General features: G+C 65.1%; 57 protein-coding genes and 1 tRNA gene (2 of these 58 cut by a window edge). 39 read left to right on the plus strand and 19 right to left on the minus strand.

Annotated features, from left to right (window positions below; translation table 11 throughout):
• The 3 genes from ACE10Z_RS20955 to ACE10Z_RS20965 all read left to right on the plus strand — a co-directional run.
• Positions 1 to 476: the final stretch of an acetyl-CoA carboxylase biotin carboxylase subunit gene (locus ACE10Z_RS20955; RefSeq protein WP_375789571.1), read on the plus strand. Its footprint begins 1,540 nt before the window's first position; only the last 476 of its 2,016 coding nucleotides appear in the window; the start codon falls outside the window, past its left edge; its stop codon occupies positions 474 to 476.
• Between the two features lie 103 nt (positions 477 to 579).
• Complete coding sequence (locus tag ACE10Z_RS20960; RefSeq protein WP_375789572.1) at positions 580 to 1,446, plus strand: oxaloacetate decarboxylase; 867 nt, start codon at positions 580 to 582, stop codon at positions 1,444 to 1,446.
• Positions 1,443 to 1,742, plus strand: coding sequence for an acylphosphatase (locus tag ACE10Z_RS20965; RefSeq protein ID WP_375789573.1), 300 nt, complete (start codon positions 1,443 to 1,445; stop codon positions 1,740 to 1,742). Before ACE10Z_RS20960 ends, ACE10Z_RS20965 begins: the two co-directional genes overlap by 4 nt.
• 9 nt (positions 1,743 to 1,751) lie before the next feature.
• Here ACE10Z_RS20965 and ACE10Z_RS20970 read toward each other — a convergent pair whose 3' ends face one another.
• The gene (locus tag ACE10Z_RS20970) at positions 1,752 to 2,564 is read right to left on the minus strand and encodes a class I SAM-dependent methyltransferase (protein ID WP_375789574.1); all 813 of its coding nucleotides are present in this window, start codon (positions 2,562 to 2,564) and stop codon (positions 1,752 to 1,754) included.
• Positions 2,565 to 2,805: 241 nt separating this feature from the next.
• Between ACE10Z_RS20970 and ACE10Z_RS20975 the strand changes: the two genes are divergently transcribed.
• The 3 genes from ACE10Z_RS20975 to ACE10Z_RS20985 are packed head-to-tail and all read left to right on the plus strand — an operon-like array spanning position 2,806 to position 5,488.
• Positions 2,806 to 3,363, plus strand: a complete 558-nt coding sequence (locus ACE10Z_RS20975) for a GbsR/MarR family transcriptional regulator (protein WP_375789575.1) — start codon at positions 2,806 to 2,808, stop codon at positions 3,361 to 3,363.
• A 26-nt stretch (positions 3,364 to 3,389) separates the two neighbouring features.
• Entirely contained in the window at positions 3,390 to 4,055 is a 666-nt protein-coding gene (locus ACE10Z_RS20980) for a DUF4166 domain-containing protein (RefSeq protein WP_375789576.1), read from the plus strand.
• The gene (locus ACE10Z_RS20985) at positions 4,052 to 5,488 is read left to right on the plus strand and encodes a TIGR01777 family oxidoreductase (RefSeq protein WP_375789577.1); all 1,437 of its coding nucleotides are present in this window, start codon (positions 4,052 to 4,054) and stop codon (positions 5,486 to 5,488) included. The genes ACE10Z_RS20980 and ACE10Z_RS20985 overlap by 4 nt, the downstream gene beginning before the upstream one ends.
• Before the next feature lie 207 nt (positions 5,489 to 5,695).
• Here the strand turns inward: ACE10Z_RS20985 and lipB are convergent, their stop codons facing one another.
• Complete coding sequence (gene lipB, locus ACE10Z_RS20990) at positions 5,696 to 6,424, minus strand: lipoyl(octanoyl) transferase LipB (protein WP_375789578.1); 729 nt, start codon at positions 6,422 to 6,424, stop codon at positions 5,696 to 5,698.
• A 60-nt stretch (positions 6,425 to 6,484) separates the two neighbouring features.
• Between lipB and ACE10Z_RS20995 the strand changes: the two genes are divergently transcribed.
• Positions 6,485 to 6,730, plus strand: a complete 246-nt coding sequence (locus ACE10Z_RS20995) for a FliM/FliN family flagellar motor switch protein (protein ID WP_021080574.1) — start codon at positions 6,485 to 6,487, stop codon at positions 6,728 to 6,730.
• Between the two features lie 92 nt (positions 6,731 to 6,822).
• A tRNA-Leu gene (locus ACE10Z_RS21000) sits at positions 6,823 to 6,907 on the plus strand.
• 225 nt (positions 6,908 to 7,132) lie between these two features.
• Here the strand turns inward: ACE10Z_RS21000 and ACE10Z_RS21005 are convergent.
• Positions 7,133 to 8,050, minus strand: coding sequence for a hypothetical protein (locus ACE10Z_RS21005; protein ID WP_375789579.1), 918 nt, complete (start codon positions 8,048 to 8,050; stop codon positions 7,133 to 7,135).
• Here ACE10Z_RS21005 and ACE10Z_RS21010 point away from each other — a divergent pair.
• Complete coding sequence (locus ACE10Z_RS21010) at positions 8,037 to 8,204, plus strand: hypothetical protein (protein ID WP_375789580.1); 168 nt, start codon at positions 8,037 to 8,039, stop codon at positions 8,202 to 8,204. The two genes, ACE10Z_RS21005 and ACE10Z_RS21010, sit on opposite strands and share 14 nt — an antisense overlap.
• A gap of 8 nt (positions 8,205 to 8,212) precedes the next feature.
• Here ACE10Z_RS21010 and ACE10Z_RS21015 read toward each other — a convergent pair whose 3' ends face one another.
• The gene (locus ACE10Z_RS21015; RefSeq protein ID WP_375789581.1) at positions 8,213 to 9,589 is read right to left on the minus strand and encodes a polysaccharide deacetylase family protein; all 1,377 of its coding nucleotides are present in this window, start codon (positions 9,587 to 9,589) and stop codon (positions 8,213 to 8,215) included.
• 95 nt (positions 9,590 to 9,684) lie between these two features.
• Entirely contained in the window at positions 9,685 to 10,524 is an 840-nt protein-coding gene (locus ACE10Z_RS21020; RefSeq protein ID WP_375789582.1) for a polysaccharide deacetylase family protein, read from the minus strand.
• An 84-nt stretch (positions 10,525 to 10,608) separates the two neighbouring features.
• Between ACE10Z_RS21020 and mgtE the strand changes: the two genes are divergently transcribed.
• The 3 genes from mgtE to ACE10Z_RS21035 all read left to right on the plus strand — a co-directional run bounded on the left by mgtE (position 10,609) and on the right by ACE10Z_RS21035 (position 13,440).
• Positions 10,609 to 12,030 carry a magnesium transporter gene (mgtE, locus tag ACE10Z_RS21025; protein ID WP_375789583.1) on the plus strand — a complete coding sequence of 474 codons (1,422 nt, stop codon included), beginning with the start codon at positions 10,609 to 10,611 and terminating at the stop codon, positions 12,028 to 12,030.
• 82 nt (positions 12,031 to 12,112) lie between these two features.
• Positions 12,113 to 12,433: a helix-turn-helix domain-containing protein gene (locus tag ACE10Z_RS21030; protein WP_375789584.1), complete on the plus strand. Its 321-nt coding sequence runs from the start codon at positions 12,113 to 12,115 to the stop codon at positions 12,431 to 12,433.
• 797 nt (positions 12,434 to 13,230) lie between these two features.
• On the plus strand, positions 13,231 to 13,440 hold the full coding sequence (locus tag ACE10Z_RS21035; RefSeq protein WP_176530756.1) for a hypothetical protein: 210 nt from the start codon (positions 13,231 to 13,233) through the stop codon (positions 13,438 to 13,440).
• Positions 13,441 to 13,520: 80 nt separating this feature from the next.
• On the opposite strand, the gene ACE10Z_RS21040 is transcribed toward ACE10Z_RS21035, so the two are convergent.
• The 5 genes from ACE10Z_RS21040 to ACE10Z_RS21060 are packed head-to-tail and all read right to left on the minus strand — an operon-like array spanning position 13,521 to position 15,839.
• On the minus strand, positions 13,521 to 13,829 hold the full coding sequence (locus ACE10Z_RS21040; RefSeq protein ID WP_375789585.1) for a hypothetical protein: 309 nt from the start codon (positions 13,827 to 13,829) through the stop codon (positions 13,521 to 13,523).
• A gap of 28 nt (positions 13,830 to 13,857) precedes the next feature.
• The gene (arsC, locus tag ACE10Z_RS21045; protein WP_375789586.1) at positions 13,858 to 14,259 is read right to left on the minus strand and encodes an arsenate reductase (glutaredoxin); all 402 of its coding nucleotides are present in this window, start codon (positions 14,257 to 14,259) and stop codon (positions 13,858 to 13,860) included.
• On the minus strand, positions 14,256 to 14,957 hold the full coding sequence (locus ACE10Z_RS21050; protein ID WP_375789587.1) for an aquaporin: 702 nt from the start codon (positions 14,955 to 14,957) through the stop codon (positions 14,256 to 14,258). The genes arsC and ACE10Z_RS21050 overlap by 4 nt, the downstream gene beginning before the upstream one ends.
• Positions 14,957 to 15,484, minus strand: coding sequence for an arsenate reductase ArsC (locus ACE10Z_RS21055; RefSeq protein WP_375789588.1), 528 nt, complete (start codon positions 15,482 to 15,484; stop codon positions 14,957 to 14,959). The genes ACE10Z_RS21050 and ACE10Z_RS21055 overlap by 1 nt, the downstream gene beginning before the upstream one ends.
• Positions 15,477 to 15,839: an ArsR/SmtB family transcription factor gene (locus tag ACE10Z_RS21060; RefSeq protein WP_375789589.1), complete on the minus strand. Its 363-nt coding sequence runs from the start codon at positions 15,837 to 15,839 to the stop codon at positions 15,477 to 15,479. The genes ACE10Z_RS21055 and ACE10Z_RS21060 overlap by 8 nt, the downstream gene beginning before the upstream one ends.
• 132 nt (positions 15,840 to 15,971) lie before the next feature.
• Here ACE10Z_RS21060 and ACE10Z_RS21065 point away from each other — a divergent pair, with 132 nt between their 5' ends.
• The 13 genes from ACE10Z_RS21065 (at position 15,972) to ACE10Z_RS21125 (ending at position 30,795) form a co-directional block, all read left to right on the plus strand.
• Positions 15,972 to 16,289, plus strand: coding sequence for an ArsR/SmtB family transcription factor (locus ACE10Z_RS21065; protein WP_375789590.1), 318 nt, complete (start codon positions 15,972 to 15,974; stop codon positions 16,287 to 16,289).
• A gap of 47 nt (positions 16,290 to 16,336) precedes the next feature.
• Complete coding sequence (locus tag ACE10Z_RS21070; RefSeq protein WP_375789591.1) at positions 16,337 to 17,695, plus strand: NAD(P)-binding domain-containing protein; 1,359 nt, start codon at positions 16,337 to 16,339, stop codon at positions 17,693 to 17,695.
• Positions 17,692 to 18,858: an MFS transporter gene (locus ACE10Z_RS21075; protein WP_375789592.1), complete on the plus strand. Its 1,167-nt coding sequence runs from the start codon at positions 17,692 to 17,694 to the stop codon at positions 18,856 to 18,858. The genes ACE10Z_RS21070 and ACE10Z_RS21075 overlap by 4 nt, the downstream gene beginning before the upstream one ends.
• 342 nt (positions 18,859 to 19,200) lie before the next feature.
• A complete protein-coding gene (locus ACE10Z_RS21080; RefSeq protein WP_375789593.1) occupies positions 19,201 to 20,505 on the plus strand; it encodes an MFS transporter in 1,305 nt (434 codons plus the stop codon).
• A gap of 53 nt (positions 20,506 to 20,558) precedes the next feature.
• On the plus strand, positions 20,559 to 21,326 hold the full coding sequence (locus tag ACE10Z_RS21085) for an aspartate/glutamate racemase family protein (RefSeq protein WP_375789594.1): 768 nt from the start codon (positions 20,559 to 20,561) through the stop codon (positions 21,324 to 21,326).
• A gap of 9 nt (positions 21,327 to 21,335) precedes the next feature.
• A complete protein-coding gene (locus ACE10Z_RS21090; protein WP_375789595.1) occupies positions 21,336 to 22,178 on the plus strand; it encodes a GntR family transcriptional regulator in 843 nt (280 codons plus the stop codon).
• The gene (locus tag ACE10Z_RS21095) at positions 22,175 to 22,939 is read left to right on the plus strand and encodes an aspartate/glutamate racemase family protein (protein WP_375789596.1); all 765 of its coding nucleotides are present in this window, start codon (positions 22,175 to 22,177) and stop codon (positions 22,937 to 22,939) included. The genes ACE10Z_RS21090 and ACE10Z_RS21095 overlap by 4 nt, the downstream gene beginning before the upstream one ends.
• Complete coding sequence (gene hydA / locus ACE10Z_RS21100) at positions 22,939 to 24,351, plus strand: dihydropyrimidinase (protein ID WP_375789597.1); 1,413 nt, start codon at positions 22,939 to 22,941, stop codon at positions 24,349 to 24,351. Before ACE10Z_RS21095 ends, hydA begins: the two co-directional genes overlap by 1 nt.
• Positions 24,352 to 24,379: 28 nt before the next feature.
• Positions 24,380 to 25,264 (plus strand): alpha/beta fold hydrolase, encoded by an 885-nt coding sequence (locus tag ACE10Z_RS21105; RefSeq protein ID WP_375789598.1) that lies wholly within the window; start codon positions 24,380 to 24,382, stop codon positions 25,262 to 25,264.
• Between the two features lie 506 nt (positions 25,265 to 25,770).
• A complete protein-coding gene (locus ACE10Z_RS21110; protein WP_375789599.1) occupies positions 25,771 to 27,465 on the plus strand; it encodes a phospholipase C in 1,695 nt (564 codons plus the stop codon).
• Positions 27,466 to 27,501: 36 nt separating this feature from the next.
• A complete protein-coding gene (locus tag ACE10Z_RS21115; RefSeq protein ID WP_375789600.1) occupies positions 27,502 to 28,821 on the plus strand; it encodes a cytochrome-c peroxidase in 1,320 nt (439 codons plus the stop codon).
• Positions 28,822 to 28,893: 72 nt separating this feature from the next.
• Positions 28,894 to 29,679, plus strand: coding sequence for an aldo/keto reductase (locus ACE10Z_RS21120; protein WP_375789601.1), 786 nt, complete (start codon positions 28,894 to 28,896; stop codon positions 29,677 to 29,679).
• A 195-nt stretch (positions 29,680 to 29,874) separates the two neighbouring features.
• Positions 29,875 to 30,795, plus strand: a complete 921-nt coding sequence (locus ACE10Z_RS21125; protein ID WP_375789602.1) for a hypothetical protein — start codon at positions 29,875 to 29,877, stop codon at positions 30,793 to 30,795.
• 203 nt (positions 30,796 to 30,998) lie between these two features.
• Here the strand turns inward: ACE10Z_RS21125 and ACE10Z_RS21130 are convergent, their stop codons facing one another.
• Positions 30,999 to 31,676, minus strand: coding sequence for a DUF599 domain-containing protein (locus tag ACE10Z_RS21130; protein WP_375789603.1), 678 nt, complete (start codon positions 31,674 to 31,676; stop codon positions 30,999 to 31,001).
• Positions 31,677 to 31,799: 123 nt separating this feature from the next.
• Here ACE10Z_RS21130 and ACE10Z_RS21135 point away from each other — a divergent pair, with 123 nt between their 5' ends.
• From ACE10Z_RS21135 to ACE10Z_RS21155, 5 genes are all read left to right on the plus strand, one after another.
• Positions 31,800 to 32,453, plus strand: a complete 654-nt coding sequence (locus tag ACE10Z_RS21135) for a glutathione S-transferase family protein (RefSeq protein WP_375789604.1) — start codon at positions 31,800 to 31,802, stop codon at positions 32,451 to 32,453.
• 116 nt (positions 32,454 to 32,569) lie between these two features.
• Positions 32,570 to 32,938, plus strand: coding sequence for a YidB family protein (locus ACE10Z_RS21140; protein ID WP_375789605.1), 369 nt, complete (start codon positions 32,570 to 32,572; stop codon positions 32,936 to 32,938).
• Between the two features lie 216 nt (positions 32,939 to 33,154).
• A complete protein-coding gene (locus tag ACE10Z_RS21145; protein ID WP_092114848.1) occupies positions 33,155 to 33,358 on the plus strand; it encodes a hypothetical protein in 204 nt (67 codons plus the stop codon).
• Positions 33,359 to 33,511: 153 nt separating this feature from the next.
• Positions 33,512 to 34,462 carry a hypothetical protein gene (locus ACE10Z_RS21150; protein WP_375789606.1) on the plus strand — a complete coding sequence of 317 codons (951 nt, stop codon included), beginning with the start codon at positions 33,512 to 33,514 and terminating at the stop codon, positions 34,460 to 34,462.
• A 119-nt stretch (positions 34,463 to 34,581) separates the two neighbouring features.
• The gene (locus ACE10Z_RS21155; RefSeq protein WP_375789607.1) at positions 34,582 to 35,022 is read left to right on the plus strand and encodes a DUF1489 family protein; all 441 of its coding nucleotides are present in this window, start codon (positions 34,582 to 34,584) and stop codon (positions 35,020 to 35,022) included.
• A 31-nt stretch (positions 35,023 to 35,053) separates the two neighbouring features.
• Here ACE10Z_RS21155 and panC read toward each other — a convergent pair whose 3' ends face one another.
• Positions 35,054 to 35,905 carry a pantoate--beta-alanine ligase gene (panC, locus tag ACE10Z_RS21160; protein WP_375789608.1) on the minus strand — a complete coding sequence of 284 codons (852 nt, stop codon included), beginning with the start codon at positions 35,903 to 35,905 and terminating at the stop codon, positions 35,054 to 35,056.
• A 289-nt stretch (positions 35,906 to 36,194) separates the two neighbouring features.
• Between panC and ACE10Z_RS21165 the strand changes: the two genes are divergently transcribed.
• Positions 36,195 to 37,118: a division plane positioning ATPase MipZ gene (locus ACE10Z_RS21165; RefSeq protein WP_375789609.1), complete on the plus strand. Its 924-nt coding sequence runs from the start codon at positions 36,195 to 36,197 to the stop codon at positions 37,116 to 37,118.
• Here the strand turns inward: ACE10Z_RS21165 and ACE10Z_RS21170 are convergent.
• A complete protein-coding gene (locus ACE10Z_RS21170) occupies positions 37,115 to 38,197 on the minus strand; it encodes an alcohol dehydrogenase catalytic domain-containing protein (RefSeq protein WP_375789610.1) in 1,083 nt (360 codons plus the stop codon). The two genes, ACE10Z_RS21165 and ACE10Z_RS21170, sit on opposite strands and share 4 nt — an antisense overlap.
• A 105-nt stretch (positions 38,198 to 38,302) precedes the next feature.
• On the opposite strand from ACE10Z_RS21170, the gene ACE10Z_RS21175 reads away from it, so the two are divergent.
• The 3 genes from ACE10Z_RS21175 (at position 38,303) to ACE10Z_RS21185 (ending at position 41,190) form a co-directional block, all read left to right on the plus strand.
• Positions 38,303 to 39,079 (plus strand): helix-turn-helix transcriptional regulator, encoded by a 777-nt coding sequence (locus ACE10Z_RS21175; RefSeq protein ID WP_375789611.1) that lies wholly within the window; start codon positions 38,303 to 38,305, stop codon positions 39,077 to 39,079.
• Between the two features lie 330 nt (positions 39,080 to 39,409).
• Positions 39,410 to 40,351 (plus strand): alpha/beta hydrolase family protein, encoded by a 942-nt coding sequence (locus ACE10Z_RS21180; RefSeq protein WP_375789612.1) that lies wholly within the window; start codon positions 39,410 to 39,412, stop codon positions 40,349 to 40,351.
• Positions 40,352 to 40,449: 98 nt separating this feature from the next.
• Positions 40,450 to 41,190: a VWA domain-containing protein gene (locus tag ACE10Z_RS21185; protein WP_375789613.1), complete on the plus strand. Its 741-nt coding sequence runs from the start codon at positions 40,450 to 40,452 to the stop codon at positions 41,188 to 41,190.
• Positions 41,191 to 41,203: 13 nt separating this feature from the next.
• Here ACE10Z_RS21185 and ACE10Z_RS21190 read toward each other — a convergent pair whose 3' ends face one another.
• A complete protein-coding gene (locus ACE10Z_RS21190) occupies positions 41,204 to 41,611 on the minus strand; it encodes a DUF302 domain-containing protein (protein WP_375789614.1) in 408 nt (135 codons plus the stop codon).
• A gap of 129 nt (positions 41,612 to 41,740) precedes the next feature.
• Here ACE10Z_RS21190 and ACE10Z_RS21195 point away from each other — a divergent pair, with 129 nt between their 5' ends.
• On the plus strand, positions 41,741 to 42,460 hold the full coding sequence (locus ACE10Z_RS21195; RefSeq protein ID WP_375789615.1) for a DnaJ domain-containing protein: 720 nt from the start codon (positions 41,741 to 41,743) through the stop codon (positions 42,458 to 42,460).
• 242 nt (positions 42,461 to 42,702) lie between these two features.
• Here the strand turns inward: ACE10Z_RS21195 and ACE10Z_RS21200 are convergent, their stop codons facing one another.
• Complete coding sequence (locus ACE10Z_RS21200; RefSeq protein WP_375789616.1) at positions 42,703 to 44,496, minus strand: serine hydrolase; 1,794 nt, start codon at positions 44,494 to 44,496, stop codon at positions 42,703 to 42,705.
• 424 nt (positions 44,497 to 44,920) lie between these two features.
• Here ACE10Z_RS21200 and ACE10Z_RS21205 point away from each other — a divergent pair, with 424 nt between their 5' ends.
• A complete protein-coding gene (locus tag ACE10Z_RS21205) occupies positions 44,921 to 45,256 on the plus strand; it encodes a phasin family protein (RefSeq protein WP_021078275.1) in 336 nt (111 codons plus the stop codon).
• Positions 45,257 to 45,330: 74 nt separating this feature from the next.
• Here the strand turns inward: ACE10Z_RS21205 and ACE10Z_RS21210 are convergent, their stop codons facing one another.
• A complete protein-coding gene (locus tag ACE10Z_RS21210) occupies positions 45,331 to 47,307 on the minus strand; it encodes a pilus assembly protein TadG-related protein (RefSeq protein WP_375789617.1) in 1,977 nt (658 codons plus the stop codon).
• A gap of 491 nt (positions 47,308 to 47,798) precedes the next feature.
• Between ACE10Z_RS21210 and clpS the strand changes: the two genes are divergently transcribed.
• The gene (clpS, locus tag ACE10Z_RS21215) at positions 47,799 to 48,131 is read left to right on the plus strand and encodes an ATP-dependent Clp protease adapter ClpS (protein WP_106318898.1); all 333 of its coding nucleotides are present in this window, start codon (positions 47,799 to 47,801) and stop codon (positions 48,129 to 48,131) included.
• 259 nt (positions 48,132 to 48,390) lie between these two features.
• Positions 48,391 to 50,799: an ATP-dependent Clp protease ATP-binding subunit ClpA gene (gene clpA / locus ACE10Z_RS21220; protein ID WP_375789618.1), complete on the plus strand. Its 2,409-nt coding sequence runs from the start codon at positions 48,391 to 48,393 to the stop codon at positions 50,797 to 50,799.
• 89 nt (positions 50,800 to 50,888) lie between these two features.
• Here the strand turns inward: clpA and ACE10Z_RS21225 are convergent, their stop codons facing one another.
• From ACE10Z_RS21225 to ACE10Z_RS21235, 3 genes are all read right to left on the minus strand, one after another.
• Entirely contained in the window at positions 50,889 to 52,310 is a 1,422-nt protein-coding gene (locus ACE10Z_RS21225; protein ID WP_375789619.1) for an MFS transporter, read from the minus strand.
• A gap of 130 nt (positions 52,311 to 52,440) precedes the next feature.
• On the minus strand, positions 52,441 to 52,794 hold the full coding sequence (locus tag ACE10Z_RS21230) for a PilZ domain-containing protein (RefSeq protein WP_375789620.1): 354 nt from the start codon (positions 52,792 to 52,794) through the stop codon (positions 52,441 to 52,443).
• A gap of 151 nt (positions 52,795 to 52,945) precedes the next feature.
• Positions 52,946 to 53,902 (minus strand): helix-turn-helix domain-containing protein, encoded by a 957-nt coding sequence (locus ACE10Z_RS21235; RefSeq protein WP_375789621.1) that lies wholly within the window; start codon positions 53,900 to 53,902, stop codon positions 52,946 to 52,948.
• Positions 53,903 to 54,110: 208 nt separating this feature from the next.
• On the opposite strand from ACE10Z_RS21235, the gene ACE10Z_RS21240 reads away from it, so the two are divergent.
• On the plus strand, positions 54,111 to 54,459 hold the 5' end (the start) of the coding sequence (locus ACE10Z_RS21240; RefSeq protein WP_298368885.1) for a carbon-nitrogen hydrolase family protein. Its footprint extends 662 nt past the window's final position; 349 of the gene's 1,011 nt are visible here — the first part of the coding sequence; it begins with the start codon at positions 54,111 to 54,113; its stop codon lies beyond the right edge, outside the window.

Here is a 54,459-nt window from a genome sequence, read left to right on the forward strand (position 1 = left end):
CGCGCGAGGATGACGCCATCGCGGTGCGCTTCATCGGCGCCGACGGGCTCCCCGGCAATCCGCACAATCTGGTGTCGAGCTGGGCGCCGGGCGAGCCGGTGTGGCAGGGCACCATCGACGGCAATTTTGTCGCCGTGCAGGTGCGTGCGATCAACAACGGCTTCCGCCTCGCGCATCAGGGTTTTGAGGTGCCGGTCTATGTCTTCACCGAGACCGAGGCGACCTCGGCGCGGTTGATGCCGGTGGTCTCGGCCGCCGACACCGGAAAGAAGTTGCTGTGCCCGATGCCCGGGCTCGTGGTGTCGATCGCGGTGACCGAGGGCCAGGAGGTCAAGGCCGGCGAGACGCTCGCTGTGGTGGAAGCCATGAAGATGCAGAACGTGCTGCGCGCCGAGCGCGACGGCACCGTCAAGAAGATCCACGCCGCCGCCGGCGCCACGCTCGCGGTCGACGCGCTGATCCTGGAGTTCGCATAGACCCGTCATTGCGAGCGCAGCGAAGCAATCCATCGTGCGGCAGCGAAGATCTGGATTGCTTCGTCGCTGCGCTCCTCGCAATGACGAATTGAGGAGTCCTGCCATGGCCTTCCGCAAGCGCCGCGAAGCACTGCGATCGATTCTCAACGGATCAACCTGCATCCGCCCGGGCTCGGTCTATGACGCGACCTCGATCCGGATCGCGGAGGATCTCGGTTTCGAGCTCGGCATGTTCGGCGGCTCGGTGGCCTCGCTCGCCGTGCTCGGCGATCCCGATATCGCGCTGATCACGCTGACGGAATTCGCCGAGCAGGTACGCCGGATGTCGCGTGCGTCGACCCTGCCTGTGCTGGTCGATGCCGACCACGGCTACGGCAATGCGCTCAACGTTCGCCGCACGGTTCAGGAGGTCGAAGCCGCCGGTGCCGCCGGCCTCACCATCGAGGATACGCTGCTGCCGCAAGCGTTCGGCCAGGCCAAGGCGCAGCTGATCTCGCTCGAGGAAGGCGTCGGCAAGATGAAGGCCGCGCTTGACGGCCGCAGCGATCCGTCGCTCGTCATCCTGGGCCGGACCGGCGCCGTCTCGATCACCAATCTTGATGATGCGATCGCACGGGCCAGGGCCTATGAGGCGATCGGCGTCGATGGGCTGTTCTTCACCGGAATCACGTCGCGCGGCGAGCTCGAGGCGCTCTCGGCCGCGACGACGCTGCCGATCGTGCTCGGCGGCGCGCCGGAAGAGATGACCGCGCTGGACTATCTGGCAAGCCAGCGCGTCCGGATCGCGCTGCAGGGCCACGCGCCGTTCGCGGCCGCAACCCAGGCCGTCTACGAGACGCTGAAAGCGCTGCGCGAAGGCGCTTCGCCGAAGCACCTCAAGGGCATCGCCTCGTCCGAACTAACTAGCCGCGTGATGCGCGAGGCGGAGACCAAGGCGCGCAGCGGCGAGTTCCTCGGTCTGAAGAAATGAGCGGCGTGATCCGCCATGTCACGATCAGCGGCCGCGTCCAGGGCGTCGGCTATCGCGCCTGGGTCGACGAGCAGGCGAACGCGCGGGGGCTCGAAGGTTGGGTCCGCAATCGCCGCGACGGCAGCGTCGAGGCGGTGTTCGCCGGCCCCGAGGCCATCGTCGCCGACATGATCACGGCGTGCGGCCGCGGCCCGTTCTCGGCGCGGGTCGATGCCGTGCGCGCCGGATCAGGCAATTCCGATCTTCTGAACCTGCGCCGGGCAGGGGAGCGGTTCTCGGTCCTGCCGACGGTGTGACACGCAGTGCTACACGGCCGCCGAGATCACCAGCGCCTGAATCCGCCCTTCGATCGCGCCGTTGCCGAAACGGCGCGCGAGCGCCGATGCGGCGTGCTCGGTCGCAGCATCAAGTCCGATACCGCCGCGTGCCTCGATCTCGCCGCGCAGCGGTGAGCCCTGGCAAAAACCGATCGCCGGATCGTGCGGCGCGTTCGCCCGGCTTTGCAGCCGGACGGTGTCGATCTCGACCGTGCTGAAGCCCGCGGCCAAAAGATCGGCCCGGATCGGGTCTGGCGCGTAGTGGCCATGGGGCGTGCGCGCGAGGAATCGCGGCGGATCGGCCGGGAAGACCTCTGCCAATGCCTGGGTGACCACGTCGGCGAACTCGTTGCCTTCGATGCGATCCCACACGTTGAACAGGAAACGGCCGCCCGGCTTCAGCACGCGGCGAGCCTCCGAATAGCCCTTGGGCTTGTCGGGGAAGAACATCGCGCCGAACTGGCAGGCGACGACATCGAAGCTCGCACTGTCGAACGGCAGGTTGAGTGCGTCGGCCTGCCGCCACCTGATATCAGCCGCGTCCGGCATCCGCGACTTCGCCCGTTCGAGCATGGGTTCATTCAGGTCGGTCGCCACGATCCGTGTGTCGCGGCCGAGCGCCGACCACAGCGCTCGGGTGACGGCACCGGTGCCCGCGGCGGTCTCGAGCAGGTCGCGCGGGCCAATGGCCTTGGCCCGCTGCGCCAGATCGCGGGCGTAGGGTTCAAAGATCATCGGCACGAGAAGCCGGTCGTAGAGCTCCGGAATGGACCCTACGAACTCCTTGTCGGACGCTGGCATCGTAAGCTCCTTGTTGGCCGTGAAGCTGGCTCATGTCGACAGCCCGCCGTCCGGCTGAAAAAATCGTCCACCCGGATCAGGTTGGACGAAGACTTCGGCCGCGACAAAGGAAAACTCGTGATCTGTGATGAATCACCCTCGCTGGGGGCACACAGGAGAGAAGGCGTGCTGCGTCGCGCGGCCTTTCCGAGCGGCATCGATGACCCTTGACTTCCGCTCCGAACAATCTGATATTTCTGTCATGACAGAAATAACCGCCAAGAGAAAACTTCCCGCCGTCGTCGAGCGCTTCATCCTGCATTGGGGCGACATGGGCGACGAATGGGGCGTGAACCGCTCGGTCAGCCAGATCCACGGGCTACTCTACCTCGCGGAGGCGCCGATGACCGCGGAAGACATCGCCGATACGCTCGGCATGGCGCGCTCCAACGTCTCCAACTCGATCAAGGAGCTACTGTCCTGGGGATTGATCCGTCGGGTGCCGATCCTCGGCGACCGTCGCGACCACTTCGAGGCGGAGACCGACATCTGGGAGGTCGCGGCGAAGATCGCGGCCGGGCGCAAGGAGCGCGAGATCGATCCGGCGCTTGCGGCGCTACGCGCCTGCGTCTCCGACGCGGCCGACGATCCCGCCATCAGCCCGCTCGCCAGCAAGCGGCTGAAGGAGATGCTGACATTCACCGAACTGGTCGACCGCTGGTACACGCAGATGCTGAACGTGCCGCGGCCGCGCCTGGTGGCATTGATCAAGCTCGGCGAGAAGATCGTGAGTTTCCTGCCGACAGGCAGAGCCAGATAGGGGCGGCGGCGTAACGGGAGCGTGCGATGGCGTCAGCAAGGATATCCACCTTAAAGACAGCGCCGGCTTCCGATACGAAACTGTTCGACGACCATCGCTTCCGCGCATTGCTGTCGGACGAGGATTGGGGCCGCTTGCCGGTTGCGATCTGGCGCCGCTTCTCGAAGCGGTTCGAGGACGGCAACACCGTCGTCTATGTCGGCGAGGTCGAGGAAGCCTCGAACAGCCGCGCCGGATGGTGGCTGGCACAGGCCGCGCGGCTGATCGGCGGGCCGCTTCCGACCGGCACCGAGACCGGCGTGCCGATGATCGTCACCGTCACCGAGGACGCCGCGAGCGGCGGCCAGATCTGGACCCGCATCTGCGCGCGCCGCGACGGCTTTCCGCAGGTGATTCATTCCGCCAAACGCTTTGCCGGGCCGACCGGGCTCGAGGAGTATGCCGGCTTCGGCGTCAGCATGGCGCTGCGGATTGCGGTCGAGCACGAGGCGCTGGTGTTTCACAGCGTCGGCTATTCGCTGCGGCTGGGGCCGTTTCGGATGCAACTGCCCGAATGGCTCACGCCAGGCGATCTCACCGTCACCCATTCCGATCTCGGCTGCGGCGACTTCCGCTTCACGCTGGAGATCATCCACCCGCGTTTCGGCCGGCTGATCCGTCAGTCCGCCGTGTTCAGGGAGGCCTCGTCATGACGCCGCTGCTGTGGACCCTGGTCGCCATCCAGATCGCGATGGGCGCCTTCGACACCTTCTATCACCACGAATTCACCGAGCGGCTGGCCTGGCGTCCCTCGCAGCGCCATGAGCTGCGGTTGCACAGCGTGCGGAACATGCTCTATGCGCTGCTGTTCCTCGTGCTCGGCTGGCTGGAGGTGCACGGCGTTCTCGCGATCGCCGTCATGGCCGTGCTCGTTGTCGAGGTCGTCATCACGCTGATGGATTTCGTCGAGGAGGATCTGAGCCGAAAGCTGCCGCCGAGCGAGCGGATCAATCATACGCTGCTGGCAATCAACTACGGCGCCATCCTCGTGCTGCTGGTGCCGGTCCTGATCGGCTGGGCGATGCTGCCGACCGGCGTCGTGCCGGCCTATGCGGGCCTCCTAAGCCTGTTCGCAACGGCCGCGGCCGTCGGCGCGGCGCTGTTCGGTGCGCGTGACTTTGCTGCTGCCAGGCGGCTGGGACGGATGGTCAGCGGGCCGGCCGCCACCTTGGTCGAGAAGTTGCCTGCGGGACAGACCGTGCTCGTCACCGGCGCGACCGGTTTCATCGGCAACCGCCTCGTCGCGAGCCTCACCGCATCCGGCCATCAGGTGATTGCACTGATCCGCAATCCGGCGAAGGCCGAGATGCTGTCGCCGCCGGTGACGCTGATCACGAGCCTCGACCAGCTGCCCGCCGGCTCAGGGATCGACGCCATCGTCAATCTCGCGGGCGAGCCGATCGGGAACGGTCTTTGGACTGACGCAAAGCGCCGCAAGATCATCGCCTCGCGCATCGACATGACAGCCGAGGTCGTCAGGCTGATCGCGCGGCTCGAACGCAAGCCGTCGGTGCTGGTGAGCGGCTCCGCGATCGGCTGGTACGGGCTCTGGCAGGATCAGGTGCTGACGGAGTCGGCGAAATCCCACGCCTGCTTCAGTCACGAACTGTGCGAGGCCTGGGAGAATGCGGCGAAGGCGGCCGTCGATCACGGCGTGCGCGTGGCGTATTTGCGGATCGGTCTCGTGGTCGGCACCGACGGCGGTTTCATCACGCGGATGCTGACGCCGTTCGAGTTCGGTCTCGGCGGCCCGCTCGGCTCCGGCAAGCAGTGGATGTCATGGATCGAGCGGGACGATCTGGTGCGCCTGATCGCGCATGTGATCGCGAAGCCGGAGCTCTCAGGCCCGATCAACGCGACCGCGCCGATTCCGGTCACCAACACCAAGTTCACCGAGGAGCTGGGGCGGCGCCTGCACCGGCCCGCGATGTTCCGCGTGCCGGCCGCGCTGCTCCGCGCCGTCGGCGGCGACTTCGCCAACGAGCTCTTGCTCGGCGGCCAGCGCGTGCTGCCGAACAAGGCGCTGAGCAACGGCTTTGTGTTCCGGCACGAAACCTTGCGCAGCGCTTTCGAGGCGATCTTGTGAGGAGGGCGAGATGTCTGATGGCGGTTGCCGTGCATTTGGAGGTTGGGTCGCCGGATGCGGAGCCGCAACTGCGGTTCTCTCTGGCGTTGCCCAAACGCTCCTTATGTTCGCATCCGGCGGCGACATCATGAGGCTGCTGGGAGGCGTCATCGCGCTTCTCACATCGCCGGCAAGCTCGAGGTCGCGCCGCAGAAGGCGGCGTGAGCCCTACAGTGTTGCTTCCGGCAGGCGCGCTGCGGTGTCTCCGAACACTTCGGAAAATGCCTGCCGGAGCGCGATGTCGACATCGGCCATCGTGACCGGCAGTCCGAGATCGACCAGCGAGGTGACGCCGTACCGCGGATCGACCACGCCGCAGGGCACGATCGCCCGGAAGTGCGAGAGGTCGGGCTCGACATTGATCGCGATGCCGTGGAACGAGACCCAGCGGCGCAGCCTGACGCCGATCGCGGCGATCTTGTCCTCATGGCCCGGTCCCTTGTCCGGGCGCCGCACCCAGACCCCGACGCGGTCCTCGCGGCGCTCGCCGCGGACATTGAAGGCGGCCAGCGTGCGGATGATCCATTCCTCCAGCGAGGCGACATAGGCGCGCACGTCCGGCCGGCGCCGCTTCAGGTCCAGCATCACATAGGCAACGCGCTGGCCCGGGCCGTGATAGGTGACCTGGCCGCCGCGGCCGCTCTGGAAGGTCGGAAAGCGCGGGTCGAGCAGGTCGTCGGCCTTGCCGCTGGTGCCGGAGGTGTAGAGCGGCGGATGCTCGAGCAGCCACACCAGTTCAGGCGCCGCGCGCTCGGCGATCGCCGCCACCCTTGCGTCCATCTCGGCGAGAGAATCGGGGTAGGGCACTGGATGGTCCGAAATCCGCCATTCGACCGCTTCGCCGCCCGAAGGGCGCGCAAAGGTCGTCAAATCGAGGCTTTGGCGGTCGTTAACCATTAGCTAACCCTAACGTGGTCAGGTGAACCCACAATTTAGTTCCCGTCCGGCGGTTCAGAAGTGCCCACCCTCGATAAAGTCAGCGTCGATCTCATGGTGGTCCTCGGCACGACCACCATGCCGATTCACCAGGTCATGCGGCTGTCCCGCGGCGCCATCATCGAACTGGATGCCACCGAGGCCGACGAGGTCAAGATCCTCGCCAACAACCTGCCGGTGGCCAGCGGCGTCGTCCTGGTCGACCGCAACCGGATTGCGGTCGAGGTCAAGCAGATGCTGCCGAAATCTCCCGGGGTTCGCAGTTAATTCACGCATCAAGCGCCTTGTCCCTGCATCCGTGATTTGTTACATGGCCCCCTCGATGCGGCGGCGCCTTAGGGTTCCATCCGACATCCTTAGCGCTCGTGGCGGAATTGGTAGACGCGCTGCCTTGAGGTGGCAGTGGGTAACACCGTGGGGGTTCGAGTCCCTCCGAGCGCACCACACTTGGAATTTCCGATTGAAATTGTTGCGGTTTTAGCTCCCATGCTCCCGGTATGGGACGTGGTGCAATGTCGAACCGTGGAGTTCAGGTCCGCTTCCGCCGTGCGCGGAGGCCCACCACGACGCCGCCGCCCGGGTGAATCACACCCGGCGATTCTCCCTCTTGGACTCTCTATCTTCCGTCTTTCGTCGGCTGGTCGAACACCGACGCGACGGGGCGGTCGTTCACCGTTTCCACCAACGGCTGAAGTAAAGAAACAGCATCGCGCCGGCGATTGCAGGGCCGCCAGGGAGCAGCAGCACGGCGAGTGCCGCGACGATCACCAGTGCCGTGACGAACCACGGCTGCCTTTTCCCGCTCGGTGCCGACGGGGGAGCAGCCTGCGAGCCGACCACGCGCGTCACGCTCACCGGCGGTGGCGGAACATTGGGCATGCGCGAGGGGCCCGGCGCTGCGACGCGCGCCTGCGCCGTCCGCTTCTTTTCGTCCTGTCGTGCCAGCGCGACCAACACCGGGTCCGGCGGTGGCGGCGGCCGCTCGGCGGGATTCCATTGCCGGCCGGGCGGCGTCTGGCCGGCGGCCGCGGCGTTGCGGAATGCGGCGCGAGTCGGGCGCCGCGCGGAAGGGACGGGTCCATATTGTGCGGCCAGGCGCTGCGCTCGCTGCAACAACGCGTGCCGCTTTCCGAATCGACCATCACGGCGAAATGGCCGAAGCCGAGCAGCGACCGGATCACGTCCTTGCCGGAGCCGAAGTGCTTGCCGGCCGGCCCAGATCAGGTTGGTAATCGCCGGGCTGGTCGGCGCGCCCTGCGGCAGCAGCCGCGGACCGTCGGCAACGAAGTGGCGTTCGCCGTCGAGCGCCACTTCGTCGACCATCGGCTCGGTCCACAACAGCGCGAGCGGAATCGCGACCGCTTCGGCATAGCCCAGCGCCTCGAACAGGCCCTTGACGCGAGCGTAGGTCAAGGTCGGGAAGAAATCCTTGAGATCGAGATTGATCACCACGTCGCGGCCGACATGGTTGCGCGCATTGGTCAGGATGGAGCGCTGCGCTGCAAAGCCGTGCGCGGCGTCATGGAGTGGCACCCGCGCGAGGATGTTGTCCAGCACCCAATATTGCGTGCGCTTGAGACGCGGCATCGGCGCCGAGGGGCCCAATGCTGTCGCCTCGCGCAAGCAGATCGTCGCCGACGTCACCGAGCTCAGGCATGCCGGCGAGATCAAATCCTATATCGACATCTTCTTCCTGGCGCTGGTGATCCTGCTCTGTGTCGCCAAGATCGTGGTCAGCTAGATCGCGCCCTAATCAGGCACGCGCTTGCCGGCCGCCGAGGCCTCGGCGCGCGGGGTGCGCTTGGCGACATGGACCGGCGCATTGCTCGCGGCCGGCGGTACGACACGCAGCGGCGCGCCGTGAAGCCGGCCGTGGGCCGCAGCGGGAATCTGATGCGCGGCCTGCTTCGGATGCCTGGCCTGGCGCGCCGAGATCGCCTGCGCGCGCGGTGCGCCAGCTCCGGGGACAGCTGCCGCGCGCTGTGCGAGGCGGCGATCGGCCGCCGAGCGGGCCGCAAGCAGGGTCACGTCCAGCGCTTCGGGAATGCGAAACACGTCAGCCGCCGGGATCGGCAACGTCGAGGCCGACGCCGGCTGGGCGACCTGCGGCTGCGGCCACAACGTGCGGACGGATGCGCCGACGCGCGCGCGCTGCGCGTGATCGAGGACGTCGGCATCGCGCCAATCCATGTCGGCAAACACCGGCGCCGGCAGCGTCCGCGTCGCGGTGAAGACGAAGTTCGGAATTTTGGGCCAGCGCGTGATCGCGACCGTCTCGGTCGGCGGACGCATGAACCATTGCTGCGGCTCGGTCGGCGTCGCCGGACGGTCCGCTGTCGCGGGCACGACATGGACGATGCGGTAGCCGCGCTCCTTCAGCGTGTTGAGGATGCGCGGCAGCGCCGCAACCGTGCGCGGCTGGATGTCGTGCAGCAGCAGGATGCCCTTGTGCTTGGCCTCGATCCGCTGGATCGCGAGGTCGTAGACCCGCTGCGGCGAGATGTGGCGCCAGTCGTCAGCCGGGAAGTCGGCGCTCCAGACCTGGATGCCCTGCGAAGCCAGATACGCTTCGGGGATCTCGGCGCGCATCAGGCCGGGAATCCGGAAGAACGGCGCCAGCTTGCTCTTGTCGCCTTTGAGGGCGGCGAGCGTCGAGGCGATGCCGTCGTCGACTTCCTGCCGCACCCGCTCGAGCGGCATCTTGTTCATCGTCAACGGATGGTTCTGGCTGTGCGTGCCGACGGTATGCCCGGCGGCGATCAGCTTGCGCACGCCCTCCGGATTGAACCGGGCCTGGGAGCCGATGGTGAAGAAGGTCGCCTTGACGCACTGGCTGGCGAGAATGGCCAGCACCTGGTTGCTGTATTTCGGCAGCGGTCCGTCGTCGAAGGTCAGCACCACCTCGTGATCGGCGAGCGGCAGCGTCTCCGGATACTGCATGGTGCCGATCCGCGGATGCTCCCTGGGATCGACGACGATGGTCCGCGAGGTGCCGAGTGCGTTGGGGTTACCCGGGCAATCCGCGGCGAGGGCGGCCTGCGGCGTCATGAAGCAGCAGCCCAGTAGCGCCGCGCCGATCACGGTCCGCGACCGCTTCCGGATCATCACCAGGACGTCTGCAATCATCGATCTCGGCCGCATTCCAAACGCACTGACGAATCCTTAGGTGCGGCCCCATGAATGCCGCCTTAACGGTCTGTAATCCACCTTGGGTCCCGGGTTCAATGTGTCCGGTCGGACACGGTTTTCAACGCCGCCGGGACGATGTGGACGACGTGATAGTTATGCTCCTGCAGGTACCTTAGGAAGGCGGGCAGCATCTGTGCTGTTCGCATTTGCGGGTCATGCAGCAGGATAATTCCCTTGCGATGACCCTCGAGCCGCCCGGTGAGCAGCTTGAGTTCCTCTTCGGGCGTCATCTTGTTCCAATCGCTGGCCCAGAAATCGGCGCCGAACACCGCGATACCGCGCTTTTCCATGCGCCCGAGCAGGGCGGGCGTCGACTCGAAATAGGGGAACCGGAAGAACGGCGTGCTCGGGACCGTGCTCGCGGTGCCGCGCAGGGCCGTCTGGACCGCTTCGATTCCCCGGTTGATGTTCGCCTCGGCCTGATCCGTCGGCATTTTGTTGAGATGCGGATGGTCCCAGGTGTGATAGCCGATGCTGTGCCCGAGCCGCGCGATCTTGCGGACCATATCGGGATGATCCGCCGCATTGCGGCCGACCATGAAGAAGGTGGCCTGCACGCATTCGGTTGCCAGTGCGGTCAGCACCTTGTCGGTGACGCCAGGTGTCGGCCCGTCGTCGAAGGTCAGCACGACCTCGCCATCCCGCAGCGGCAGGGTCTGCGGAAAGCTCTTCAGCCCGACGCGCGGATAGGTCGCAGGGTCGACCTCGAGCACACGCGAGGTGCCGAGCGCGTCCTTGCGCGGGCATTCGGCGGCCTGCGCCGAGCTGATCAGCGCAAACGGCGCGATCGAGATCAGCGCAAACGGCGCGAGCGCGATCAGCGCCGCGACTATGTTCAGGATCGGTCGCGGTGCGCTCGACATCTTTCTCATTGCACTGGGCCCCACCGATTAGGTAATCCGTTCCGCACTCATCAGAGCAGTTTTTTCCTTCCTGTCAAACCGGCGAAACACGGCATGGCCGAGAATATCGACGTTGCCGAACCCGCCGAGGCCGACCCGCTCGCCCAGATGCCGATGCGGGACGAGGAGGGCCAGCTCCGCCCCGAATTCGTCGCGGAGATCGCCCGGGCCATCCATGCTGCCGACCGGCCCCTGTTGTGCGAGGTGGTGGCGGAACTGCACGAGGCCGATCTCGGCGACCTGATCGAAGCGCTGGAACCGGACGACCGCGTCACCCTGGTCGAGATCACGGGCACGGATTTCGACTTCTCGGCGCTCAACGAGGTCGACGAGACGGTCCGCGAGGAGATTCTCGAGGAGCTCGAGCCGGAGACCGTCGCCGAGGGCGTCCGCGAACTCGAATCCGACGACGCCGTCGAGCTGCTGGAGAGCCTCGACGAGGAGGACCAGGAAGAGATCCTGGAGAAGCTGCCGGCGGCCGAACGAGAGGACATCGAGCGCAGCCTGCTGTATCCGGAGAATTCGGCCGGCCGGCGGATGCAGACCGAGTTCATCGCGGTGCCGCCGGACTGGAAAGTCGGGCAGGCGATCGACTACATGCGCGACACGCCCGATCTGCCGGACCGGTTCTACGAGATCTATGTGGTCGACCCCGACAAGCATTTGCTGGGCGCGGTGCCGCTCGACGTGCTGTTGCGCACGCGCCGCCCGGTTCCGGTCAAGGACCTGATCGACGAGGACCGCCGCCGGGTCTCCGCGCTGGAGGACCAGGAAGAGGTCGCGCGGATGTTCGGCAAGTACAATCTGGTCGCGGCTCCCGTGGTCGACACCACCGAGCGGCTGGTCGGCGTGATCACCATCGACGACGTCGTCGACGTGATCGAGGAGGAGGCCGACGAGGACCTCAAGGCGCTGGGCGGCGTCACCCATCCCGAAGAGCTGTCCGACACGGTCTGGACCATCGCTCGCGGCCGCTTCAACTGGCTGCTGGTCAATCTCGCCACCGCGTTCCTGGCCTCCTCGGTGCTCGGCCTGTTCGAGGGCCAGCTCGAGAAGATGGTGGCGCTCGCGGTGCTGGCGCCGATCGTGGCGAGCCAGGGCGGCAATGCCGCGACCCAGACCATGACGGTCGCGGTGCGCGCGCTCGCCACCCGCGAACTCGGTGCGTTCAACGCGACGCGCGTGGTGCTGCGCGAGACCATGGTCGGGCTCGTCAACGGCCTCGCCTTTGCCGTCATCACCGGCATCGCCGCTGTGGCATGGTTCAAGATCCCCGGCCTCGGCATCGTGATCGGGCTTGCGATCATCTGCAACCTGGTCGCCGGCGCGCTCGGCGGCATCCTGATTCCGATGGTGCTCGAACGGGTGCGCGCCGATCCTGCGGTCGCCTCCGGCACCTTCGTCACGACCGTCACCGACGTAGTCGGCTTCTTCTCGTTCCTCGGCATCGCCACGCTGTGGTTCGGCTTGAAATAGCCCGGCGCCTGCGGGCCTGCTTATCGTTAATCGCGCCTTAACGGGGTTGGCGGATGATGCTCCTATCTTCACGGGGGCCATCATGCAGCGGTTGCGGCTCAAGGCGGACGGACTAATTGTCGAATTGCGCGACGGGCAGGAAATTCCGCTCGTGCCCGCACATCCCGCCGAGGCGGCGACGCAGCCTTCGGCCTCGCAACCGGCTGTGCGCGATCTGCGCCGCCGGGCCCAGCTCACCCAGCTCGAATTCGCCGCCAAGCTCGGCGTGCCGGTGGAGACCATCCGCAACTGGGAGCAGGGCAAGCGCGCCCCGCGGGGACCCGCCCGCGCGCTGCTCGCGGTGATCGCGCATTCGCCGGAGACGGTGTTCGCCGCGCTGTCGAGCGAGCCGACCGCGGCGTGAGCTGATAAGGCGCGCGCTCCACCATCGCTCGGTCTCTTGGAAGCCGTCGTCCTGGCGAAAGCCAGGACCGATAACCACCGCATGTGATGATGGATGGGATCGCGGCCCCAGCATCGCGCAACAATTCTCATTTGGGGTAATGGGTCCTGGCTTTCGCAGGGACGACAGCGAGTGTGTTGCGCGATCTGTGAGTCAAACTTCCGCATTCTCGCGACATGATCTGTCCGAGCTTTGCTGTTCGTTCCGCCCTCTCTCTTCAAGAGGGCGCAGGGAAAGCCGGGTGCCGATCGCACCCATGGGCCCCGAGCAAAAGGTAGAAAGCTCGGGGGTAGGACCACAGGTGTAACCGGAGCAATCCGGCTTTCCCTGCGCGATGGGTTACGGCTTATACGTGCTCTCCCCGGCGAGACTGGGCTTTTTTGTCACCGCCTTCGCAGGGCGCTTGCGCGCTCTGCGAGAGGACACCTGCCACTAGGGCGTCAGGCCTGCACGATTTCGCCGTCCGCCACATTGCGCACTCGTCAGTTGCGCAACCGGCGTCCACCGCATCTCGACCCACGTTCGTGACGATCGCGAAGCGCCCCTCGATCGGGCGAGACGGGCGAACCATACACTGAGTTGCACTTCGGATAAAGCGAAATATTTTTGCCGCGGGGGCTTGCGCCGTCGGGCAACTCAGTGATTGGCGATTTTCGGTGCGGGCCGGCCGCAACGCTCATGGGGCTTGCCAGCAAGGCGGTTTGGCCGCTTTAATCGGAGGATTGCAGTACGTTCTTATTTGAAGCGTGGATTTCCCCATGAAGGCCATCGAGCAGATCATTGCCGGCTACGTGTCGCTGAAGAATCGTCAGGCGCTGGAACAGCTCAGAGACCATCGCCAACACCTGCTGGACGATGTTCGAACACATAGCGTTCCGGGTTTCAGGCCATCGGTCGTGAACGAGACCCTCGCCGAGGAAATCGAGCTCATCGAGGGAGCATTGGCTCGCTTCGATGAGCACGGATAGCTCGCGATTGGGGGCGTGGTTTCGCAACCGCAGCGCCTCTCGGGTCGTCAGGCAATCAGTGGCGTCTGAATTAGAGCCGATCAATCACTCTTTGGCCGGTGCGTCAGCACCCCGATGGCCAGCATGCCCGTGCCGCCCAGCGTGGCGCCGGCCGCGGCCTGGAGCAAGAAAATGTCGGCAGGTCGCAACTCATTGAGGGCGCCGTTGCCCATTACCACGGTCGTTGCATAGCTTTGCAGAAAGCAACCTCCCAGCGCGCCAGCGATCAGCCCCACCGCACTGTGGCCCCAGAACCCGAACGCGTGGTCGTGCACAACAGCGGCGGTGAGATGAGCACCGATGAATCCGGCAACGATCTGGATGTAGAGGTTGGTTGCGGTCCAAAGCATCGGTCGCTCCATTGGCCGCACCAGCCCTTCATCGCGCGGCGACCACCTCGCCGTCTTCCTTAACGAACCGTCCAACCGGTGAGTCCAGAAGATCGATGACGGCCTCCGATGGCCTGCACAATCGCACACCCTTGGGCGTCACCACGATCGGTCGATTGATGAGGATGGGATGCGCCAGCATGAAATCGAGCAATTCGTCGTCCGTCCATTTCGGCTGATCCAGGCCGAGTTCTTTGAAAGGCGTTCCCTTCTCGCGCAGCAGGGCGCGGACGGGGATGCCCATCGCGGCAACGAGCTCCTTGAGTGTCTCGCACGACGGCGGCGTCTTGAGATATTCGATGACAACGGGCTCGGCGCCACTCTGGCGGATCATCGCGAGCGTGTTCCGCGAGGTGCCGCAATCCGGGTTGTGATAGATCGTGACGGTCATGGTCGTGTCTCCGCAATAGCGACGGGGCCGCGCACCTCGGGACGTCCGAGCAGCCAGTTCATCAGCAACATGCCGGCGAACGCGCCGCAGAGCTCGGCGAGGATGAACCCCGGAAGGTCAGCAGGCCGAATGCCGGCGAACGTGTTGGTCAGGGAGCGTGCGATCGCAACGGCCGGGTTTGCGAACGACGTCGATGCTGTGAACCAATAAGCGGCCGTGATGTAGAGCCCGACCAGCCAGGGAACGGCCGCACGCTGAAAACGGATGCCGGCGAGAATGGTGGCGACCAGGCCGAAGGCGGCCACTGCTTCCGCAAACCATTGCGCGCCACCGGTCCGGACCTTCATCGACAGCTCGATCAAGGGGTGAGCGAACATCGCGTGCGCCGCCATCGTCCCGACAATCCCGCCGATGATCTGGGCGGCGATGTAAAGCACGGCTTCGTTCACCGGCAGCTCGCGCCTGCCGGTAAAAACGAGCGTGACGGCCGGATTGAAATGCGCACCGGAAATCGGACCGAGCACGGTGATCAGGACGACGAGGATCGCCCCGGTCGGCAACGTGTTGCAGAGAAGCGCGAGCGCGACATCCTTGGTCAGGGTTTCGGCCATGATGCCGGAGCCGACCACGGTTGCAACGAGAATGCCGGTGCCGAGCGCCTCGGCCGCAAGGCGCCGGGGAAGGTCGAACGTGTGCATCAGCCGGCCTTTGGCGTTGAATTTGTCGCGCCATCGGCGCGTCCGATCTCGCGCAGCTTGGTACCAAGCGAGAGCTTGTCGATGCTCCTCAATGGGAGGCTCACGAAGATGTTGATTCGATTCTTGAGATAACGAAACGCAGTCATGAACGCGGCCTGCTTTTCCAGGTCGGTACCGCGGACCTCCGCGGGGTCTTCGATTCCCCAGTGGGCGGTCAGTGGTTGGCCGGGCCAAATGGGGCAGGCTTCACCCGCTGCGTTGTCGCAGACCGTAAACACGAAATCCATCACCGGCGCGTTCGGATCGGCGAATTCGAGCCAGCTCTTCGAACGCATCCTGTCGATCGGGTAATCCAGAGTCTCGAGCGTGCGAAGCGCAATTGGATGCACGGCGCCCTTTGGCGCACTCCCTGCAGAGAAAGCACGGAAGCGGCCGGCTCCGTCTTTCCGGAGGATTGATTCCGCCAGGATCGAACGCGCCGAGTTGCCGGTGCAGAGAAAGAGGACGTTGTAGAGATGGTCAGGCACGGCTTCGCTCCTTTCGCGGTGGAGGGCAACACGGTTGCAAGCTCTCGACGACCGGCGCGCAAACCTCAGGTCGCCCGTCGCAGCAATCCCGAAGCAGGAACACCGCGACGTTGCGAAATTCTTCCAGGTTGGCGCGGTAAACGATCGACCGGCTACGCCTTTCCGAAGTCACAAGGCGGGCGCGGGTGAGGATCGACAAATGCGCCGACAGGGTGTTCTGGGGCACCTCCAGCAGGCGGGCGAGGTCACCTGCGGCAAGTCCCTCGGGCTCATGTTTGACGAGCGCCCGAAATGCCTCCAGTCGAGTCGACTGCGAAAGGGCGGCCAAGGCCAGAACGGCTACTTCTGTTTCCATATATCCAGATTTATGGAAGTATTACCGCGAGTCAACCGGATTTTGCGTTCAGCCCGGCTGATACACTCTGTTACTTCGAATATTCTAGAAATATCGATTGACGGCGATGCGGCGTGGGTGCATCATGCGTCCATGAAGATCGATGATGCAGCCGCGCGCCTTGAAGCCTTGGGTAATCCAACGAGGCTCAAAATCTATCGCGCGCTTGTTCGTGCAGGCCATGCAGGCATGCCCGTCGGACGCCTGCAGGAACGCTTGAAGATTCCTGCGTCTACGCTGTCGCACCATGTGAAGGGGCTGGTCTCCGTAGGCCTGGTCTCGCAGGTGCGCGAAGGCACGACGCTGATCTGCCATGCGGAGTACGGCACGATGCAGGGGCTGGTGGACTTCCTTGTCGCCGAATGCTGCGTCGAGGAATCCGCGTGCGGCGAGGCCCAGTCGGCGGCCTGATTTTTTTGCGCAATCATTCGATTATCCTAGAAGGATGGGAGTAGATCGTGAACTCAGCAAAGACAGTCGCAATCATCGGCGCGGGGCCTGTTGGCCTGGCAGCGGCGGCGCATGTGTTCGAACGCGGCATGACGCCCGTGGTACTGGAGACCGGCGCCGAGGCAGGCCATGCGGTGCGGCAATGGCAGCATGTTCAGCTATTCTCGCCGTGGGAGTACAACGTGGATCACGCCGCCGCGCGGCTGCTTGCGGACATCGGCTGGAATCGGCCCGACCCCAAGGTCTATCCGACCGGCGGCGAACTGCTCGATCAGTATCTCATTCCGCTCGCGACCCGCACGCCGCTCAAGGACGTAATCCGCACATCGAGCCGCGTCACCGCGGTGTCCCGCGCCGGCTTTGATAAAGCCAAGACGAAGGACCGGGAAAAAGCGCGGTTCGAAATCCGCTATCAGAACGGCAAAGGTCCCGAAACGATGCAAGCCGACGCCGTCATCGACAGCTCCGGCACGTGGGCGTCGCCGAACCCGGCTGGCGCGAACGGGCTTGCCGCCATCGGCGAGCGCGAAGCGCAACGGAATATCGCCTACGGAATGCCTGACGTGCTCGGCAAGGACAGGGACCGGTATGCGGGCAGGGCGGTTGCCGTGCTGGGGGCCGGGCATTCCGCGATCGGCACGCTGACCGACTTGACGAGACTGGCGGAGCAGGCGCCGGGCACGCGCCCGATCTGGCTGCTTCGCGGCAGCAATCCTGCAAAGGCCTTTGGTGGCGGCGCGAACGACAAGCTGGCCGCCCGCGGCGAGCTGGGCGCGCAATTCGCTTCGCTCGTCGCCTCCGGCCGTGTGCAGGTCGAGGCAGGTTTCCCGGTTGCCGCGATTGGCCAGGTGGACGGCCGGCTGCGGATCGCGACGTCTGCGTCGTGCTGTGGGCGCAGCATCGTTGTCGACGAGCTGGTCGTCGCGACCGGCTTTCGTCCCGACCTGTCGTTCCTCAGTGAGGTTCGTCTGCGGCTCGATCCGGCGATCGAAGCGCCGGTGGCGTTGGCTCCCCTGATCGATCCGAATGAGCACTCCTGCGGAACGGTGCGGCCACATGGCGCGCGCGAGCTGGTTCAGGACGATGCTGGGCTCTACCTCGCAGGCATCAAGAGCTACGGCCGTGCACCGACCTTCCTGATGATCACGGGCTACGAGCAGGTGCGCTCGATCGCTGCCGACATCGCGGGAGACCGCGAAGCGGCGGAACGCGTGGAGCTGGACTTGCCCGAGACCGGCGTCTGTACGCGCGGGGGCGTCGAAGGCCCCGACAATGCAGGGAGCTGCTGCGGTGGTCCGGCACCGGTTCAAGCCGACGCCTGCTGCGCGGACGATGCGTCAGCCAAGGCGGCAGGGCGCGCTGAATGAGCCGCCGTGCAGATAACGTCCTGATCGTCGCGCTCGGTACAACGCAAACCCTGGCCTGGGCGTCGAGCTATTATCTGCCGGCGATTCTCGCGGATCCGATTGCGCGCGACCTCGGCATATCGACAAACTGGCTGTTCGCCGCGTTCTCGATGGCGCTCGTGATCTCGGGACTGCTCGGCCCACGCGTCGGCCGCCAGATCGACCGCATGGGCGGGCGCGAGGTGCTTTGCGCGTCCAACCTGATCCTGGCGTCCGGCCTGATTCTGCTCGGGTTGTCGCAAGGCCGCGTTCTCATGGCCGCAAGCTGGTTGCTGCTCGGCGTCGGCATGGGCCTTGGCCTGTATGATGCGGCCTTCGCGGCGCTCGGGCGAATCTACGGCAACACCGCGCGCCGCTCCATCACCGGCATCACCTTGATCGCCGGGTTTGCCAGCACGATCGGCTGGCCGCTGACCGCGTGGGGCCTTGCAACCATCGGCTGGCGCTGGACCTGCTTCGGCTGGGCGGCGGCGCACGTTTTGATCTGCCTGCCGCTCAACGCCTTCGTGGTCCCCAAGCTGAAGAGCGAGCATCGGATCGCAGCCGACGCGCCAAAGCCGCATATTCCGATCGACCGCGCGATGGTGCTGCTCGCCTTTGCCTTCGCGGCCGCGTGGAGCGTCACGTCGGCCATGGCGGTTCATTTGCCGCGAATTCTGGAGGCGTTGGGCGCGACGCAAACGCAGGCGATCGCGGCAGGCGCATTGATCGGACCGGCACAGGTGGCGGCGCGGATTGTGGAAGCGAGCCTGCTGAAGCGCTTCCATCCACTATGGTCGGCGCGATTGGCCTGCATCACGCACCCCTTGGGAGCCTGCGTCATCGGCCTGTTCGGCGGGGGCTTCGCCGGGATCTTCGCGCTGCTGCATGGAGCCGGCAACGGCATTCTGACGATTGCGCGCGGCACGCTGCCGCTGGCGATATTCGGTCCAAAGGATTACGGCTACCGGTTGGGGCTGCTCGGCGCGCCGTCGCGGCTGTCGCAAGCCGTCGCGCCCCTGGCGTTCGGGTTCCTGATTGCACCGCTCGGCGGTTATACGTTCGCGGTCACATCGGCTCTCAGTCTGGCTGCGCTCCTGGCATTGTTCGCACTCAAGGCCGAGCCGAAGATCCCCTCGCAGTAGCGTCGCGACCTTTCATCCGCCGAACCGCGCACAGGTTGGGGCAGAACGCCGCGGCGCGCTCGCTGGAGCCGCAACGCCGGGGCAATTTCCCGAAATCACCTCGCTCGAGCGGGCTACCGGACGCCTAATCCCTCATCACGGGCTGATCAGTAATGATGCTTTATGTGATTAAAATGTAGTGAAATCAATATTTTATAACTAATTGCATGCAGAATGCAAAATGTGCTTGTCGCCTCGCGCGGCTTGAAGCAGACTTCTCGCGGGGCAGGAGAGGGCCAATGACCTTCGATGACGAAGGTCGCGCCAGGGGCAAACAACAATCTGCCGGCAGAGGAGCGAGCAATGAGCGATCAGGTGTCCACCATCGCAATGGCAGATACGGCGAAGCCTTCCGGCGTGCGCTGGAAGATCTTCCTGCTGATGCTGTTCCTGATCTCGATCAACTATATCGATCGCGCCTCGCTCTCGGTCGCAATGCCGGTCATCGCCAAGGAGTTCGATATCGATCCGGCGATGCAGGGCTTGATCCTGAGCTCGTTCTTCTGGACCTACGCGCTGATGCAGGTGCCGGGCGGCATGCTCGCCGATCGCTTCAAGCCGCGCATCGTGATCGCCCTCGCGACATTGTTCTGGGGCTTCTTCCAGGCGCTGGCCGCGCTGTCCACCAGCTGGATGCTGCTGCTCCTGACCCGGCTCGGGCTCGGCGCGTCGGAAGCGCCGATCTATCCGGCCGGCGGCAAGCTCAACGCGATCTGGATGACGCAGACCGAACGTGGCCGCGGCGCCACCCTGCTGGACGGCGGCGCGCCGCTCGGTGCCGCGCTCGGCTCGATCGTGATCGCCTGGCTGATGGCGGCGTTCAGCTCCTGGCGCGTCGCCTTCGTCGTCGCGGGCGTCGGCACCATGCTGTGCGGGCTGTTGGCCTGGTACTACATCCGCAACGTGCCGCGCGAGCATCCGTCGGTCAATGAAGCCGAGGCGCGCTATCTCGAGGAGGCCCATGCGATCGAGGACGCGGCGACGCCGCCGTCGTCCGGCGCAAGCGGGCTGGCTTATTTCCGCTTCCGCTCGGTTTGGTGCATGTGCCTGGGCTGGATGTTCTTCAACACCACCTTCTATGGCCTGCTGACCTGGATGCCGACCTATTTGTTCAAGGTGCACGGCTTCGACATCAAGGCGCTCGGCGGCGCCTCCTTCATCATCTTCTTCGCGGGCTTCGTCGGCGAACTGGTCGGCGGCTGGATCGGCGACGGCTGGCGCGCGCGGGGCGGTGCGCCCAACACCGTGTTCCGCACCCTGTTCGGCATCGCGGCGATCATGGCGACGGTCTCGATCTTCCTGGTCGCCTACGTCACCAATGCGGTCGTAGTCGTGGTGCTGCTGTCGACAACATTGTTCTTCCTGCGCTGGTGCGGCATGTACTGGGCGATCCCGTCGGCGCTCGCGGGCCGCGGCAAGTCCGGCTTCCTCGGCGGCTGTATGAATCTCGGCGGCAACATTGCCGGCATCACCACGCCCTTGATCGTCGGCTTCATCGTGCAGGCCACCGGCTCCTACTTCCTGGCCCTGATGTATTTTGCCGCCGCCGGAATTGCGCTGTTGATCTGCTCGACCCTGATCGACTACAGCCGCAAGCTACCGGTCTGAAACGAGGACGGCCGAATCCTGCCAAGGGTTCGGCCGGTTGATGAGGCAAGCGAATGACACGTCCCATCCGGCTCGGCATGCTGACGCCGTCGTCGAATACCGCACTCGAGCCGATCACCTGCGCGATGCTATCCGGCGTCGACGGCGTCTCGGCGCATTTCTCGCGCTTCAAGGTGACGGAGATCGCGCTGTCGGAACAGGCGCTGCGCCAGTTCGACGCCACCGAGATCTTGCGCGCAGCCGAGTTGCTCGCGCATGCCAAGGTCGACGTCATTGCCTGGAACGGCACCTCGGCAAGCTGGCTCGGCTTCGATCGCGACGAAAGCCTGTGCGAGCAGATCACGGCGGCAACCGGCATCAAGGCCTGCACCACGGTGCTGGCCTATCGCGACCTGCTGCGGCGGATCGGCGCCGAGCGTATCGGTCTGGTGACGCCGTATCGCGGGGATGTGCAGGACAAGATCATCGCCAACTGGAATGCGGCGGGGCTGCACTGCTTCGCCGAGCGGCATTTGTCGCTGCAGGATAATTTCTCCTTTGCCGAGGTCAGCGAGGCCGAGGTCGCGGGGATGATCGAGCAGGTGGTGCGCGAGGGCTGCGATGTCGCCGTCGTGCTCTGCACCAACATGCGCGGCGCGGGTGCTGCCGAGCGGCTGGAACGCGGGTTCGGCGTGCCGGTGCTGGATTCGATAGCGGTGACGCTATGGGCGTGCCTCACAGCTGTGGGCTGCGATCCGTCGCGCGTGCACGGCTGGGGCAGCCTGTTCACGAACCCCGATCTGCGCGCTGCGAGCGCGATCTCCGATCATCACGATGGATAAGGGCGTGCGGTGACCGAAGCCAAGACTGATGCCAAGACTGAAGCCAAGACCAAAGCCGAGCCGACCAGACGTAGCAAGGAACCCAAGCGCGCGATCACGGCGCCGCAACGGCGCCGCCTGCGCGTGCCGCGGGTCGGACTGCACGAGCAGGCGGCGGCGCGGCTGCGCACCATGATCGTGCGCGGCGAGCTGGCGCCGGGACAGTCGCTCGGGGAGGCGGACCTGTCCGATGCGCTCGGCATTTCGCGGACCCCGCTGCGCGAGGCGCTGAAGCAGTTGGCGAACGAAGGCCTGGTCGAGCTGCGGCTCAACCACAGTGCCGTGGTGGCGCCGTTCCGCCGCGCCGAATTGACCGAATTGTTCGAGGCTGTCAGCGGCATCGAGCGCTGCGCGGCCGAGCTGGCCGCGCTGCGCATGGAGGACGCCGACTTCGAACGGCTCGACGCGCTGCAGGACAAGATCGAGTGGCACCACGGCCGCGGCGAGCTGCGCGACTATTTTCAAACCAATCAGCAGATCCATTCGGCGATCGTGGGCTTCGCCCGCAACGCGGTGCTGAAGGCGACGCATGAGGCGCTGCTGGCGCGGGCCGAGCGGGCGCGGTTCTTCGCGCTCTCGGTGCTCGGGCGCTGGGATGAATCGGTGCGCGAGCACCAGGATATCCTGGCCGCGCTCAGGCGCCGCGATGCGGCGCGGGCCGGGGAGATGCTGGCCCACCATGTGCGCCGCACCGGCGAGATCGTCGCCGAGACGCTGGATGGCAATGCGCTGAACAACGAGGCGGGTGACGCCGCGGTGCCGGACACTCCCGCAAAGCCGCGCGGCCGCAAGACGAGGAATGTTGCGTCATGAAGATCCTGCTGCTCAATCCCAACACGACGGCGGCAGTGACGGATCTGCTCCACGCCGCCGGCAGCAAGGTGGCCTCAGCCGGCACCGAGCTCGTGCCCGCGACCGCCTCGCGCGGCGTACCCTATATTGCGACCCGCGCCGAGGCGCAGATCGGCGGTGCGATCGCGCTGGAGATGCTGGCCGAGGCCGGCCCGAGGATCGATGCCGCCATCATCGCCGCGTTCGGCGATCCCGGCCTGTTCGGCGCGCGCGAGCTGTTCGCGTTTCCGGTGGTGGGCTTGGCCGAGGCCGCGATGCTCACCGCCTGCATGCTCGGCCGGCGGTTCTCGATCGTGACCTTCGCCGGCGCGCTGGCGCCCTGGTATGAGGAGTGTGTCGCCATGCACGGGCTGAGTTCACGCTGCGCCGGCATCCGTGCGCTCGACGGCAGCTTCCAGTCGATATCCGACGTGCAGGCCGAGAAGGAAGAGCTCTTGGTCGCGCTCGCCAACCAGGCGGTCGAGCAGGACAGTGCGGACGTCGTCATCCTGTCGGGCGCGCCGCTCGCGGGGCTTGCCGCAAAGGTCCGCGACCGCATTCCGGTGCCCGTGGTCGATCCGGTCGCGGCCGCCGTGCGCCAGGCGGAGACGCTTGCCGTGCTGAAGCCGCGCAAGGCGGTCGCCGGCACCTTCCGCCGGCCCGATCCGAAACCGACGATCGGGCTCGCCGAGCCGCTCGCCGCCATCATCGAACATCGCTCACCGAAAGAGGGGACGGACTGATGTCCTTCGACACCATCATCCGCGGCGGTACGCTTGTGACCGCTGCCGACACCTTCGCCTGCGACGTCGGAATCCGCGACGGCAAGATCACGGCGCTCGGTCACGATCTCGGCGATGCGGCCACGATTATCGACGCCACCGACCGGCTGGTGCTGCCCGGCGGCATCGACAGCCATGTCCATTTCGCCCAGCCGTCGGGCGACGGCATCGTGATGGCCGACGGCTTTGCCAGCGGCACCCGCTCGGCGGCGTTCGGCGGCAACACCACCGTGCTGCCGTTCTGCCTGCAGGAGAAGGGCCAGACGCTGCGCGAGGCGCTCAAGCACTACCATTCGCTGGCGGACGGCGAGTGCCATGTCGACGTCGCTTTCCATCTCATCGTCACCGATCCGACCGAGCATATGCTGGGCCAGGAGCTGCCGGCGCTGGTCGAGGATGGCTACACCTCGCTAAAAGTCTTCATGACCTATGAAGGGCTGGCGCTGTCGGATCGCGAGCTGCTCGAGACCATGTCGGTGGCGCGCGAGACCGGCGCGATGCTGATGGTGCATGCGGAGAACTTCGACGCCATCCGCTTTCTCACCGACCGGCTGGAACGCGCCGGCAACACCGCGCCGCGCTTCCACGCGACCTCGCGGCCGATCCCGGTCGAGCGCGAGGCGACGCACCGCGCGATTTCGCTGTCCGAGCTCGTCGACGTGCCGATCATGATCGTCCATGTCTCGAATCGCGAAGCGATGGACGAAATCCGCCGCGCCCAGCAGCGAGGCTTGCGGGTGATGGGCGAAACCTGCCCGCAATACCTCATGCTGACCGAGAAGGATCTCGATCAGCTCAACATGGAGGGCGCGAAATACGTCTGCTCGCCGCCGCCGCGTGACGTAGCGAGCCAGCAGGCCTGCTGGGAAGGCCTGCAGCAGAAGGTGTTCTCGGTGTTCTCGTCGGACCATTGCCCGTTCCGCTACGACGACCCGCAGGGAAAGCTCGCGCCCAAGGGGCGCACCAGCTTCCGCTGGGTGCCGAACGGCATTCCGGGCGTGGCGACGCGGCTGCCGATCCTGTTCTCCGAAGGCGTGGTGAAGGGGCGCATCGACCTCAACAGCTTCGTTGCCTTCAGCGCCACCAATCACGCCAAGATCTACGGCCTCTATCCGCGCAAGGGCACGATCGCCGTCGGCTCGGATGCCGACATCGCGCTGTGGGACCCTAAGCGCAAGGTGACGATCCGCCATGAGCTGATCCATGACGGTTCGGACTACACGCCGTATGAAGGGCTCGAAGTCACGGGCTGGCCGGTGCTGACCATGGTGCGCGGCAAGGTCGTCGTCGACGATGGCACCCTTGTCGGCAGCAAGGAGCACGGCACATACTTGCCGCGCGCCAAACCGCCCGCTGGAGCGACCATCCCCTAACCCGCAAGCAAGAAGGCAGGAGACCACCATGCCCTACGCGACAACAGATGACGGCGTGCGGCTCTATTTCGAGGAGACCGGATCCGGCCATCCGGTGATCCTGGTCCATGAATTCGCCGGCGACCTGCGCAGCTACGAGCCGCAGATGCGGCATTTCGGCAAGCGCTTCCGCACCATCGCCTACAATGCGCGCGGCTTTCCGCCGTCGGATGTGCCGGAACAGGTCGCGTCCTACTCGCAGGCGCGCGCCGCTGACGACATCCTGGCGGTGCTCGATCACATCGGCGCGCCGAAGGCGCATATCATCGGCCTCTCGATGGGCGGTTTTGCAACGCTGCATTTCGGCATCCGGCATCCGACGCGTGCTCTGTCGCTGTGCGTCGGCGGCTGCGGCTATGGCGCCGAGCTCGACAAGCGCGAGACGTTTCGCGCCGAGGCCGACGTGATCGCGGGGATGATCCGCAAGGAGGGCATGCCGGCGTTCGCCGAGCGCTATGTCTACGGGCCGACGCGCGTGCAATACGAGAACAAGGACCCGCGCGGCCATGCCGAGTTCAAGCGCATGCTGGCCGAGCACTCGGCGGTGGGATCGGCCAATACCCAGCAGGGCGTTCAGAAGGAGCGTCCCTCGCTCTACACGCTGGTCGACGAGATGAAGCGCATCACGATGCCGACGCTGATCATCACCGGTGACGAGGATTGGCCGTGCCTGCTGCCGGGCATCCTGATGAAGCAGAGCATCCCGTCCGCCGCGCTCGCGGTGATGCCGAACTGCGGCCATGCCATCAACATCGAGGAGCCCGACGAGTACAACCGGATCGTCAGCGATTTCCTGTCGCAGGTCGAGAGCGGGCGCTGGCCGCAGCGCGATCCGCGAGCGGTGAGCGCGTCGATCACCGGGATGAAGGACTAGGCTCTCCGACTGCTCGCGCGACTACCATGGGATTGTCCCGAGCGTGGCGTGCGTGAACGTGCCGGTCGGGCTGTCCGCGCCCAGTAGCGCAACGCGCACCGCCTCGCGGGCGCCTTCCGCGACGGTGTCGGTGCCCGCATAGCCGTTCAGGTTCGTTCGGGTGAAGCCGGGGTGCCTCGAGCTCGATCGCCATCGCGAGCGTGATCGCGTTGAGCGCGGTCTTGGACGCGGGGTAGACCGGGCCGGCGAGCGCGTTCAGCGTCGCGTTCACCCGCCATGTCGGACTGTCGCCGACGCAGTATGCGCGGGAGCATATCGTGCCGTGACGCGCGTGCCGGCGTCATCGAGATTGAGATCGATCCAACATTCTTCGCAAGCGCTGCAACCGACGCGTGAATCGAACGCGCGATGATGAATCGCTGTGATGAAACTTACACAGCGCTGTCATCGGCGATGGATAACTTGTCGCACGTCGACGTCATAAATCCTTAAAAATGGGGCAAGAAGTGAAGGCGAAATTCCTTTCGACGGTCGGAGTCTGCCTGGTCGCTGCTGCTGCAGTTGTGTGCAGCGCCGCCGCTCACGACGATGATAGAGATCACGATCATCGTCATCCGCACGACATCCACACGGCAACGCCGATCAAGCATCTCGTCGTGATCTTCAACGAGAACCGCTCGTTCGATCACTATTTCGCGACCTACCCGAATGCCGCCAACCCGACCGGCTCGATTCCGTTCACGGCCAAGCCGCATACGCCGAAGGTCAACAACCTCGCCAACGCCAATCTGCTGACCAACAACCCGAACACCAATCCGGCCAACGGCACCGGCGCGACCAATCCGTTCCGTCTCGACCGCACCCAGGCCAACACGCGTTCGCAGAACCACGCCTACATGCCCGAGCAGCAGGCGGTCGACAACGGCAAGGAAGACCTGTTTCCGGAATTCACCGGTCGCGGCACTGCCGGCGGCGTCGGCGCCTTCGGCACCAACGGGCAGGTGATGGGCTATTTCGACGGCAACACCGTCACCGCGTTCTGGAATTACGCGCAGAATTTCGCGATGAGCGACAACAACTGGACCGACACCTTCGGTCCGTCGACGCCCGGCGCGCTCGAGGTGGTTTCCGGCCAGACCAACGGTGCGCAGAACATCGTCGGCACGTCATCGTCGATCGCCGACGGCCAGGGCGGCCTGACGCTGATAGGCGATACCGATCCTGCCTACGACCAGTGCTCGAGCACGACCAGCCAGGTCCTGATGACCAGCAAGAACATCGGCGACCTGCTCAACGCCGAGCAGATCAGCTGGGGCAGCTTCATGGGCGGCTTCGACCTGACGCTCAAGAACAGCAACGGCACCACCAACTGCGGCCGCAGCACGTTCTCGAGCAACGTCAACGGCACCATCGTGGACTACATCCCGCACCACGCCTGGTTCCAGTATTACAAGTCGACCGCCAACCCGTCTCATGCACGGCCGAACTCGGTGAACGCTGTGGGCCACACCTACGTTCCCGGCAGCAAGACGCTCGATCCGGCCAATCATGCCTACGATCTCGAGGACTTCTACGCTTCGGTGAAAGCCGGCAACTTCCCGGCCGTCTCCTACATCAAGATGCCGGCCTATCAGGACGGTCATCCCGGCAACTCCGATCCGCTCGACGAGCAGGCGGGCAATGTCGAGCTGATCAACTTCCTGCAGAAGCAGAAGGAGTGGCGCGAGACCGCGGTCATCATCACCTATGACGACTCGGACGGCTGGTACGACCACCAGTACATTGCGCCGATCAGCGCCTCGTATGATCCGACCGCCGATCAGGTCAACGGTCCCGGCCAGTGCGGCCGCGGCATTGGCAAGCAGACGCAGCCGAAGGGCCTCAACGGCCAGCCGGTGAACGGCCGTTGCGGTCCCGGCACGCGGATCCCGTTCCTGCTGATCTCGCCTTACGCCAAGAAGAACTTCGTCAGCCACACGCGCATCTCGCAGGCGTCCGTCGTGCGCTTCATCGAAGACAATTGGCTGCACGGCCAGCGTCTCGGCGGCGGCGCGTTCGACGACAGCGTCGAATCGATCACGGACATGTTCGACTTCGATCATGGCCACGATCGCGACGATGACGATCGGCAGAACAAGCTGTTCCTCGATCCGACGGCCGGCACGGTGATCGTCAGCCCGTCTGATGATCATCACCACTAACGATCTGGGATCACTGGACGTCATATGAACGGCCGCATGTTGTGGCTTCTCGGCGCCGGCCTGCTCTGCATGGCCGGCGCCGTTGCGGCAGTCGAGACCCAAGGACTTCCGGGGACGAATCCGCATCCGGTGCAGCTCAGGCGCCCGCCGGTCGCCCCGCTGTCCGGCATGGCGCAGCTCGGCCAGAAGATCTTCTTCGACGCGTCGCTGTCGTCGTCGGGCGCATTGTCCTGCGCCTCCTGCCACAGTCCGGACCACGCCTACGGTCCGCCCAATGATGCGGCGGTGATGTTCGGCGGGCCCGCGCAATCGCGGCAGGGGACGCGCGCCGTTCCGGGGCTGACCTATCTCGAGCGCCAACCTAATTTCAGCATTGGGCCGGAGAAGGACGAGGACGACAATCTCGTCGACTTCGCGCAACTGGCCGCGGCCGGCCAGCAGGCCACACGTTCGAAAAAGGTCGCGACCGGCACCGCGGCGTCGGCGGTCAACATCGTGCCGCAGGGCGGACTGTTCTGGGACGGCCGCGCTGATACGCTGCAGGACCAGGCGATCTTCCCGTTGCTCGATCCCAATGAGATGGACGGCGGCAGCATCGAGGTGGTGGCGCGGAAGCTGCGCCAGGCGAGCTATGCGCCGCGCTTTGCCGAACTGTTCGGCGCTCAGGTCTTCGACAATACGCGGCTGCTGGTCGCTGAGGCGATGTTCGCGGTCGCGCGCTATCAGGTCGAGGAGCCCAGCTTCCATCCCTACACCAGCAAGTTCGACTACTGGCTGGAAGGCAAGACGCGGCTGAGCGAGGGCGAGTTGCGCGGCCTGCAATTGTTCAACGATCCGGACAAGGCCAATTGCGGCGGCTGCCATACCTCGGCGCCGACCCGCGACGGCCTGCCGCCGCTGTTCACCGACCACCAGTATGAGGCGCTTGGCGCGCCGCGCAACGCCGCGCTCGCCAGCAACCGCGATCCCAACTATTTCGATCTCGGGGTCTGCGGTCCGTATCGCACCGACATTGCCGAGCAGACGCAATATTGCGGGATGTTTCTGACGCCGACCTTGCGCAACACCGCAACCCGCCGCGTGTTCTTCCACAACGGCGTCTTCACCAGCCTCGAGCAGGTGCTCGATTTCTATAACTTCCGCGATACAAATCCGGAGAAGGTCTACCCGCGTACGGCCGACGGCAGGTTAAGGAAATACGACGACCTGCCGGAGAAGCATCACGGCAATGTCGACGTCGCCGATCCGCCGTTCGAGCGCCATCTCGGCGACACGCCCGCGATGACGGCGCAGGATGAAGCCGACATCATCGCGTTCCTGAAGACATTGACCGACGGTTACCAGCCGGAGCGGTGAGCGGTAGCGACGGCTCACCGCGGAACTGATACGTGAGTTGGCAGGTCCTCGTCGTGCGCGCATAATGGGCGCATGAATGTGGTCGAAGGCAACGGTGCCAGAATTCCCGCGATCGGGCTCGGCACATGGGAGCTGCGCGGGCGGACCTGCGCCCGCATCGTCGAGCAGGCGCTGCGGCTCGGGTACCGGCACATCGACACCGCCCAGATCTATGACAATGAGCGCGAGGTCGGCGAGGGGCTGCGCGCCTCCGGCATCAAGCGCGACGATGTGTTCCTGACCACCAAGATCTGGACCACGCATTTCATGGCGAAGGATCTCGAGCGTGCCGCCAAGGAGAGCCTGGCGCGGCTGCGTTTGACCGAGGTCGATCTGTTGCTACTGCACTGGCCGAATCCGCACGTGCCGCTTGCCGAGACGCTCGGCGCGCTGGCGCGGGTCAGGCAGGCGGGACTGGCGCGGCATATCGGGGTCTCGAACTTCAACGTGGCGCTGATCGAGGAGGCGGTGGCGGCGTGCCCCGAGCCGCTCGCCTGCGATCAGGTCGAGTACCATCCTTATCTGGGCCAAGCCGACGTGATCGAGGCGTGCACGCGCCATGGCATGGCGTTCGTCGCCTACAGCCCGATCGCGAAAGGACGCGTCAAGGGCGACCGCGCGCTGGCGCGGATCGGCGACCGCTATCGCAAGACGGCTGCCCAGGTCTGCCTGCGCTGGCTGGTGCAGCAGAATGTCTCCGCGATCCCGCGCACCTCGAAGCTCGAGCGGCTCCAGGAAAATTTGGACATCTTCGACTTCGAGTTGTCGGATGAGGACATGCGCGAGATTTCGGCCATGGGGAGCACGGCTGCGCGCTGACGGCTCATCTGACGGTCCCATGGCGTATTCGGTCCTCGCCTGTGAATCGCCGCGCGGAAAATGGCTGGGCAGCGGTTCGGATCATGCTATTGCGCGCTGGCCGATTGCGGTTTTGCACCGAATGGGGATTGAGGCAGGCGGGTTCCAGCCGGTATTGTGACCGGCGGGGAGACGACACTGATGTGATCGAGTGGGATGAAGTTTCGGCCAAACGCGGATATGGTGGCGTCGGTGTTCGTGCACCTGATGCTGCTCGCGCTGATTTTCCTGTATTCGGAGGTGCATCAGTTCGATCCCGTCGCCGCTGACACGGTGCCGGTCGAGATCGTGACGCCGCAGGAGGTCGCCAGGAGCGAGGTCCAGACCGAGACCAAGCCCGCTCCGGTGCCGAGCCCGTCGCCGACGCCCGAGCTGCAATTGCCGTCGCTCGACAAGCCTGTGGACACAGCCAAGTCCGAACCACCGGCGCAAGCGCCCGCACCTCAGCCGCAGCAGGCCCCGCAGCAACCGGCGCAGAAGCAGGCGACGCCGCCGGAGACCCAACCGAGCCCGGCTCCGCAGCATGCCGCGGTCGAGCCGCCGGCACCGCAGACACCGGCACCTCAGACGCCGCCGATGCCCCAGCCGATGGCGCAGCAATCAGCGCCGCCGTCGCCACCCGCCTATGTGCAGCCTGAGCCGGACCTGTCCGTCAAATACAATGTCATGCTTGGCTTGCCGCCCGACATCCCCGTCAAGCTGCCGGCCGAAGCGCCGCACGGCCCCGGTCCCGGCAAGGACAATTTCGACGCCGCCGCTACCGAGCAGGCCGATGTCGGCTCCAGCGTCGTCGCCGAATTCCGCCGTCATCTGAAGAGCTGCATGAAACTCCCAGCGACGCTGAGCACCGGCGATGACGTCAGGATCAAGCTCAGGGTGTTCATGAAGCCCGACGGCAAGCTCGGCGCATCGCCGTTGCTGATCGAAGCCACGGCATCGGAAAAGGGCCCGCTGCTGCTCAAGAGCGCGACGGAGGCGCTGCAGGCCTGCCAGCCCTACGCGATGCTGCCGCGGGATCGCTACGGCGAATGGAAGGTGCTCGACCTCGACTTCACGCCGCGCGATTTTGCGTCGTAGGGCGAGGACGAGCGGCGAACTTCGCCTCGCCCCGCGTGCGGGGAGAGGCCGGATTGCATCGCCAGATGCAATCCGGGTGAGGGGAGCCTCCGCGAGTGCGTCTGTGTCCGTCGATGCGGAGCCAGCCCCTCACCCCAACCCTCTCCCCGTAAGAACGGGGAGAGGGAGCAGAGTGCGGTCGCGCTTGCTGCTCGATCAATTCCTCAGCTTCCCATCGCCTGCCAGGCGTTCGAGGCGAACTGCCGGCGCCAGATCACGATGACGACCGCGGCGGTGGTGGCGAACAGCACCCAGGGGCTGACGAACCAGCCGAGATATCCGAGCGCGAAGAAGAACGCGCGCTGGCCGCGATTGAAGTGCCGGCCCGCGGTCTCGAACAGCCGCGTGGTGCGGATCACATGCGCCTCGGCCTCCGGCGTATCGCGCTGGCCGGCCGGCGGCATCGCACCAAACAGGATCGCAACATAGTTGAACAGACGATAGGCCCAGGCGAATTTGAAGAACGTGTAGATGAAGATCAGGATCAGCCCGATGCACTTGACCTCCCACAGCGCGGGCGAGGGCGTCAGGTTGACCGGCAATGCGCCGAGCACCGCGAGCGCGTCGTTGGTCGCGCGCAGCAGCGCCAGCGCACCGCCGATCGCGATCAGGCTGGTGGAGGCAAAGAACGCGGTGCCGTTCTGCAGGCTGGCCATGATCTGCATGTCGACCATCCGGGCATCGCGGTTGAGCAGATTCCGCACCCAGATCTCGCGATAGACATGCATCCGCGCCGACAGGCTGTCGCGTCCGTAGGCGGTGTGCTCCAGCGTGATGGCGTAGACCAGCCATTCCAGCGCAAAGAAGCCGACGGCCAGGATGTCGACCCAATAGCCGGTCATTGGTGCCTTCCTTCGTCAATGCGCGGCAGGTCCGCGTCGCGCCGCGCCGCATCCCGCGTCATGTACAGGTTGAACGCGTGCAATGCACTATGGCAAACTGACGTGGCAACAGGATTCACAGGCATGCTCAAGCTCGTCATCGGCAACAAGAACTATTCGTCATGGTCGATGCGGCCCTGGCTGGCGCTGCGCGCCAACGACATCCCGTTCGAGGAAATCTTCGTTCCGCTCTACACTGACCAGGCCGACAAGGACCGCATCCTCTCTTTCAGCAAGGCCGGCAAGGTGCCGACGCTGATCGACGGCGACGTCACGGTGTGGGATTCGCTGGCGATCATCGAATACCTCGCCGAGAAGTTTCCCGAGGCGAAGCTCTGGCCGTCGGATCGCGCTGCGCGCGCGCATGCCCGCGCGATCTCGGCGGAGATGCACTCCGGCTTCGTGCCGCTGCGCAGCGAATGCGGCATGAACCTGCACCGGCCGATCCGCGCCGTCGCGCTGTCGGACGATGCGCGGGCCAATGTGGCGCGGATCGAGGAGATCTGGGCCGATTGCCACGCGCGCTACGGCAAGCAGGGTCCGTTCCTGTTTGGGGCATTCTCCGGGGCGGATGCGATGTACGCGCCCGTGGTGCATCGTTTCCGCACCTACGCGATCCCGGTGAAGGCCGAGGCGCAGCATTATGTCGATGCCATGATGCAGCTTCCGGCGTTCCAAGAATGGACCCGCGACGGCCTGGCCGAGACGCTGCGGATCGAGCGATTCGAGAACGCTTGATCGTCCTCGCGCTGCCGAATTGTGACAAGGGTGGCAAAGATCGCGGCTTGACGCCGCGGGGCCGAAGGCGTCGAATCCGAAAGACCGGTTTTGCAAGTCGTGAAAGGACTTAGACCATGGGCATTCTCGATTCCCTGGAGAATTCACCGGAGCTGAAAGGCATGCTTGGCCAGCTCGGGGCGGCCGTTATCCCCGTTGTGCTCGGCCAGGTGATGGGCAATGGCGGGCAGGGTGGCTTGTCGGCGATCATGGCCAAGCTCGAGCAGGCTGGGCTCGGCGAACAGGTCAAATCCTGGATCGGCACCGGCCAGAACCTGCCGATCACCGCCGAGCAGCTCCAGGAGGTGCTGGGCAGCGACACCGTCAAGCAGCTCGCCGCCAAGTTCAACATTCCGATCGACCAGCTGTCCAAGGTGCTGGCCCAGCAACTTCCGGGAGCAGTCGACAGCGCGAGCCCCAACGGAAAGTTGCCGCATACCGCCTGAGGCTGTGGGATCGGGTTCCGGCCGGGGTCGGCGGGCAATTTCCGGCTGGCAAGTCAATTGCTGCCTATCGCCCTGAAAAACCTGCAAAATCACACCTTCACCATGCCCCAATCTTGCTGGATTTGGGGCGGTGCGATGTGCTAGGTTGCCACAGGGTTCTCAAAATGCCGGCTTGAGCTATCGGGACTGTCAGCTCAGCCAGCAATCTCTAAGAAAATGGAGAGGGCGTTGAAGCATAAGTACTCGATTGGCGAGATCGTCTATTTCACGGCCAGCAACGTGGCGCGCCCCGCTGCGAGCGGCACCTATGAGGTGATCCGCCTGCTGCCGACCGATGGTGACGATTGCCAGTATCGTATCAAGAGCTCGACTGAAGCTTTCGAACGGGTGGCCAAGGAGAGTCAGCTCGCGCTGTCCTGAACGCGTTGTGCGCAAGCCGGTGGCTGGAGCGGGTTCCGCGCCGTCGCCGTCAAAAGGCCCTGTTCGCAGACCCATTGTGCTGAAGGTTGGACGTCGGGATGGCGACGTTCGCCGTCGCCGGTTGTGCTTACGCCGCGTTGAGGGACATCGCGCATGAATTGGGCTTCCTCGCTGGATCAGATCTGGCGCTCACCGACCTTCCCGATGTGGCTGACGCTGGCCGCTGCGGGCTTCTTTGGGATTGTCGTTCTGGTCACGCTGCTGCGCGCGGAAAAGTCCGTCGCCAACGGCGCGCTGACCGTCATTACGCTGCTGTCGATCGCGGTTGCGGTCGCCGCCACGATCCGCGGCTTCGGGCCGGGCGGGCAGGCGGCGCCCGCCGACACTCGGACGGCGCAATTCACCAGCCAGACCGCGCCAGCGCTGGCCTGCGTCGACGACCTCGCCGGAGACGCCGTTCTCAATGCCTGCGAGAAAGTGCTGTTCGGTTCGTCTGACACCGCTGCGGCCGCGGTCAGCTATGCGGCGGCGCAGATTTCGCGCCTGACCGCGCTCGGCGACCTCGCAACCGCGGAGCGCAATTCCACCACGGAATTGCAGGCGCTGCGCCGCGCCGTCGAGCACGACCGCTACGGTCTGGTGGCCTACGCACTGATGGCGCGGGACCACTGCACGCCGACCGCATGTCCCGCGTTCCGCTCGCTGGGCGACAACCACCAGATCATCAACAACATGAACGAGCGGACCTACGAGAACCTGGTCACGCGCTACGCGGCGTTCTGGAACGCGCCGGCCGGTGCGCAGGCGTCGGCCGCCGGTGGCCTGGTCGCAGCGTTGCCGCCGTCGATGCCGACCGGCAAGCCGACCAATGCGGAGTTTCCGAGCGCGTCCTCGACGCCGCCGGTCAGCATCATGACGCCCGAACCGGCGAAGCCGGCTGCAGCGGCCCAGCCGCCGGCCGCGCGTGCCGCCGCCGCGCCGCCGGCCGCCCCGAAGCGCCCACCCGCAGCGAAGCGTCCGGTCCAGATCGCGCCGGCTGCGGCACCAGCGCCAGCGCCGCCGCCTGCCGCGGCGAGTGCGCCGGCGGCCGCGAACCAGGAATGAGCGTGACGACGGCGGCTTGAGCCGTCGTCGTCGCACCGTTCCGGTTAGTAAATCCCGATATCCACTGCCGCTGCTATCGCTCCCTTTCCAAAGCGCGCGCCGGCCGCTACATCCGGCGCATGCCGCTTCATCTCATCAAGCTCGCCGTCGGTTGCGACTCGGTCAAGGAACTCAAGGGCTGGGTCGCCGAACGGATGGCGACCGCGAAGAAAAAAGGCCTGCCGCTCCGTCACGTCCACATCACGCGGATGACGCCGAAGCGCGAGGAGGAGATCCTCGCCGGCGGTTCACTGTTTTGGGTGATCCGTGGCGAGATCGCCGCGCGCGAGAAGATCATCGCGATCGAGCCGTTCCGCGACAAGGACGGCATCGGACGCTGCCGGCTGGTGATGCAGCCCAAGGTGATCGCGGTCTCGCCGCGACCGATGCGGCCGTTCCAGGGCTGGCGCTACCTGACCGCGGACTCCGCGCCCGCAGATCTCACCAAGTCGAGCGCAGCCAGCGTGGCGTCGATGCCGGAACCCATGCGCCGCGAGTTGCGCGACCTCGGATTGCTCTGAGCAATCGGACCGCTCGATGCGGCCGGCCCCATCAGACCGCGATGTTATCGATCAGGCGCGTGCTGCCGATCCTTGCCGCCACCAGCATCCGCATCGGCCCGTCCTTCAGCGACCCGATCGGCGCCAGGGAGGCGGCGTGGCGGACCTCGAGATAGTCGAGCACGAAGCCGGCCTTGGTGATCTCAGCAGCGCCGGTGGCCATTGTGCTCGCGGCGTCCTCGCCGGCGCGCAGGCGGCCCGCCGCTTGCTTCATCACCCGGTTGAGCTCGGGGGCCGCGCGCCGCTCCTCCGCCGAGAGGTAGACGTTGCGTGAGGACATCGCGAGGCCGTCGCGTTCGCGTACCGTCTTCGACCCGATCACCTTGACGCCGAGATCGAGGTCCGCGGCCATCTGGGTCACCACCCGAAGCTGCTGAAAGTCCTTCTCGCCGAAGATCGCAACATCGGGCCGGACTTGCGTGAACAGCTTGCCGACCACGGTGGCGACGCCGCCGAAGAAATGCGGCCGAAAGCGATCCTCCAGCCCGGCGGTGGCCGGTCCCTCCGGCACGATCCTGGTGGCGAAGCCGTCGGGGTACATCGCCTTCACCTCGGGATGCCAGATCAGGTCGACGCCTTCGGCGGCGAGCTTGGCGACGTCTTCCTTCCAGGTGCGCGGATAGGAACCGAAATCTTCCGTCGGCGCGAACTGGGTCGGGTTGACGAAGATCGAGACGACGACCCGCTTGGCGCGGCGCTTGGCGAGCCGCACCAGCGACACATGGCCGTCATGGAGCGCTCCCATGGTCGGGACCAGTGCGACGGTCGCCTTCTTGGCGCGCAGGGTGTCGACGGCGCGACGAAGGGCGGGGACGGTACGGACGACGGTGGGATTTCTCGGCATCTGGTCTCGACTCGTGGGGCAATCTGGGTGGGGGGAATCCAGGTGGAACGTTTCGCGTTCGGCAGGTAGCGGAGCTTACCAAGTCCGAACCGTTATCGGCAAACCGCTGCGCAAGCATTACCCGATCTCGGAAGCGCATGGATCGCAGGCCTCGTGCCGCCGATCGACGCAGCCGGCTTGCGCGTTCGATTCATCATTATTGGCGGCTGCAATTGATTTCCTTGCGCAGTGATGCATTTCACTTGACCGCAGCCGTGCGCGATTTGAAGATCATTGCGGGGTTTGAATCATGTTGGTGCAGGCTAGTCAGGGTCAATCCGGCTCCGCACATGTCGTGGTGCTCGGCAACGAGAAGGGTGGTTCGGGCAAGTCGACCACCGCCCTGCATATCGCCGTCGCGCTCCTGAAAGCCGGACAGCGCGTTGCCAGCATCGATCTCGACTGCCGCCAGCAGAGTTTCACCCGCTACATCGGCAATCGCCAGGCCTGGGCGCGGCGTTCCGGGCTCGATCTTGAACTCCCCACGCATTATTGCATCAAGTACGGCGAGACGATGCAGATCGAGGAGAACGAGAACGCCGAATTCCAGCAGTTCATGGCCGCGGTGAGCGCGGTGGAACGTGCCTATGATTTCATCGTCATCGATACCCCGGGGTCGGACAGCTACCTGATGCGGCTCGCGCATTCGATGGCCGACACGCTGGTGACGCCGATCAACGACAGCTTCCTCGATTTCGACGTGCTGGGCACCGTCGATCCCGCGACCTATGCGGTGATCGGCGAGAGCCATTACGCGGAGATGGTGCGCGACACCAGGCGCAAGCGCCGCCAGCTCGACGGTGCATCGACCGATTGGATCGTCGTGCGCAACCGGCTGTCGATGCTCGGCTCGCGCAACAAGCAGCTGGTCGCCGACGGCTTGAAGCAGCTGTCGCTGCGGCTCGGGTTCCGTGCGGTCGACGGCTTTGCCGAGCGGGTGGTCTACCGCGAATTCTTCCCGCGCGGGCTGACGGCGCTCGACGACATCGACGAGGCGACGCTCGGCACCCGCCCGAGCCTTGGGCACGTCACCGCCCGCGAGGAGGTGATGGGCCTGTTGCGCCAGCTCAAGCTGCCGCTCGACGAGCGCGGCCGCCGCCGCGCCGCCAACCGGGCCGAATGGTTCAGCCAGGTCGACAAGCCGCTGGAAGTCGACGACATCATCGGCAGCTAGGTCGGCTTCAGCACCGTCATCTTGAACGGGCCGCCATTGGCGGCGGCATGCGCAACGGCATCGTTGGCGTGATCGAGATCGAAAGTCGTGACCTCGAATTGATCGAGCCGCAACAGCCCGGCGCGGGCGAGATTGACGAGGCCGAACGTCGCCTCCGGCGGATACATCCAGACACCGTGAATGTTGACGCATTCGCGCATGATCCAGGGGTAGGGCAGGTCGAGCCCCGGTCCGCCCTGCATCCCGACGCCGCCCATCAGCACGATCCGGCCATAGGGACGCACCGTCATGATCGCGGCGCGGACGGTCGGCGTCGTCACCGATGGCGGCATCAGGTCGAGCACGCAGTCGATCGGACCGGGCGCGGCGCGCCGCATGCGCTCCCGATCGTCGTCCTCGTTGCCGCTGAGCCTGACCGGGCGCACGCGCGGCCCGAACCTGCGGACCAGATCGGCCAGCACCTTCTCGTTACGACCTGGCGCGACGACGCAGGCAGCTCCCATCGCCAGCGCGACCGCGACCGCAGCGCTGCCGAAATTGCCGGTCGCGCCGCTCACCAGCACGGTCTCTCCCGGCTGCAGCCGCGCCGCCAGCAGGCCGCCATAGGGCACGAGGCAGGTGCCGAGCGCGCACCATGATGGCGCCTCGGCCGGATCGATCGTGCCGATCCGCTTGACGTTCTCGGTCGGCACCAGCGTCTGCTCGGCAAACGAGCCGTGGCGGAAGTGGCGCTGCAGGCGCAGCCCGCCTTCGCCGCGCGCGCTCCAGCCCTGCAAGGTGATGTCGGGCGAGATACTGTCGTCGCGCGAGCGGAAGGTCGGATCGCAGTACACCCAATCGCCGGCGGCGAGATGGGTGGCGTCCGGCCCGACGGCACGCACCCGTCCGATCGCGCCGGGACCTGGAACGGCCGGCAGCTCGAGCAGGTAGCTGCGTGCGCCGCTGAAGACCTCGTTGGCGTAGGACAGCACGCGCGTCGCAGCGACGTCGACGAGGACTTCGCCCGTTCCCATCACGGGCGCCGGGATCTCCTCGATCGCGAGCGGCGAGCCGAACGATTTCAGGATTGCTGCTTTCATCTGGTCTGGCCCTCGGTTTGAGGCCGGCATGATCCGCGGGCGCGTTGCAGCCAACAAGACCTGGTATTATCCTAGGATTATCGAACCCCCTCACGAGGTCCGGCGATGGCCAGTCCGCGGCAAGGCGAACTCGGAGATTTCCTGCGATCGCGGCGCGAGAAGCTCACGCCAAAACTGGTCGGCATCCCGGCCGGGCGGCGGCGCCGCACGCCCGGACTGCGCCGCGAGGAGGTGGCCGACCTCGCCGGCATCGGGGTCGATTGGTATGTGCGCCTCGAGCAAGGCCGCTCGGTGAGCCCGTCGGCCGCGACGATCGACGCGCTGGCGCGGGCGCTGCGGCTGAGCAAGGCCGAGCACACCCATTTGCGCGCGCTCGCCAAGGAGGGCGACCGGCGGCTGTTCGTGCCGGAGACGGTGCCGCCCGCGATCCGGCGCGCGGTCGAAAGCCTCAACCAGCCGGCTTATGTGACGGGACGGCGATGGGACGTGCTGGCGTGGAATGCGGCTGCCGAAGACGTCTTCGCCTTCGGCCGCCTGCCCGAGAACGAGCGCAATACCCTGATCTGCATGCTGACCAATCCCGAAACGCGTCGGCTGTTTGCCGCCGGCTGGGCCGAGGAGGCGCGCAGGATGGTGACGCAGTTCCGCAGGACTCACGACCTCTGGGCCGGGGATCCCGCCTTCGTCGGCCTGCTGGCAAGGCTCCGCCAGGGCTGTCCTGAGTTCGATACCTGGTGGGGAACCCATGACGTCAGCAGCAGCGTCGCCGGGCGGAAGGTGCTGAGCCACCCCAGACGCGGCCGGCTCAATTTCGAGTACGCCAGCTTCCAGGCCAACGACGATCCCGGCCTGAAGCTGATTATTTACACTGAAATCGGTTGAATCCGTGGTTTTCCGGTGATTTCGGCCACACCACGGCCAAAAAGCCGGAACAAAGCAGCCGAAATCCAGTTTCTCCTCAACGTCGGTCTAAAGGCGAGTCAAGGTTCGAACGCAACCTTGGGAACTCGCGTCGAAGGGGAGAGGAGAGCACGAGCCGTCACGGTGAGGCGTGTGCACCTGCACAAACTATAGGTGCGGCGCACAACGTTATGCCACCGAAGCCACAATATTTGGACTTCCTGTCACGGCGCTGTGACATATATTCTCAAAAGGAGGCCGAAGAGCCTCCGGCCAAAATCGCCCTGTAAAGGCAGGCACCTCGAGGACGTCATGAAGCGTGGAATTCTCGTTCTGCTTTCGCTCTCCGTGGTGATCACGGGTGCGTATTTCACCGCGAGCAAGTGGGCGATCCGCCACGAAACTCTAATGTTCAAGGATCCGACCCGTGATGAGCGGCCGGTCGCGGTCGACGTTGCCGTGCGCTTCGACAAGGAGATGCAGGCCGACGCCGGCATGATCAAGCTCCCGGTTGCGATCCTCAATCATGGCAATACCGTCAAATTTACCGAATATTCCTTCCTCGCGAATGTGTTCGCGGCGCGCGGCTATCTGACCATCAGCATTCAGAACGACCTGCCGTCGGATGGACCGATGGTGACCAAGGTCGGCGAGATCTATGTTGGGCGCCTGCCGCAATATCAGCGCGGCATCACCAACATCAAATTCGCGATCGAGGAGATGAAGAAGCGTCAGCCGAACGCGGACTACAGCAAGCTGACGATGGTCGGCCATTCCAATGGCGGCGACATCGCGATGTATTTCGCCAAGCAGTATCCGGACGAGATCAAGAAGGTCGTCACGCTGGACAATCTGCGCGTGCCGTTCATGACCGACGGCAAGTTCAAGATTCTCTCGTTCCGGTCGCACGATCAGCACTTCAAGCCCGATCCCGGCGTGGTGCCGGACGAGGAGGAGTGTGAGAAGGCCGGCATCACCGTTGTGAACACCAACTTCCAGCACAACGACATGCGCGACACCGGACCCGAGAAGGCCAAGGACTCGATCCAGGCGATGCTCGATAAATTCCTGGCCGACACCGACAGCGATGTCGCGGCGGTCGATACCAGGAATTCGCCGCCGAAGATTCTGGAGCCGGGTCCCGTCTCGCTCTACGTGCCGGTCGAGAAGCCGCAGACGTTTGGCGAGAAGATCAAGAAATCGCTCTCGCTGACCAAGACCGAGACCAAGAAGGATCCGTCGGTCACGAACTGACAGGGCTGCCCGGAATCCGATCCGGGCTAGCGGGCGCGTCACGTTGACCAATCCGATGCCGCGGCCCACATAGTGTTTGCTGTACGAGGCAAGCGCTGATGGCTGGCAAGACGATCAAACCGACATCCGGAGGCGACGTGCGCCCGGCCAACGCGCCTGGCGTGCCGGCGTCGAGCGCCAATGACATCGCCGCGTTCGTGGCGAAGGCGCGCGCGATGTCGCCGCATCGCGCCGGCGCACGCGGCAGGCTGGTGTTCGCGCTCGATGCCACGATGAGCCGGCAGCCGACATGGGACATGGCCTGCACGCTGCAAGCGGACATGTTCCGCGAGGCCGGCTCGCTCGGCAGCCTGGATATCCGCCTCGTCTACTATCGCGGCTTCAACGAGTGCCGCGCGTCGGGCTGGATCTCCGACAGCGCGCAGCTCGCGCGGCTGATGAGCAAGATCGGCTGCCAGGGCGGCAATACCCAGATCGGCAAGGTGTTGTCGGAGACGCGCCGCGAGGCGGTTGCGGCAGGCGTGCGCGCGCTCGTGTTCGTGGGCGACGCGATGGAGGAGAACGCCGACGCGCTGTGCGCAAGCGCCGGCGAGCTCGGCCTGCTCAAGGTGCCGGTCTTCATGTTCCAGGAGGGCGCGGACGCCACCGCCGAGCAGACGTTTCGCGAGATCGCGCGGCTGACCGGCGGCGCATGGTGCAGATTCGATCCCGGCGCGGCGGCACAGCTCCGCGAGCTGCTGCGTGCCGCCGCGGCCTATGCTGCCGGCGGCCGTGAGGCGCTGCTGCAACTGGCGAAGACGACGAGCGGCGCGGCCAGGCTGATCGGTCAGATGAAATAGGCCTGTCGCCGGATCAGGCGCCGCCCGCCGTCACGGCTTTGGCAATTGCACCGAGCAGCGCCGACATGTTGGCCGTGACCGGCCTGGTCGCTTCCGCGACGCCGTGCCGCTCAGTGAGCCAGGCCGGATCATTGTAGGAGAACCAGCAGTCGCCGGCCTCGTCCTGCCAGACCAGCGCCTTGAGCGGCAGATCGATCCCGATGGTCTGCGCAGCCTGCATCAAGGGCGTGCCGCCCTTCGCGTTGCCAAACACGAACAGTTCGGTCGGCCGGAGCGCAAGACCGGCACCGGCGGCGCCCGCGGCATGATCGATCTGCGCGAACAAGGTCAGCCCGCGCGCCTGCAATTCGGCCTTGAGCCGGTCGGCCGTTTGCTTCGGGCCGACAGGACTGCGAAGGCTGATCAGTCCGTCAATCGCCATCAAGCATCCTCCAGCGCGGTTGCCGCAAGCTACTCAATCGCAGGGGACGGCGCCACGCGAGGGTGCTTCACGCTCCGGTGAGGCGAAGCTTCGCATGCTTTTTGTCGCCGGGCCGCTTATATTCCGGGCATGCCAACCCTGATCGCCGGCGTCGTCGCCGTTGTCGTCCTTTATTCCGCGCTGCAGATGTTTCGTGCGGCCAATCCAGCCGTGCTTGCGCGTGCGATCAAGATCGTGGGCGGGGTGCTCGCGCTTGCCGTTGCGGCCTTTACCGGCGTGCGGGGCGAACTGGCGGTCGCAATCCCGCTCGGCATCTTCGGCGCCGGATTGCTCGGCTGGTCGCCGTTCGGGAGCACCGGCTTTCCCAATTTCGGCGGCATGTTCGGCGGTTCGCGCAATCAGGGACAAAGCTCGCGGGTGCGCTCGCAATATCTCGACATGAGCCTCGATCACGACAGCGGCGTGCTCAAGGGCCAGATCGTGGCGGGACCGCAGGCCGGCCGCATGCTCGACGAGTTCGACCTGTCGCAGCTTCTGGCGATGGTCCCGAGCTTCGACGCCGAAAGCGTCGCGCTACTTGAAAGCTATCTGGACCGCCGCTTTCCCGCCTGGCGTCAGGACGCACAGGGCGACCGGACAGGGGGGCAGGGCCGCGCGGCGACGAGCGGTAAAATGACGAACGAGGAGGCCTATCAGATCCTTGGCCTGCAGCCGGGAGCGTCGCGTGACGACATCAGCCGGGCTCACCGCACCCTGATGAAGAAACTCCATCCCGACCAAGGGGGCTCGACGTATCTCGCTGCCCGTGTGAACGAGGCCAAGGATACTCTGCTTCGCGCGCATCTCTAACTCCGGCTACGCTACTGACGCCACAGCCGAGAGCTGCCTTCCATATCTGATTGATGCCCCGTGTGGCCCGCCGCTGTCCGGCGTGGCCGATCGTTCTTTCGGGAAAACTTAACCGTAAAATCTTGACGAGAAGTTTCATGGTTGCGCCGCGCGCGGACTGGCCGGCCGTTCGCGCGGCGCCCGCAAAGCAAAAGGGCCGGCGCTTGCGGCGCCGGCCCTTTGAAGTCGAGGGATCGCCTCGATCAGTTGCGAACGGTGATGCAGGAGATCTCGGCGCGCTTCAGCGTCTTGCACGCCGCTTCGGCCTGATCGCGCTCGAGGCCGGCAAAGCGGGCGCGGTAGAGCTTGCGATTGTCCTTGGCCACGACCTCGGTGAAGGGGTCCGCCCTGCTGAGGAGGCCGCGGGCCGAACTACGCGCGAGGTCGATGCGCTTGTTGGCCTCGCCTTCAGATTCGAGCGCGCCAACCTGGATGATCCAGCCGGAATGCGCGGCGCCCGGCTTGACGACGCTGGTCTGCGGCGCGGCCTGCAGGCTGCGGGTCGGTTCGATCGAGGCCACGGCCTGCGGTGCCTGGGCGGCGGCCGGTGCATGGACGGACGAGGCCGGAAGCACGCCGAGGATGCCGTTGCCGGTGCCGAAATTGGCCGGCTGCGGCGGCATCTCGGGCCTTGAGGTCTCGGCAACCCGCGCCATCATCGCATTGGAGGTCTCGGGAACTTCGCTGCGCGACGGGATGGTGCTGGTGATCGGGGGCGCGGACTGTGCCGGGCCGGCGGCGGCAAGCTTGATCTGGCCGGCCTTGACCTGCACGGTCTTCACCTTGACCGGCTTCATCGGTTCAGCCGAGCCGGGGATCGCGGCGATCGGCTGGGTCTGGATCACGCCTGAGGTCAGCGGGGCCGGCTCGGGCTTGGCCTGCGGCTCAGGCTTCGCCGGGGGCGGCGGCAGCGCGGCGGCGACGGCCGCCATCAGCGAGGGCTTGCTGGGTGGGCGCGGCGCTTGCACCGCGACGGCTGCCGCAGCAGGCTCCGACGCTGCGACCGGCGCGGTGTCCGCGTTGCGGGCGTTGTCGGCATCGGCAACCTCGACATTGGCGTCGGCCGGGTTGCGCTCGGTGATCGCGGCAGCAGTGCGGGTGGTCGCGCCCTTGCCGATGTTCTCGGCCAGCAGGTTGCGCATGATGGCGTCGCGGGAGCCGCCGCTGCGGCCGCCAAGCACCACGCCGACCAGGAAGCGATTGCCGCGGTGGATCGAGGTCACGAGGTTGAAGCCGGAGGCGCGGGTGTAACCGGTCTTGATGCCGTCGACGCCTTCGACGCTGCCGAGCAGGCGATTGTGACCGGTGATCGTGTGGCCGCGGAAATTGAACGCCGTGGTCGAGAAGTAGCGATAGTAGCGCGGGAAGCGATCCTGGATGGCGCGGCCGAGCGTCGACTGATCGCGCGCGGTGGTGATCTGCTCGTCGTTGGGCAGGCCCGAGGCGTTGCGATAGGTGGTCCGGCTCATGCCGAGCGCGCGGGCCTTGCGGGTCATCATGCGGGCGAAGTCGTCTTCGCTGCCGCCGATCGCCTCGGCGATCACGACCGCGGCGTCGTTGGCGGAGCGGGTGACGAGGCCCTTGATGGCGTCTTCGACCCTGATGGTTTGGCCGGGCCGCAGGCCGAGCTTGGTCGGGTCCTGCTCGGAGGCATGCTCGGAAACCGGCATCTCGGTGTCGAGCTTCATCTTTCCGGAATCGAGGCGCTCGAACAGCAGATAGAGCGTCATGATCTTGGTGAGCGAGGCGGGGTGCCGCAGGCCGTCGGGACTGTTCGACGTCAGCACCGAGCCGGTGTTGCCGTCGACGATGATCGACGCGAATTGCGGGCTGTAGCTTTCGCGCGCGGTCTCGGTGTGGTGGTGACGGGCGGTGTGGCGCCGGTGACGGCGCGCCTCCGCGCTATCACTGGTGATCAGGATCGCCGTCGTGACGGTAACGAGCCCAAGAACGCCAACTCGCAGCGCCCGCGAGGAGGCCAAGGTTGTTCGAAGCATCTACTTCCCCGTCCCAATTTCTATCTAGATCACTGGCTCGTGAGGCGAAATTGTGCCCAGCGGCCGTCGATCCTTGCCTGCGCAACAGACCACGTCGGGCAGAACCATCGGCCCTCGTGGCGGCTCAGGTCGCTCTTCTAGCTAAGGTGTTGTTCACAAACAGCTTTCAAGGCTGCCCGTCGGAAGGCGAACAAAGTCCGGGAATCAGGTTAGGCGGACCGAGTTTCCAAAAGATTAAGCAACCGTTGCGTAGTCCCCCGGGGTTTATCGCAAATGCTCAGGATTCGGGCAAATATCGTTGTGCGTCGCACAATAATTGTTGACTTTATTGTGCGATGCGATATTTCAATCGCTGTCAGGGGGCCGGGAGCTTCCCGGCAATGGGAATTTGCGCCTTCAAGTCTGGGAAAAGGAATTCCATCCAATGGTCAAGATCGAAGACATTCAGAACTACGGCAAAGAGCATTTCGAGTCCGTCACGGCGTCTGCGAACAACCTGCAGAGCGGCGTCCAGGCGATCGCCACCGCCTATGGCGACTACGCCAAGAAGTCGTTTGAGGACACCAAGTCGTTCGTCGAGAAGCTGTCGGGCGTGAAGTCGCTGGACAAGGCGCTCGAGGCGCAGACCGAGTACCTGCGTTCGTCCTACGAGACCTTCGTCGCGGAATCGCAGAAGATCGCTGGCCTGTACAGCGATTGCGCCAAGCAGACCTTCAAGCCCTATGAGGGCCTGGTCTCGAAGTTCGCGCCCGCTCAGTAAGCGCAGCCGATCCAAGACAAACGAAAAGCCCGGCCGTTTCGGCCGGGCTTTTTTGTTGTGCCGGAAGCGGGCGGTTATTTCGCCAGCCGCAGCTTGCTGAGAGCAGTTCCGATCGTGTTGAAGGTCGTCAGGATCTGGGTCGAGCTGGTCAGCATGAAGAACTTGTCAGGGCTGCTGGCGCAGTTCTTCAGGACGGTCGAGGTCGGATCGGCGGGCGAGCTGGTGTTCACCTGGATGGTGTAGATCGTGTACATCGGCGCACCGTTGGCATCCTTCGCGTTCTGCAGGTTCTGGCACTGCAGGGTCTGCCTTGCGTCGATCGGATTGCCTGAGGCCTGCGAACTGCCGTCGCCGTAATCGGGCCAGCGGTCTTGGGTATTCAAACCGTCGGACAGCAGGATGATGACCCGGTTGTAGGTGGTGTTGGAGTCCTCCGCCGGTGTATTCAGCGGGCCGCCTACCAGGAGGGACTGCCACGCCACGGCCAATCCGATCGACTGGTCGGTGCCGCCGGTCGGCTGCATCGCATTGACGGCGGTCTTGAGCGCACTCCAATTGTAGCTTAGCGGAATGACGGGCTCGAGCGGTGTCGATGCGCTGCTGCTGCAAAACGAGTTGCTACCCCAGGTGTCGAAATACTCGTTGGCCGGAAACAGCGTCGTCACGTCGGATGACGCCGGCAGCACGCCCGTCGCATCGTTCGGCTGGGTGCGGTCTGCGACGCAGCCGGTCCAGGTACTGATTGGGTTGGTGGAAGGCTGGCGCCAGTCATTTGCGACCCCCACAGCGTTGGGGGTCCAGACGTGGTCCTTGTTGGGGGTATTGCTGTTATCCTTGAAACCGACGATGGCGGAAACTCTGGGTTGATTCGTATTGTCCGTCAGGTCGTTAGGCCCGGGCTGTGTCCAGTTGTGAACATAGGTCCATCCGGTACAGGACTTGCCGCTGCCGGTGCCGGTGCAAGTGCAACCCGTGACGGGGGAGCCCGAGAGGTTCTTTGGGCAGCTGCAATTCGAGCTTCCGCTGCAGAATTTCTCCTGGAGGCCGGTTGGTTCGCTGCTCCAGCAGCCGTTGTACTTTGCCTGGGTGTTGTTGTCGGCGGTCGGGCAAATTGGATTTTGGACGGATGCGCCGTTCACTGTGACCGTCGTCGACGGAATCGTTGACGTAGTCGAGCTGTTGCTTGCTGTGGGACCCGTTTTACAAACGAAGCCACCGTTTGCGGCGCCATTCGTATTGCCAGTGGTGTTCGTGAACGGGCATCTCGCACCAGGTCCCACGGCATGCCAGTTGATGGGAAGCGTCGCGACACTCTGTCCGTTGGCGGGCTGGGTCGTGGGCGGATTTAGCCAGTCGGTCCAGTCGATCCAGCTCTGGCCGTAGTTGCTGGAGCCGACATTGACGTCCTTGGCGAACGGGATAACGGAAATATAGACGTCGCCGTTGTTCTTGCTGAGCGCGCTGAGCTGATCGATCAGGCCGCCGGATCCCGCCACCGCGTTGCGCAGCGCGGTAATCTTGCCGTTGTCCGCCATCGATCCCGTGTTGTCGAGGGCGAGGGCAACGCGCATCTTGACGTTGCCCCAGGTGGTGGTGGTCGAGGTACCGAAATTCATTTTCTGGAAATTGCCGCCGGACGGCAGCAGATTGGCGAACTTCATGAAATAGGTGTTGATGTAGCCGGACCCGCTCAGGAGAATGGTCGCGGCTGCGCTCGAGGTCGGGGTCGTATAGGTGGCCGAGACGGTAATGCCCTGGCCGTCCTTGTTGGTGAAGAGACCGTTGAAATAGGCCTGCGCCTTGCTCGGGATCTGCGCGGCCGTGATGTTGCCCATGGTCAGATCCTTGGACAGCATCAGCGCGGTGGAATCGAGGGCCGACTGCATCGCAGTGCGGGCGTTGTTGGCGCGGGTATAGTCGACCGCTGCGCCCACGAAGGCGAGGATCGGCAGCATGGCGAAGGTAAAGATCATCGCCACATTACCGTCGGTTGCCCTGGAAAACCGACGCACAGTCGTGCGGACACGGCTGAAAATGGCTGAACCAAGCATGGCACTCTCGTCAAAATGGATTGCGCGGCCATCTCCAACTGCGCGGCTAAACAGATGGTGAATCGGGCAATGGAAACCCGGCGTGCGGCCCTCGCAGACCGTCAAAAACGGGGCAAAAGCCCGCACTATCCTGAATGCCGGCTAAATTGGATGCCCGACTCCTTTGTCAAATCAGGCAGAAATGATTAACCTTCCGAGGATTGCCGCGCCGGGAATCGGACCGGTGGGCTGCGGCGGGTCTGCGCTTGCGGCAGGGCGTCGTGAGGCCCATATTCGGGAGGTCGATCCGGCCGCCGGATCGGACCGGGAGCGGCAATCTGGAAAGCATTGCTGGGGGTCAGTCTTGCGGCAATCGCGACCACCTTCCAATCGCCAACCGGTTTCCGCTGGGGAATTCGAACGCCTGAGCCATGCTGCGATACACGTTGACAGTTCCGATCTCCGAGCCGGTTTCGGCCATCCCCGCGGTGTCCGCCGTGCCGGTGCCGAAAATGAGCAATGACGACAACCGCAATGGAGCGGGCAGCGGCCCGTCGACCTCGGTCATCACCAAGGTCAAGCCGAAGACCAAGCGCCCGAACCTGTATCGCGTCCTGATCCTGAACGACGACTACACGCCGATGGAGTTCGTGGTTCACGTGCTGGAACGATTCTTCAACAAGGACGCCGAGGCGGCGACCAAGATCATGCTGCACGTTCACCATCACGGGATCGGTGAGTGCGGCGTGTTCACCTATGAGATCGCCGAGACCAAGGTGACGCAAGTCATGGACTTCGCGCGCAAGCATCAGCATCCACTGCAATGTGTGATGGAAAAGAAATAGTTCGCGGGAACGATTGACCTGCCGCGGGAAGCGGAACGGGTCTTGCATCGCGTTTTTGACGGCAGCGAACGGCGTTCCCGTATGATCACGGGGCGCGGCCGGACGACGTTCCGGTGCCCCGAATTTTGAAGAAAACCATCATCGCGGGACCGGTCTTTCGCCACGATCCGTCGTAACTATATCAATGGCGATCACGAAGGTTGTTATTGCCTGACCCGGCAATGGCGATCATGATGGCCGGGGGCCATAGAGGACGCGAATGCCTACTTTTTCCCAAAGCCTAGAACAATCCTTGCATCGTGCATTGGCGATCGCGAACGAGCGTCACCATCAATACGCGACGCTCGAACACCTTCTGCTGTCGCTGATCGATGACTCGGATGCGGCGGCGGTGATGCGGGCGTGCAGCGTCGATCTCGACAAGCTGAGGACCAGCCTCGTCAATTATCTCGAGACCGAATTCGAAAACCTGGTGACTGACGGCGCCGACGACGCGAAGCCGACCGCCGGGTTCCAGCGCGTGATCCAGCGCGCGGTGATTCACGTCCAGTCGTCCGGTCGCGAGGAAGTGACCGGCGCCAATGTCCTGATCGCGATCTTCGCCGAGCGCGAGAGCCATGCCGCGTATTTCCTGCAGGAGCAGGACATGACGCGCTACGACGCGGTCAACTACATCAGCCACGGCATCGCCAAGCGGCCCGGTGTCTCCGAGGCGCGGCCGGTGCGCGGCGTCGACGAGGAAACCGAGACCAAGGGCAACGAGGACGCCAAGAAGAAGGGCGAGGCGCTCGACACCTATTGCGTCAACCTCAACAAGAAGGCGCGTGACGGCAAGATCGATCCGGTGATCGGCCGCAATGCCGAGATCAACCGTGCGATCCAGGTCTTGTGCCGCCGTCAGAAGAACAACCCGTTGTTCGTCGGCGAAGCCGGCGTCGGCAAGACCGCGATCGCCGAAGGCCTCGCCAAGCGCATCGTCGACAGCGATGTGCCTGAGGTGCTGGCGGCCGCGACCGTGTTCTCGCTCGACATGGGCACGCTGCTCGCGGGCACCCGCTACCGCGGCGATTTCGAGGAGCGGCTCAAGCAGGTCCTGAAGGAGCTCGAGGCGCATCCGAACGCCATCCTGTTCATCGACGAGATCCACACCGTGATCGGCGCCGGCGCCACTTCCGGCGGCGCAATGGATGCGTCCAATCTGCTGAAGCCCGCGCTGGCTTCGGGCACGATCCGCTGCATGGGCTCGACCACCTACAAGGAATATCGTCAGCACTTCGAGAAGGACCGCGCGCTGGTGCGGCGCTTCCAGAAGATCGACGTCAACGAGCCGACGGTCGAAGACGCGATCGCGATCCTCAAGGGCCTCAAGCCCTATTTCGAGGATTACCATCGGCTGAAATACACCAATGAGGCGATCGAGGCGGCGGTGCAGTTGTCGTCGCGCTATATCCACGACCGCAAGCTGCCCGACAAGGCGATCGACGTGATCGACGAGTCCGGCGCGGCGCAGATGCTGGTCGCCGAGAGCAAGCGCAAGAAGACGATCGGCATCAAGGAGATCGAGACCACCATCGCGACCATGGCGCGGATCCCGCCGAAGAGCGTGTCGAAGGACGATGCCGAGGTGCTGAAGCATCTCGAGCAGACGCTGAAGCGCACGGTGTTCGGCCAGGACAAGGCGATCGAGTCGCTGGCGGCGTCGATCAAGCTGGCGCGAGCCGGCTTGCGCGAGCCGGAGAAGCCGATCGGCAGCTATTTGTTCTCGGGTCCGACCGGCGTCGGCAAGACCGAGGTGGCCAAGCAACTGGCGGCGTCACTCGGTGTCGAGCTGCTGCGCTTCGACATGTCCGAATACATGGAGCGGCACACCGTGTCGCGCCTGATCGGCGCACCTCCCGGCTATGTCGGCTTCGACCAGGGCGGCCTGCTTACCGACGGCGTGGACCAGCATCCGCATTGCGTGGTGCTGCTCGACGAAATCGAGAAGGCGCATCCGGACCTGTACAATGTGCTGTTGCAGATCATGGACCATGGCCGGCTCACCGACCACAACGGCAAGCAGGTCAACTTCCGCAATGTGATCCTGATCATGACCACGAACGCGGGCGCGGCCGATCTTGCGCGGCAGGCCTTCGGCTTCACCCGCTCGAAGCGGGAAGGCGACGACCACGAGGCGATCAACCGCCAGTTCGCGCCGGAGTTCCGTAACCGGCTGGATGCGATCGTCTCGTTCGCGCACCTCAATGCCGAGGTGATCGGCATGGTGGTCGAGAAGTTCGTGCTGCAGCTTGAGGCGCAACTCGCCGACCGCGACGTCACGATCGAGCTGTCCGAGCCCGCCAAGGCCTGGCTGATCGAGCACGGCTACGACGAGCAGATGGGCGCGCGTCCGATGGCGCGCATCATCCAGGAGCACATCAAGAAGCCGCTCGCGGATGAAGTGCTGTTCGGCCACCTCAAGGGCGGCGGACACGTCCGCGTCGTCCTGGTCAAGGACGAGGCGGCCGCCAAGGACAAGATCGGCTTCGAATATGTCGAGGGCCCGGTCACGCCGAAGCCCGAGAGCCTGCCGCCGCGCAAGCGCAAGCCGCCGAAGGGCGGCCCGAACAACGGCGGCGGAGGCGGCACCAAGGGGCCGGCCTCAAAGGGGCCGATGGTCAAGGCCTGAGGCGCGAGCGAACAAACAAATGAAAGGCCGGCTGTTGAGCCGGCCTTTTTGCTTGTGCCGATGGAGTCGCGCGTCGTGTGCGCGCAGCCTCACTCGCCCTTCAAGCGCTGGCCCTCGTGAATCCGCACCTGGTCGGCGCCGCGGCTGCCGGCCGAGGACAGTCGCAGTGTGCTGAGCACGGCGCCTGCGACGGCAAAGCCGACGCCGACCATCAGCGAGATCCTGGTGCCGTCGGCCGGAAAGCGCGCCAGCAGCATCGCCACCAAGGCGGCGCCGATGGTCTGTCCGAGTAGGCGCGCGGTTCCTAGCATGCCGCTGGCGCCGCCCGAGCGCTCGCGCGGGGCGGCGGCGATCATGGTGCGGTTGTTCGGGGTCTGGAACAGGCCGAAGCCGGCGCCGGCGAGCGCCATCCGCCAGATCACGTCGATCGGCGTCGCGTTGGCCGGCATGAACGCCAGCGTGCCCAATCCCAATGCGAACAGCAGCAGGCCGATGCCGCCGAGCAGGCCGGCCGGATAGCGCTCGACCAGCCAGCCCGCGATCGGCGCGGCGAATGCGACCGCGATCGGCCACGGCGTGATCAACAGGCCGATCTGCACCGCCGAATATCCGAAATGGTTCTCGAGATAGAACGGCATCGCGACGAAGGCCAGCATCTGGCCGCAGAACGAGGCGATCGACGTGCCGATCGACAGCGCAAAGATCGGAATGCGAAGCAGGTCGACCGGGAGCAGCGGCGAGGGCAAATGCTGTTGCCGCCGGTACAGCAGATGCGAGGCGACCGCGGCAACCGCGAACTCCAATGCGCAGAGATACAGCGCCTCGCCATGGCCGGCGCTATCGATCGCACTGATGCCGAATCCGAACGCGATGGCGCTCATCGCCGCGCTCTGCCAGTCGAAGGCGTGAACCGCGGGCCGGGTATGCGGCAGGAAGCGCCAGCCCAGTGCCAGCGTGACGATGCCGAGCGGGACGTTGATGGCGAACAGATACGGCCAGGTTCCGACCGCCAGGATGAACGAGGCGATGGTCGGGCCGACCGCGGCCGAGATCGCGACGACGAGAGCGTTGACGCCGATGCCGCGGCCGAGCTGCGAATGCGGATAGATGAAACGGACCAACGCAGTGTTGACACTGAGGATTCCGGCGGCACCGAACCCTTGCAGAATGCGAGCGACCGTCAGCAGCGGCAGCGTATGCGACAGCGCGCAGAACAGCGACGCCAGCGTGAACAGCAGCAGGCCCGCCAGATAGACGCGGCGATAGCCGATGATCTCGCCGAGCGAGGCCAGCGGCAGCAGCGAGATCGTGATCGCCAGCTGATAGCCGTTGACGATCCAGATCGAGAAGGCGGGGCTGGCGTCAAGATCGCGCGCGATGGTCGGCAGCGCAACGTTGGCGATCGAGCCGTCGACGACGGCCATCACGAGGCCGAGCGCAATCGTGAGAATGGCCCAATTGCGCTGCGGCTGCGGCAGCCCGTCGGGATGCTCGATGATCGCGGACGACATGTCGTGAAATGGCCTTTGGTTCCAGCATTGGCGGGCTTACCGGATGCTGGATTAACCTGGCCTTTGCAACCCCCGAAATGACAGATGCCGGCCGCGATCCAAACGCGGCCGGGGAGCTGCGGGAGGACGCTCAGCCCTGGCCGAGCAGTTCCTTGATCCGCCGCTGCAACTGCCGTTTCTTGATCTCGCTGCGGCGGACCCGCTCGTCGAGATCGCTGACCGGGGTGTCCGAGGTCATGATCCGGAACGCGAGGCCGACCTTGTTGGCCTGGCGCCAGATCATACGCGCCAGGAACGAGCGGCCCTTGCGCGCGATGCTCAGATTCATCTCTTCGGGCAGTCGCGTGGCATCACCGAATTCAACGCACGCGCCATGTTCGCTGATGTTGCGGACGACGCAATCCATCGTCGAGCCGCGCTCATTGATCTCCGCAACCGCACCGTAAAACACCTTGTCGCGTGGGCTCTGGCGCCGGTCCTGCATGGGAAATCCTCCTAAATGAACGGCAGGACTGTACCGGTCCGCACCTGCGAAAAGAAGGGTACGAACGGAACCCGTTGGAGTTAGTGTAAATTGTTTGCACCTGTGAAGGTTCGGATTCCCGGCTATTTTGCGCCGCAAACGACCCGAGATGTCAGTTCGGCACCCGGCTGTGCCGCCAATCGCGCGGGGAAAGGCCGTAATGGTCGCGGAACACGCGGCCGAAATGCGAGAGATCGTTAAAGCCCCAGGCGAACGCAATCTCGCCGATATGGCGATGCGCGTGCGCAGGCGAGGCGAGGTCGCGCTTGCAGCGCTCCAGCCGCTGCGCCAGCACGAAGCGCTGGAATGAAGTGTCCTCGTCGGCCAGCAGGCTGTTGACGTAGCGCGGCGAGATGCCGAGCGCCGCGGCGGTCTCGGTGAGGCTGAGCTCGGGGTTCGGCAGATGCGCCAGCACATGCGCCTTCAGCCGGTAGAGCAGGGCGGAGCGGTGCGTCGAGGCCGGTAGCGCCGCGCCGCCGAGCCGTTCGCTGATCGCCATCGCCAGCAGGTCGGCGGCCTGGTCGGCGAGGCGGATCGCATTATCCGGATCGAGCTTGTCGGCGATCTCGGAGAGCCCGCTGATGAACTGCCAGGCGAGCCGCTGCACCGGGCGATCCGATGTGAACGTGGTCGCCGTCAGGCCCTGGGTGCCGGCAAAGCGGCGGTGCAGCATCGCGCGCGGCACCTGAAAGATGGTCTGCGTGAAGTCGTCGTTGAAGCGCAATTCGTAGGGCCGGGTGGTGTCGTAGAACGCAAACTCGCCCGGCCGGATCACGGTCTCGCGGCCGTCCTGCACCACGCCGCCCGCGCCGGTTTGGCCGAGCGCGAACAGAACAAAATCCTCGCTTGTGCGCGCGATCCGCGACGGCGTGCGCAGCACGCGCTGGCGGCCCGACGAGACGACGGAGCATTTCACCGCGCCGAGCTGCGCGCTGGTGATGGCGCCGTGGAAGGCGGTGCCGAGATCGGACTTGCAGTCGAGTTGCACGAACACGTCGCAGACGATGTCCCGCCAGAGCGCGAGGCGCCGATGCGTGGGCGCGACTTCCGTGGTGAACAGGGCCGGCATGATTTCCTCCCTTCACGAGTGCAAACGCTGGCCACGCAGACAAAGCAAGCTTCGTACCGGGGACGGCTGGGGGAATCTCCTCCGCAGTCGAATTTTCCTTCCGTCCTGGTCGAACGGCGTTCCCGGTCCCGGGGCAGCATGATGTCAGAGGCCGCCGGGCCCGATCAAGTACGAACCGGCCCGCATCGCCGGCCACGAGGAGGACATCATGGGCATCGAACATCCGAAATATCGCGTTGCGGTGGTGCAGGCGGCGCCTGCCTGGCTCGACCTCGACGCCTCCATCGCCAAAAGCATTGCCTTGATCGAGGAGGCCGCCGCCAAGGGGGCAAAACTGATCGCGTTCCCCGAGGCCTTCATCCCCGGCTATCCCTGGTACATCTGGCTGGATTCGCCGGCCTGGGCGATCGGGCGCGGCTTCGTGCAGCGCTATTTCGACAACTCGCTGAGCTATGACAGTCCGCAGGCCGAGAAGCTCAGGCTCGCCGTGAAGAAGGCCGGCATGACCGCGGTGCTCGGCCTGTCCGAACGCGACGGCGGCAGCCTCTATCTCGCGC

It is taken from the genome of Bradyrhizobium sp. Pha-3, assembly GCF_042258615.1.
In the GTDB taxonomy this organism is placed as follows: Bacteria; Pseudomonadota; Alphaproteobacteria; order Rhizobiales; family Xanthobacteraceae; genus Bradyrhizobium.

What these genes read in the sequence shown, in the direction of transcription:
- ACE10Z_RS21095 (WP_375789596.1), top strand. Translation starts at nt 22,175, where the DNA reads ATGAAGATCCTGCTGCTCAATCCCAACACGACGGCGGCAGTGACGGAT.
- ACE10Z_RS21185 (WP_375789613.1), top strand. Translation starts at nt 40,450, where the DNA reads ATGGCTGGCAAGACGATCAAACCGACATCCGGAGGCGACGTGCGCCCG.
- ACE10Z_RS21195 (WP_375789615.1), top strand. Translation starts at nt 41,741, where the DNA reads ATGCCAACCCTGATCGCCGGCGTCGTCGCCGTTGTCGTCCTTTATTCC.
- ACE10Z_RS21015 (WP_375789581.1), bottom strand. Translation starts at nt 9,589, where the DNA reads ATGATTGCAGACGTCCTGGTGATGATCCGGAAGCGGTCGCGGACCGTG.
- ACE10Z_RS21020 (WP_375789582.1), bottom strand. Translation starts at nt 10,524, where the DNA reads ATGAGAAAGATGTCGAGCGCACCGCGACCGATCCTGAACATAGTCGCG.
- hydA (WP_375789597.1), top strand. Translation starts at nt 22,939, where the DNA reads ATGTCCTTCGACACCATCATCCGCGGCGGTACGCTTGTGACCGCTGCC.
- ACE10Z_RS21120 (WP_375789601.1), top strand. Translation starts at nt 28,894, where the DNA reads ATGAATGTGGTCGAAGGCAACGGTGCCAGAATTCCCGCGATCGGGCTC.
- ACE10Z_RS21140 (WP_375789605.1), top strand. Translation starts at nt 32,570, where the DNA reads ATGGGCATTCTCGATTCCCTGGAGAATTCACCGGAGCTGAAAGGCATG.
- ACE10Z_RS21170 (WP_375789610.1), bottom strand. Translation starts at nt 38,197, where the DNA reads ATGAAAGCAGCAATCCTGAAATCGTTCGGCTCGCCGCTCGCGATCGAG.
- ACE10Z_RS21085 (WP_375789594.1), top strand. Translation starts at nt 20,559, where the DNA reads ATGACACGTCCCATCCGGCTCGGCATGCTGACGCCGTCGTCGAATACC.
- ACE10Z_RS21200 (WP_375789616.1), bottom strand. Translation starts at nt 44,496, where the DNA reads ATGCTTCGAACAACCTTGGCCTCCTCGCGGGCGCTGCGAGTTGGCGTT.
- ACE10Z_RS21130 (WP_375789603.1), bottom strand. Translation starts at nt 31,676, where the DNA reads ATGACCGGCTATTGGGTCGACATCCTGGCCGTCGGCTTCTTTGCGCTG.
- ACE10Z_RS20985 (WP_375789577.1), top strand. Translation starts at nt 4,052, where the DNA reads ATGACGCCGCTGCTGTGGACCCTGGTCGCCATCCAGATCGCGATGGGC.
- ACE10Z_RS21205 (WP_021078275.1), top strand. Translation starts at nt 44,921, where the DNA reads ATGGTCAAGATCGAAGACATTCAGAACTACGGCAAAGAGCATTTCGAG.
- ACE10Z_RS21040 (WP_375789585.1), bottom strand. Translation starts at nt 13,829, where the DNA reads ATGCTTTGGACCGCAACCAACCTCTACATCCAGATCGTTGCCGGATTC.
- ACE10Z_RS21030 (WP_375789584.1), top strand. Translation starts at nt 12,113, where the DNA reads ATGCAGCGGTTGCGGCTCAAGGCGGACGGACTAATTGTCGAATTGCGC.
- ACE10Z_RS21190 (WP_375789614.1), bottom strand. Translation starts at nt 41,611, where the DNA reads ATGGCGATTGACGGACTGATCAGCCTTCGCAGTCCTGTCGGCCCGAAG.
- panC (WP_375789608.1), bottom strand. Translation starts at nt 35,905, where the DNA reads ATGCCGAGAAATCCCACCGTCGTCCGTACCGTCCCCGCCCTTCGTCGC.
- ACE10Z_RS20960 (WP_375789572.1), top strand. Translation starts at nt 580, where the DNA reads ATGGCCTTCCGCAAGCGCCGCGAAGCACTGCGATCGATTCTCAACGGA.
- ACE10Z_RS21210 (WP_375789617.1), bottom strand. Translation starts at nt 47,307, where the DNA reads ATGCTTGGTTCAGCCATTTTCAGCCGTGTCCGCACGACTGTGCGTCGG.
- ACE10Z_RS20980 (WP_375789576.1), top strand. Translation starts at nt 3,390, where the DNA reads ATGGCGTCAGCAAGGATATCCACCTTAAAGACAGCGCCGGCTTCCGAT.
- ACE10Z_RS21145 (WP_092114848.1), top strand. Translation starts at nt 33,155, where the DNA reads ATGGAGAGGGCGTTGAAGCATAAGTACTCGATTGGCGAGATCGTCTAT.
- ACE10Z_RS21050 (WP_375789587.1), bottom strand. Translation starts at nt 14,957, where the DNA reads ATGCACACGTTCGACCTTCCCCGGCGCCTTGCGGCCGAGGCGCTCGGC.
- ACE10Z_RS21105 (WP_375789598.1), top strand. Translation starts at nt 24,380, where the DNA reads ATGCCCTACGCGACAACAGATGACGGCGTGCGGCTCTATTTCGAGGAG.
- ACE10Z_RS21230 (WP_375789620.1), bottom strand. Translation starts at nt 52,794, where the DNA reads ATGCAGGACCGGCGCCAGAGCCCACGCGACAAGGTGTTTTACGGTGCG.
- ACE10Z_RS21155 (WP_375789607.1), top strand. Translation starts at nt 34,582, where the DNA reads ATGCCGCTTCATCTCATCAAGCTCGCCGTCGGTTGCGACTCGGTCAAG.
- ACE10Z_RS21225 (WP_375789619.1), bottom strand. Translation starts at nt 52,310, where the DNA reads ATGTCGTCCGCGATCATCGAGCATCCCGACGGGCTGCCGCAGCCGCAG.
- ACE10Z_RS21175 (WP_375789611.1), top strand. Translation starts at nt 38,303, where the DNA reads ATGGCCAGTCCGCGGCAAGGCGAACTCGGAGATTTCCTGCGATCGCGG.
- ACE10Z_RS20965 (WP_375789573.1), top strand. Translation starts at nt 1,443, where the DNA reads ATGAGCGGCGTGATCCGCCATGTCACGATCAGCGGCCGCGTCCAGGGC.
- clpA (WP_375789618.1), top strand. Translation starts at nt 48,391, where the DNA reads ATGCCTACTTTTTCCCAAAGCCTAGAACAATCCTTGCATCGTGCATTG.
- lipB (WP_375789578.1), bottom strand. Translation starts at nt 6,424, where the DNA reads ATGGTTAACGACCGCCAAAGCCTCGATTTGACGACCTTTGCGCGCCCT.
- ACE10Z_RS21005 (WP_375789579.1), bottom strand. Translation starts at nt 8,050, where the DNA reads ATGCCGCGTCTCAAGCGCACGCAATATTGGGTGCTGGACAACATCCTC.
- ACE10Z_RS21150 (WP_375789606.1), top strand. Translation starts at nt 33,512, where the DNA reads ATGAATTGGGCTTCCTCGCTGGATCAGATCTGGCGCTCACCGACCTTC.
- ACE10Z_RS21135 (WP_375789604.1), top strand. Translation starts at nt 31,800, where the DNA reads ATGCTCAAGCTCGTCATCGGCAACAAGAACTATTCGTCATGGTCGATG.
- ACE10Z_RS21165 (WP_375789609.1), top strand. Translation starts at nt 36,195, where the DNA reads ATGTTGGTGCAGGCTAGTCAGGGTCAATCCGGCTCCGCACATGTCGTG.
- ACE10Z_RS21075 (WP_375789592.1), top strand. Translation starts at nt 17,692, where the DNA reads ATGAGCCGCCGTGCAGATAACGTCCTGATCGTCGCGCTCGGTACAACG.
- ACE10Z_RS21080 (WP_375789593.1), top strand. Translation starts at nt 19,201, where the DNA reads ATGAGCGATCAGGTGTCCACCATCGCAATGGCAGATACGGCGAAGCCT.
- arsC (WP_375789586.1), bottom strand. Translation starts at nt 14,259, where the DNA reads ATGACCGTCACGATCTATCACAACCCGGATTGCGGCACCTCGCGGAAC.
- mgtE (WP_375789583.1), top strand. Translation starts at nt 10,609, where the DNA reads ATGGCCGAGAATATCGACGTTGCCGAACCCGCCGAGGCCGACCCGCTC.
- ACE10Z_RS21060 (WP_375789589.1), bottom strand. Translation starts at nt 15,839, where the DNA reads ATGGAAACAGAAGTAGCCGTTCTGGCCTTGGCCGCCCTTTCGCAGTCG.
- ACE10Z_RS21180 (WP_375789612.1), top strand. Translation starts at nt 39,410, where the DNA reads ATGAAGCGTGGAATTCTCGTTCTGCTTTCGCTCTCCGTGGTGATCACG.
- ACE10Z_RS21235 (WP_375789621.1), bottom strand. Translation starts at nt 53,902, where the DNA reads ATGCCGGCCCTGTTCACCACGGAAGTCGCGCCCACGCATCGGCGCCTC.
- ACE10Z_RS21115 (WP_375789600.1), top strand. Translation starts at nt 27,502, where the DNA reads ATGTTGTGGCTTCTCGGCGCCGGCCTGCTCTGCATGGCCGGCGCCGTT.
- ACE10Z_RS20975 (WP_375789575.1), top strand. Translation starts at nt 2,806, where the DNA reads ATGACAGAAATAACCGCCAAGAGAAAACTTCCCGCCGTCGTCGAGCGC.
- clpS (WP_106318898.1), top strand. Translation starts at nt 47,799, where the DNA reads ATGAGCAATGACGACAACCGCAATGGAGCGGGCAGCGGCCCGTCGACC.
- ACE10Z_RS20970 (WP_375789574.1), bottom strand. Translation starts at nt 2,564, where the DNA reads ATGCCAGCGTCCGACAAGGAGTTCGTAGGGTCCATTCCGGAGCTCTAC.
- ACE10Z_RS21065 (WP_375789590.1), top strand. Translation starts at nt 15,972, where the DNA reads ATGAAGATCGATGATGCAGCCGCGCGCCTTGAAGCCTTGGGTAATCCA.
- ACE10Z_RS21035 (WP_176530756.1), top strand. Translation starts at nt 13,231, where the DNA reads ATGAAGGCCATCGAGCAGATCATTGCCGGCTACGTGTCGCTGAAGAAT.
- ACE10Z_RS21125 (WP_375789602.1), top strand. Translation starts at nt 29,875, where the DNA reads ATGAAGTTTCGGCCAAACGCGGATATGGTGGCGTCGGTGTTCGTGCAC.